The organism is Nocardioides zeae (genome assembly GCF_010686755.1).
Lineage (GTDB): Bacteria > Actinomycetota > Actinomycetes > Propionibacteriales > Nocardioidaceae > Nocardioides > Nocardioides zeae.
Map to the genome: position 1 here is coordinate 169595 of NZ_JAAGXA010000007.1, position 57183 is coordinate 226777.

Annotated in this window: 53 protein-coding genes and 2 riboswitches (2 of these 55 only partly in view); of the genes, 31 read left to right on the forward strand and 22 right to left on the reverse strand. The window is 73.6% G+C overall.

Going from position 1 to position 57183, the window contains the following annotated elements:
- Positions 1-1045, forward strand: the 3' end of a protein-coding gene (locus tag G3T38_RS11835; protein ID WP_163772502.1) for a heavy metal translocating P-type ATPase. Its footprint begins 1178 nt before the window's first position; the window shows 1045 of its 2223 coding nt (coding positions 1179-2223); the start codon falls outside the window, past its left edge; the stop codon is at positions 1043-1045.
- Here G3T38_RS11835 and G3T38_RS11840 read toward each other — a convergent pair.
- Genes G3T38_RS11840 through G3T38_RS11850 form a run of 3 tightly spaced genes read right to left on the reverse strand, consistent with a single transcriptional unit; the run spans position 990 to position 3698 of the window.
- Complete coding sequence (locus G3T38_RS11840; protein WP_163772503.1) at positions 990-2384, reverse strand: class II fumarate hydratase; 1395 nt, start codon at positions 2382-2384, stop codon at positions 990-992. The genes G3T38_RS11835 and G3T38_RS11840 overlap by 56 nt on opposite strands.
- A gap of 46 nt (positions 2385-2430) precedes the next feature.
- The gene (locus G3T38_RS11845) at positions 2431-3102 is read right to left on the reverse strand and encodes a spermine/spermidine synthase domain-containing protein (protein ID WP_163772504.1); all 672 of its coding nucleotides are present in this window, start codon (positions 3100-3102) and stop codon (positions 2431-2433) included.
- 20 nt (positions 3103-3122) lie between these two features.
- The gene (locus G3T38_RS11850; RefSeq protein WP_163772505.1) at positions 3123-3698 is read right to left on the reverse strand and encodes a hypothetical protein; all 576 of its coding nucleotides are present in this window, start codon (positions 3696-3698) and stop codon (positions 3123-3125) included.
- Between the two features lie 144 nt (positions 3699-3842).
- On the opposite strand from G3T38_RS11850, the gene G3T38_RS11855 reads away from it, so the two are divergent.
- The 3 genes from G3T38_RS11855 to G3T38_RS11865 all read left to right on the forward strand — a co-directional run bounded on the left by G3T38_RS11855 (position 3843) and on the right by G3T38_RS11865 (position 7150).
- The gene (locus tag G3T38_RS11855; protein ID WP_163772506.1) at positions 3843-4316 is read left to right on the forward strand and encodes a DoxX family membrane protein; all 474 of its coding nucleotides are present in this window, start codon (positions 3843-3845) and stop codon (positions 4314-4316) included.
- A gap of 158 nt (positions 4317-4474) precedes the next feature.
- Entirely contained in the window at positions 4475-5983 is a 1509-nt protein-coding gene (locus G3T38_RS11860) for an HNH endonuclease signature motif containing protein (RefSeq protein ID WP_163772507.1), read from the forward strand.
- A 324-nt stretch (positions 5984-6307) separates the two neighbouring features.
- A complete protein-coding gene (locus tag G3T38_RS11865) occupies positions 6308-7150 on the forward strand; it encodes a hypothetical protein (RefSeq protein ID WP_163772508.1) in 843 nt (280 codons plus the stop codon).
- Here the strand turns inward: G3T38_RS11865 and G3T38_RS22685 are convergent.
- Positions 7119-7337: a hypothetical protein gene (locus tag G3T38_RS22685; RefSeq protein ID WP_163772509.1), complete on the reverse strand. Its 219-nt coding sequence runs from the start codon at positions 7335-7337 to the stop codon at positions 7119-7121. The genes G3T38_RS11865 and G3T38_RS22685 overlap by 32 nt on opposite strands.
- A gap of 76 nt (positions 7338-7413) precedes the next feature.
- Here G3T38_RS22685 and G3T38_RS21650 point away from each other — a divergent pair, with 76 nt between their 5' ends.
- On the forward strand, positions 7414-7989 hold the full coding sequence (locus G3T38_RS21650; protein ID WP_338037610.1) for a DUF1990 family protein: 576 nt from the start codon (positions 7414-7416) through the stop codon (positions 7987-7989).
- 49 nt (positions 7990-8038) lie between these two features.
- Here G3T38_RS21650 and G3T38_RS11880 read toward each other — a convergent pair whose 3' ends face one another.
- Positions 8039-9748 carry a FumA C-terminus/TtdB family hydratase beta subunit gene (locus G3T38_RS11880; protein ID WP_163772510.1) on the reverse strand — a complete coding sequence of 570 codons (1710 nt, stop codon included), beginning with the start codon at positions 9746-9748 and terminating at the stop codon, positions 8039-8041.
- Between the two features lie 110 nt (positions 9749-9858).
- Positions 9859-9969: riboswitch (TPP riboswitch) on the forward strand.
- Between G3T38_RS11880 and G3T38_RS11885 the strand changes: the two genes are divergently transcribed.
- The 8 genes from G3T38_RS11885 (at position 9967) to G3T38_RS11920 (ending at position 16670) form a co-directional block, all read left to right on the forward strand.
- A complete protein-coding gene (locus tag G3T38_RS11885; protein ID WP_206675857.1) occupies positions 9967-10608 on the forward strand; it encodes a thiamine phosphate synthase in 642 nt (213 codons plus the stop codon). It overlaps the preceding riboswitch by 3 nt.
- Entirely contained in the window at positions 10608-11765 is a 1158-nt protein-coding gene (locus G3T38_RS11890; RefSeq protein WP_174267892.1) for an FAD-dependent oxidoreductase, read from the forward strand. Before G3T38_RS11885 ends, G3T38_RS11890 begins: the two co-directional genes overlap by 1 nt.
- On the forward strand, positions 11740-11940 hold the full coding sequence (thiS, locus tag G3T38_RS11895; protein ID WP_163772512.1) for a sulfur carrier protein ThiS: 201 nt from the start codon (positions 11740-11742) through the stop codon (positions 11938-11940). The genes G3T38_RS11890 and thiS overlap by 26 nt, the downstream gene beginning before the upstream one ends.
- Complete coding sequence (locus G3T38_RS11900) at positions 11937-12719, forward strand: thiazole synthase (RefSeq protein WP_163772513.1); 783 nt, start codon at positions 11937-11939, stop codon at positions 12717-12719. Before thiS ends, G3T38_RS11900 begins: the two co-directional genes overlap by 4 nt.
- On the forward strand, positions 12716-13309 hold the full coding sequence (locus G3T38_RS22690; RefSeq protein WP_163772514.1) for a thiamine phosphate synthase: 594 nt from the start codon (positions 12716-12718) through the stop codon (positions 13307-13309). Before G3T38_RS11900 ends, G3T38_RS22690 begins: the two co-directional genes overlap by 4 nt.
- On the forward strand, positions 13306-14157 hold the full coding sequence (gene thiD, locus G3T38_RS11910; protein WP_241728778.1) for a bifunctional hydroxymethylpyrimidine kinase/phosphomethylpyrimidine kinase: 852 nt from the start codon (positions 13306-13308) through the stop codon (positions 14155-14157). The genes G3T38_RS22690 and thiD overlap by 4 nt, the downstream gene beginning before the upstream one ends.
- A complete protein-coding gene (gene thiC / locus G3T38_RS11915; protein WP_163772515.1) occupies positions 14154-15917 on the forward strand; it encodes a phosphomethylpyrimidine synthase ThiC in 1764 nt (587 codons plus the stop codon). Before thiD ends, thiC begins: the two co-directional genes overlap by 4 nt.
- Before the next feature lie 45 nt (positions 15918-15962).
- Positions 15963-16670 carry a DUF1707 SHOCT-like domain-containing protein gene (locus G3T38_RS11920; RefSeq protein WP_163772516.1) on the forward strand — a complete coding sequence of 236 codons (708 nt, stop codon included), beginning with the start codon at positions 15963-15965 and terminating at the stop codon, positions 16668-16670.
- 311 nt (positions 16671-16981) lie between these two features.
- On the opposite strand, the gene G3T38_RS11925 is transcribed toward G3T38_RS11920, so the two are convergent.
- The 10 genes from G3T38_RS11925 to G3T38_RS11970 all read right to left on the reverse strand — a co-directional run bounded on the left by G3T38_RS11925 (position 16982) and on the right by G3T38_RS11970 (position 26693).
- Entirely contained in the window at positions 16982-18187 is a 1206-nt protein-coding gene (locus G3T38_RS11925; protein ID WP_163772517.1) for a sn-glycerol-3-phosphate ABC transporter ATP-binding protein UgpC, read from the reverse strand.
- A 2-nt stretch (positions 18188-18189) separates the two neighbouring features.
- Positions 18190-19035: a carbohydrate ABC transporter permease gene (locus G3T38_RS11930; RefSeq protein WP_163772518.1), complete on the reverse strand. Its 846-nt coding sequence runs from the start codon at positions 19033-19035 to the stop codon at positions 18190-18192.
- Positions 19036-19038: 3 nt separating this feature from the next.
- The gene (locus tag G3T38_RS11935) at positions 19039-19983 is read right to left on the reverse strand and encodes a carbohydrate ABC transporter permease (RefSeq protein WP_338037611.1); all 945 of its coding nucleotides are present in this window, start codon (positions 19981-19983) and stop codon (positions 19039-19041) included.
- Complete coding sequence (locus G3T38_RS11940; protein WP_163772519.1) at positions 19980-21290, reverse strand: extracellular solute-binding protein; 1311 nt, start codon at positions 21288-21290, stop codon at positions 19980-19982. Before G3T38_RS11940 ends, G3T38_RS11935 begins: the two co-directional genes overlap by 4 nt.
- Positions 21291-21432: 142 nt before the next feature.
- The gene (locus tag G3T38_RS11945) at positions 21433-22464 is read right to left on the reverse strand and encodes an alpha/beta hydrolase (RefSeq protein WP_163772520.1); all 1032 of its coding nucleotides are present in this window, start codon (positions 22462-22464) and stop codon (positions 21433-21435) included.
- 95 nt (positions 22465-22559) lie between these two features.
- Positions 22560-23606, reverse strand: coding sequence for a class II fructose-bisphosphatase (gene glpX / locus G3T38_RS11950; RefSeq protein ID WP_174267893.1), 1047 nt, complete (start codon positions 23604-23606; stop codon positions 22560-22562).
- A 52-nt stretch (positions 23607-23658) separates the two neighbouring features.
- Positions 23659-24648: an ATP-binding cassette domain-containing protein gene (locus G3T38_RS11955; protein ID WP_163772521.1), complete on the reverse strand. Its 990-nt coding sequence runs from the start codon at positions 24646-24648 to the stop codon at positions 23659-23661.
- Positions 24645-25451 carry an ABC transporter permease gene (locus tag G3T38_RS11960; protein WP_163772522.1) on the reverse strand — a complete coding sequence of 269 codons (807 nt, stop codon included), beginning with the start codon at positions 25449-25451 and terminating at the stop codon, positions 24645-24647. The genes G3T38_RS11955 and G3T38_RS11960 overlap by 4 nt, the downstream gene beginning before the upstream one ends.
- A gap of 17 nt (positions 25452-25468) precedes the next feature.
- On the reverse strand, positions 25469-26242 hold the full coding sequence (modA, locus tag G3T38_RS11965) for a molybdate ABC transporter substrate-binding protein (RefSeq protein WP_163772523.1): 774 nt from the start codon (positions 26240-26242) through the stop codon (positions 25469-25471).
- A gap of 61 nt (positions 26243-26303) precedes the next feature.
- Positions 26304-26693 (reverse strand): TOBE domain-containing protein, encoded by a 390-nt coding sequence (locus tag G3T38_RS11970; protein WP_163772524.1) that lies wholly within the window; start codon positions 26691-26693, stop codon positions 26304-26306.
- 152 nt (positions 26694-26845) lie between these two features.
- On the opposite strand from G3T38_RS11970, the gene G3T38_RS11975 reads away from it, so the two are divergent.
- Together G3T38_RS11975 and G3T38_RS11980 are read left to right on the forward strand one after the other, a co-directional pair.
- Positions 26846-27493, forward strand: coding sequence for a DUF4245 family protein (locus G3T38_RS11975; protein ID WP_163772525.1), 648 nt, complete (start codon positions 26846-26848; stop codon positions 27491-27493).
- 87 nt (positions 27494-27580) lie between these two features.
- Positions 27581-28801: a glycerophosphodiester phosphodiesterase gene (locus G3T38_RS11980; protein ID WP_163772526.1), complete on the forward strand. Its 1221-nt coding sequence runs from the start codon at positions 27581-27583 to the stop codon at positions 28799-28801.
- A 3-nt stretch (positions 28802-28804) separates the two neighbouring features.
- Here G3T38_RS11980 and G3T38_RS11985 read toward each other — a convergent pair whose 3' ends face one another.
- Positions 28805-29125, reverse strand: coding sequence for a hypothetical protein (locus tag G3T38_RS11985; protein ID WP_163772527.1), 321 nt, complete (start codon positions 29123-29125; stop codon positions 28805-28807).
- 53 nt (positions 29126-29178) lie between these two features.
- Positions 29179-30567, reverse strand: a complete 1389-nt coding sequence (locus G3T38_RS11990; RefSeq protein WP_163772528.1) for a PspC domain-containing protein — start codon at positions 30565-30567, stop codon at positions 29179-29181.
- A 186-nt stretch (positions 30568-30753) separates the two neighbouring features.
- Between G3T38_RS11990 and G3T38_RS11995 the strand changes: the two genes are divergently transcribed.
- From G3T38_RS11995 to G3T38_RS12010, 4 genes are all read left to right on the forward strand, one after another.
- Positions 30754-32154, forward strand: coding sequence for an ATP-binding protein (locus tag G3T38_RS11995; protein WP_163772529.1), 1401 nt, complete (start codon positions 30754-30756; stop codon positions 32152-32154).
- Positions 32155-32222: 68 nt separating this feature from the next.
- Complete coding sequence (locus G3T38_RS12000; protein ID WP_420846805.1) at positions 32223-32864, forward strand: response regulator; 642 nt, start codon at positions 32223-32225, stop codon at positions 32862-32864.
- Positions 32865-32999: 135 nt separating this feature from the next.
- Complete coding sequence (locus tag G3T38_RS12005) at positions 33000-34463, forward strand: APC family permease (protein ID WP_163772531.1); 1464 nt, start codon at positions 33000-33002, stop codon at positions 34461-34463.
- Complete coding sequence (locus tag G3T38_RS12010; protein WP_206675858.1) at positions 34460-34930, forward strand: universal stress protein; 471 nt, start codon at positions 34460-34462, stop codon at positions 34928-34930. The genes G3T38_RS12005 and G3T38_RS12010 overlap by 4 nt, the downstream gene beginning before the upstream one ends.
- Before the next feature lie 93 nt (positions 34931-35023).
- On the opposite strand, the gene G3T38_RS12015 is transcribed toward G3T38_RS12010, so the two are convergent.
- Positions 35024-36859, reverse strand: a complete 1836-nt coding sequence (locus tag G3T38_RS12015) for an NAD(P)/FAD-dependent oxidoreductase (RefSeq protein ID WP_163772532.1) — start codon at positions 36857-36859, stop codon at positions 35024-35026.
- A gap of 192 nt (positions 36860-37051) precedes the next feature.
- Here G3T38_RS12015 and G3T38_RS12020 point away from each other — a divergent pair, with 192 nt between their 5' ends.
- The 3 genes from G3T38_RS12020 (at position 37052) to pcrA (ending at position 41269) form a co-directional block, all read left to right on the forward strand.
- On the forward strand, positions 37052-38230 hold the full coding sequence (locus tag G3T38_RS12020) for a GAF domain-containing protein (RefSeq protein ID WP_338037612.1): 1179 nt from the start codon (positions 37052-37054) through the stop codon (positions 38228-38230).
- Positions 38231-38279: 49 nt separating this feature from the next.
- Positions 38280-38639, forward strand: a complete 360-nt coding sequence (locus G3T38_RS12025; RefSeq protein WP_163772534.1) for a hypothetical protein — start codon at positions 38280-38282, stop codon at positions 38637-38639.
- 77 nt (positions 38640-38716) lie between these two features.
- Positions 38717-41269: a DNA helicase PcrA gene (pcrA, locus tag G3T38_RS12030; RefSeq protein ID WP_174267894.1), complete on the forward strand. Its 2553-nt coding sequence runs from the start codon at positions 38717-38719 to the stop codon at positions 41267-41269.
- Positions 41270-41375: 106 nt separating this feature from the next.
- On the opposite strand, the gene G3T38_RS21200 is transcribed toward pcrA, so the two are convergent.
- Entirely contained in the window at positions 41376-42596 is a 1221-nt protein-coding gene (locus G3T38_RS21200) for a M23 family metallopeptidase (protein ID WP_206675859.1), read from the reverse strand.
- 330 nt (positions 42597-42926) lie between these two features.
- Between G3T38_RS21200 and sucC the strand changes: the two genes are divergently transcribed.
- Together sucC and sucD are read left to right on the forward strand one after the other, a co-directional pair.
- Complete coding sequence (gene sucC / locus G3T38_RS12040; RefSeq protein ID WP_163772535.1) at positions 42927-44093, forward strand: ADP-forming succinate--CoA ligase subunit beta; 1167 nt, start codon at positions 42927-42929, stop codon at positions 44091-44093.
- A gap of 29 nt (positions 44094-44122) precedes the next feature.
- Positions 44123-45019 (forward strand): succinate--CoA ligase subunit alpha, encoded by an 897-nt coding sequence (gene sucD, locus G3T38_RS12045; protein ID WP_163772536.1) that lies wholly within the window; start codon positions 44123-44125, stop codon positions 45017-45019.
- Positions 45020-45242: 223 nt separating this feature from the next.
- Here sucD and G3T38_RS12050 read toward each other — a convergent pair whose 3' ends face one another.
- The 3 genes from G3T38_RS12050 to G3T38_RS12060 all read right to left on the reverse strand — a co-directional run bounded on the left by G3T38_RS12050 (position 45243) and on the right by G3T38_RS12060 (position 49239).
- Complete coding sequence (locus tag G3T38_RS12050; protein WP_163772537.1) at positions 45243-46781, reverse strand: hypothetical protein; 1539 nt, start codon at positions 46779-46781, stop codon at positions 45243-45245.
- Positions 46774-47283 carry an RNA polymerase sigma factor gene (locus G3T38_RS12055; RefSeq protein WP_163772538.1) on the reverse strand — a complete coding sequence of 170 codons (510 nt, stop codon included), beginning with the start codon at positions 47281-47283 and terminating at the stop codon, positions 46774-46776. Before G3T38_RS12055 ends, G3T38_RS12050 begins: the two co-directional genes overlap by 8 nt.
- Positions 47284-47397: 114 nt before the next feature.
- Positions 47398-49239, reverse strand: a complete 1842-nt coding sequence (locus G3T38_RS12060) for a SigE family RNA polymerase sigma factor (protein ID WP_163772539.1) — start codon at positions 49237-49239, stop codon at positions 47398-47400.
- Between the two features lie 137 nt (positions 49240-49376).
- Between G3T38_RS12060 and G3T38_RS21660 the strand changes: the two genes are divergently transcribed.
- The 7 genes from G3T38_RS21660 to G3T38_RS12095 form a co-directional block, all read left to right on the forward strand.
- Positions 49377-50606, forward strand: a complete 1230-nt coding sequence (locus tag G3T38_RS21660; protein WP_163772540.1) for a cell division protein PerM — start codon at positions 49377-49379, stop codon at positions 50604-50606.
- Positions 50607-50617: 11 nt separating this feature from the next.
- Positions 50618-51292, forward strand: coding sequence for a phosphoribosylglycinamide formyltransferase (gene purN, locus G3T38_RS21665; RefSeq protein WP_163772541.1), 675 nt, complete (start codon positions 50618-50620; stop codon positions 51290-51292).
- Positions 51293-51294: 2 nt separating this feature from the next.
- A riboswitch (ZMP/ZTP riboswitch) is annotated at positions 51295-51370 on the forward strand.
- 33 nt (positions 51371-51403) lie between these two features.
- The gene (gene purH / locus G3T38_RS12075; RefSeq protein WP_163772542.1) at positions 51404-52948 is read left to right on the forward strand and encodes a bifunctional phosphoribosylaminoimidazolecarboxamide formyltransferase/IMP cyclohydrolase; all 1545 of its coding nucleotides are present in this window, start codon (positions 51404-51406) and stop codon (positions 52946-52948) included.
- A gap of 41 nt (positions 52949-52989) precedes the next feature.
- Complete coding sequence (locus G3T38_RS12080) at positions 52990-53838, forward strand: bifunctional methylenetetrahydrofolate dehydrogenase/methenyltetrahydrofolate cyclohydrolase (protein ID WP_163772543.1); 849 nt, start codon at positions 52990-52992, stop codon at positions 53836-53838.
- A gap of 1 nt (position 53839) precedes the next feature.
- Positions 53840-54133, forward strand: a complete 294-nt coding sequence (locus tag G3T38_RS21670; protein WP_163772544.1) for a DUF3017 domain-containing protein — start codon at positions 53840-53842, stop codon at positions 54131-54133.
- Positions 54130-54912, forward strand: a complete 783-nt coding sequence (locus G3T38_RS12090) for a hypothetical protein (RefSeq protein WP_163772545.1) — start codon at positions 54130-54132, stop codon at positions 54910-54912. Before G3T38_RS21670 ends, G3T38_RS12090 begins: the two co-directional genes overlap by 4 nt.
- Positions 54913-55058: 146 nt before the next feature.
- On the forward strand, positions 55059-57183 hold the 5' portion of the coding sequence (locus G3T38_RS12095; protein WP_163772546.1) for an NADP-dependent isocitrate dehydrogenase. It continues 86 nt past the right edge of the window; the window shows 2125 of its 2211 coding nt (coding positions 1-2125); it begins with the start codon at positions 55059-55061; its stop codon lies beyond the right edge, outside the window.

Consider the following 57183-nt stretch of genomic DNA (forward strand, 5'->3'; position numbering starts at 1 on the left):
CGGGATCCTGGTCAAGGGCGGCTCGCACCTCGAGGCGGCCGCCCGGGTCGACGCGGTCGTCTTCGACAAGACGGGCACGCTCACGGTCGGGCGCCCGGTCGTCACCAACGTCGTGTCCTTCGACGACGCGTGGTCGCCGGAGCAGGTGCTGGCCTACGTGGCGAGCTCCGAGATCCACTCCCGCCACCCGCTCGCGCAGGCGGTCGTGCGCTCCACCGAGGAGCGGCACATCGCGATCCCCGAGCACGAGGAGTGCGAGGTGCTGCTCGGCCTCGGCATGCGCACCCGCGCCGACGGCCGCACCCTGCTGCTCGGCAGCGACGCGCTGCTGGCGCGGGAGGGCGTGGCCGTCGGTGAGGACGCCTCGCGCTGGGTCGCCCGCCTCCAGCGGGAGGCCGAGACGCCGTTGCTGCTGGCGGTGGACGGGCGTCTCACCGGCCTCGTCAGCCTGCGGGACACGGTGCGGCCCGAGGCGCGGGCCGTCATCGAGGCGCTGCGCGCCGACGGGGTGGAGCGCATCGTCATGCTGACCGGCGACCACCCGCAGACCGCGGCCGCGGTCGCCGCGGAGCTCGGCATCACCGAGTGGCGCGCCCAGGTCATGCCGGAGGAGAAGCAGGACCTCGTGGGGGCGTTGCGGGCGGAGGGCTACACCGTCGCGATGGTCGGCGACGGCACCAACGACGCCCCCGCGCTGGCGCTCGCGGACGTCGGCATCGCGATGGGGCTCGGCGGCACCGACGTGGCGCTGGAGACGGCCCAGGTGGCGCTGGTCGGCGACGACCTGCACCGGCTCCTCGACCTGCGGGACCTCTCCCGCCGCGCGGTCGACGTGATCCAGCAGAACTACGGCATGTCGATCGCGGTCAACGCCGTTGGGCTCGTGGTCAGCGCGGGAGGCGGGCTGTCGCCCGTCCTCGCCGCGCTGCTCCACAACGCATCGTCGATCGCGGTCGTGGGCAACTCCTCGCGGGTCACCCGCTACCGGATCACGGGTGGGTCATCGACTCCAGGTCGAGAGCCGCGTCCAGCTGCTCCTCGGTGAGCTCGCCGCGCTCGACGTACCCCAGCGCGAGCACCGTCTCGCGGATCGTCGCGCCGTCGGCGAGGGCCTTCTTCGCGACCTTCGCGGCGGCCTCGTAGCCGATGTGCTTGTTGAGCGGGGTGACGACGGAGGGCGAGGACGCGGCGTACCGGAGCATGCGGTCGGCGTCGGCGGTGATGCCGTCGACGCAGCGCTCGGCGAGGAGCACCGACGAGGTCGAGAGCAGGCGGATCGACTCGAGCACGTTGCGCGCCATCACGGGCAGCATCACGTTGAGCTCGAAGTTGCCGGACAGGCCCGCCACCGTCATCGCGGCGTCGTTGCCGATGACCTGCGCGGCGACCATGAGGGTGGCCTCCGGCAGCACCGGGTTCACCTTGCCCGGCATGATCGAGGAGCCGGGCTGCAGGTCGGGCAGGTGGATCTCCGCGAGACCGGTCGTGGGGCCGGAGCTCATCCAGCGCAGGTCGTTGCAGATCTTGGTGTAGCCCACCGCGATCGTGCGGAGCACGCCGGACAGCTCGACGAGGGAGTCGCGCGTGCCCTGGGCCTCGAAGTGGTCGCGCGCCTCCGTGAACGGCTGGCCGGTGGCCTCGGAGAGCGCGGTGATGGCGGCGGCGGCGAAGCCGGGGGGCGTGTTGATGCCGGTGCCGACGGCGGTGCCGCCCAGCGGCAGCTCGCGCACCCGGGGCAGCACCGCGCCGAGGCGCTCGGCTGCGTAGCGGACGGTCGCGGCGTACCCCCCGAACTCCTGCCCGAGCGTCACCGGGGTGGCGTCCATGAGGTGGGTGCGGCCCGACTTCACGAGGCCGGAGAACTCGCTCGCCTTGACCTCGAGCGAGGTGGCGAGCACGTCCAGCGCCGGCACGAGGTCCTCGACGACCGCCAGGGTGGCGGCGACGTGGATGGAGGTGGGGAAGACGTCGTTGCTCGACTGGCTGGCGTTGACGTGGTCGTTGGGGTGCACGTCGACCCCGGCGCGGGAGGCCAGCGAGGCGATGACCTCGTTGGTGTTCATGTTGGAGCTCGTGCCCGAGCCCGTCTGGAACACGTCGAGCGGGAAGTCGGCGTCGACGTCGCCCGACGCGACGACCGCGGCGGCCCCCTGGATCGCCTCGCCCTGCTCGGGGGTGATGACGCCGAGGTCGACGTTGACGGCGGCGGCCGCCGCCTTGACGAGCGCGAGCGCCTGGACGTGGCGGCGCTCGAGCGTCGTGCCCGAGATCGGGAAGTTCTCGATCGCCCGCTGCGTCTGCGCCCGCCAGAGCGCCGCGCGGGGGACCTTCACCTCGCCCATGGAGTCGTGCTCGACGCGGAACTGGTCCTGGTTCTCAGCCATGCCGACGAGGCTACGCCCGCGGCGGTGGGGGTCGGTTGCGCCCGTCTCAGCGTCGGGCGAGGTGCAGCCAGTAGCTGCCGACCCGCCCGTGGGCGGGGACCTCGACCTCCAGCTCCTCGGCCGCGCCGAAGACGTCGGTGAGCGCGGCGCTCAGCGCGGTGGAGCGCGCGGCCGACCACACGACGACGGTGCCGCCGGGGGCGAGCACGCGGGCGACGACGCCGAGCGCCGGGGCGGTGTAGAGCGCCGCGTTCTCGCCGTGCACCAGGTTGTCGGGGCCGTTGTCGACGTCGAGGAGGACGAGGTCGTACGACGCGTCCGGCGCCTCCTCGAGCACGGTGGCCACGTCGGCCTCGACCACGCGGACCCGGGCGTCGGCGAGCAGTGCCGGGCCGTGGGGGACGGTGCCGTCGCGCATCCAGGCTACGACCGCGGGCTCGATCTCCACGACGTCGAGGCGGTCCACCCGGCGGTCGGCGAGCACGGCGTGGGCGGTGAAGCCGAGCCCGAGCCCACCGACGAGCACGTGGTCGGGGCGCTCGACCTGGGCGAGGGCGGCCTCGGCGAGGAGCCGTTCGCTCGTGGTCTCGACGGTGTCCATGACGAAGACGCCGTTGACGCGCAGCTCGTGCGCGCCGTCCTCGCGACGACGGAGCACGACCTCGCCGCGGGGGGAGGTGGCGCGGGCCACGCTGGCAGCGTCTCCGGTGGGGTGCACGGGGCGAGCCTAGGCGGGGCTCAGGAGCCGGTGTCGTGGGCGGGTGGCGGATCGCCGAAGCGCTCGAGGGCGGCGAGGTAGCGGCCGCCGACGCTGACGCGCTCGATCCGGGCCAATTGACGTCGGCCCCACGTGGGCCACCAGCGCCCGTCGCCCTTGACGGCGTGGAACTTGAGGTGCTTCTTGCCCACGGCGAGGATGATTCCGACCTCGACGTGCAGGTAGTCGGGGGCCACGCGCTGGTGCAGCAGCACCAGCCGGCCCCGGTCGGCGAGCGACCGCAGCAGGAGGCCGAGCGTCGCCCCGGGGGCGGCGTCGAGGGTCGCGACGGGCACCCCGAGACCGTCGACCACACGTCGCGTGAAGTCAGGGGCGGGGTCCTTGTCCACGCGTTCGACGTCCTGGAGGCGGACCAGCGTGACCTCGTCGAGGAAGTACCCGTCCGTCAGCACGTGCACGACCACCCAGCTGTCGGTGAGGGCCAGCACGTATCCCCACGTGGGTCGCCGACGCCCGCCCAACCGGAGCCGGACGGCACGGTCCTTCTCGTGTGCCCGCGTCAGGCGGCGGACGACCTTGGCGGCGGGCTGACCCATGGGGCGAACCCTGCCTGACCGACCGGGTGGTGATCCAACCGGTTTTCCCGGCTGCTCTCCCGGGCCGTCACCCGCAGGTCGTCCCGCGTTGGGTCTGGCCGGTAACGTCATCGCTTGAACTGTCAACCTATCTCGGAGGTTCTCGTGTTCAGCACGCTCGTCTCGCCCGCACCCGCCGTCGCCGAGGACGTCGCGCTCCTGCTGGCCCGCCTCGTCACCGGTGTCGTGCTCATCGCCCACGGCTGGCAGAAGGTCTCGACCAACGGCCTCGACGCCACGGGGCAGGGGTTCGACGCCATGCAGGTCCCGCTCCCCGATGCGGCCGCCACCTTCACCGCCGGCGTCGAGCTGGTCGGGGGAGCGCTCCTGCTCCTCGGTCTCCTCACGCCGGTCGCCGGGGTGCTGGTCGCCGCCGTCCTCGCCGGAGCGTTCTGGTTCGCCCACCGCGGTACGACCGTCTTCGTGACCGAGGGCGGCTGGGAGCTCGTCGCGGTCCTCGGCGTGCTGGGCCTCGTGCTGGCCGCCGTCGGCCCGGGCCGGTTGTCCGTCGACGCGGTGCTCGCGGGTACGGCTGCCCGAACCGAGACGCCCGTGCGGGAGGACGCCGGCGTCCGCTGAGCCCCGTCGAGCTGGGACGTTCGGCGGGGTTCGTGGCGTCGAGCCGTACGTAACGCGCACTGCTGTGAGCGTCCGGTCGGGGTGGTTGTCCCCAGGCGGTACGTCGCCTGGTCGGTCCTCGCTCAGGACTGTCGGTGGGTGCGGGTTGAGTGGTGGCCATGACGGGGGTCAGCTCTTCTGGTGACGCCGATGGCTTCGGGCCACCGGTGCCGGAGCCTCCTGCGGATTTCCTGGTCGAGGTGCCGGTGCCGGACTGGTTGGAGCACGCCTTCACCACCGGAGAGTGGCCTGAGGAGGCGACGCGCGGGTGCCGGATCGTGGACCGGGAGGGTTGGTACGACGCGGCTGAGCCCGTCGCGGATCCCGAGCCTGGGTGGGTGGTGCCGGGCGTGGCCTCGGGTGCGGGTGGGGTCGATGTGGGGCATCCGGTGTTGGAGGCGATCCGGGTGGCCACGGCGGTGCTGGACGCCGACGGACGTACGGGTCTGGGGTGGTTGAGCGCCCCGCAGACCGGGGCCGCGCTCATCGACGCCCACCGGCTCGTGGCACGCGCCTCAGCGCTGGTCGCGGTGTTGGTGCAGCACGCCGAGGACGTCGAGCTGCACCGGGAGAACGGTGCCTCGACCGCGGCGGTGTGGCTGGCGAACGCGGGGGCGTTGACACGGCGCGATGCCTACCGGTTCGCTCGCGTCGGGGCCGCCGTCGGCGAGGACACGGGTCGGTATCGGGCGTATCTCGGCCCCGGCTGCCTGACCGGCGTCGTGGACCTCGAGCAGGCCGACGTCATCGTCAAGGCCCTCGACGCGCTACCTGGCGAACTGGATCCCGCCCTGCTGTTGCGGGCGGAGGAGGTGCTGGTCGGGTACGCCGCCGACCACGACGCCCGCGCCCTGCGGGTGCTGGGGAAGAAGATCCTCACCGTCATCGCCCCCGACATCGGCGAAGCGCACGAGGCTGCACTGCTGGAGAAGGAAGAACGCGACGCCCGCGCCGCGTCGCGCCTCTCGATGGTCTCCGACGGGCACGGCAAGGTCCACGGCCGGTTCACCCTCCCCGAGCTCCACGGCGCCATGCTCCGCAAAGCCCTCGACCCCTACGCCGCCCCACGACACCTCAACACCAGCGAGGACCTCGAGCAGCGGTTCGTCGCCGGACGGCCCACACCCGAACGCTACGGACAGGCCTTCCAGCAGCTGCTGGAGATGCTCGACCACAGGGACCTCCCCGCCACCGGCGGCATGGGCGCGACCGTCGTGGTCACGATGACCCTCGAATCACTCCGCGGGGGCCTCGCATCAGCATCCCTCGACACCGGCGGCACCCTCAGCGCATCCGAAGCCCGCCGGCTCGCGTGCGAAGCAGGGATCATCCCCGCCGTCCTCGGCACGAAGAGCGAGGTACTCGACCTCGGCCGCACGACCCGTTTCCACACCCGGGCCATGCGCCTCGCCATGGCCCTCCGCGACGGCGGCTGCGTCGCCGAAGGCTGCACGAGACCGCCCCACCAGACCCACGCCCACCACCTCACCGCATGGGCCAACGGCGGCCACACCAACACCCGCGACGGCTGCCTCCTCTGCGACCAGCACCACCACCAGATCCACGACCCGCTCTACCTCGTCGAGAGGCTCGGCACCGGCAAGCTCCGCTTCACCCGCCGCGAGTGAGGCACCGGCCATCACCAGCACGACGACTCCGTGCGTTGACGACGTGCTGCACGCGGGGCAGGGACGAGCGCACGGTTCAATGCAGGGGTGTTCGCCCTCGTCGCCGCGCAGCAGTCAGACCTCGCAGCAACATTGCGTGCGACCGCTTCGATCGACTGGTTCGAGGTGGGTCCGACGACGGGCGGGTGGACGCCGGCGTGGTGGGCAGAACCCACGGGTCCGCTGGACCCGGACGCAAGGACCACCGTCCTGGGTGATCTCCGCTCCATCCTCCCCGACGCGGTTGACGCGGTTGACGCGGTTGACGCGGTTGACGCGATGGTCGTGGCGGAGACCTGGCACGCGACCGCGGGCGAGCTCCACGGCAACCTGAGCGTGATGGTCCGGGAGGCCGGTGCGTTGGTCGGCATCTCGTGGTGCCCGTGGGCGACACAAGTGGGGGCGCATGCCGCCACTGCGCCAGGAAGCGCTGCGCTGATGGCCACGCTGCTGGCGCTGTTCGGGCCCTCGCCACTCGTGGCTGCTGTCGAGGGCGGTCTGGCGCGTGCGCTGGAGCGGGCCATCGACAGCCACGACGACGTGCCTGCCCTCGTCCAGGCGTTGGCCGTGTGCCTCCGGCTCCCCCCGGTCGTGCCGCCCGCGGTGTCCTCGTCACTCGTGGTGCACCGGCGGGGGACGCACGGCGTCGCCAGGGCTGTCGATGTCGCGGTGCGCACCGGCGGCGGCGCCAGCGCAGCAGACCTCGGGGACGGGTGGATCGCCCACCGACCCGGCGGCGCCGCCGACGCCGGCCTGCTCGCGCACCTCGCGAGCGTGGCTGCGGCGAGAGCCGACGTCGTCCTCCTCGAACGCGGTGCAGGGGTCTCCCGGGTGGAGCTCCACCGGGGCGGCCGACTCGTGGAGACGAGGACGGCCGACGGGTGGTGGCGTTCTGACGAGGTCGGCCCCGCCGGCGGAGCGAACCACCCGGGTGCGGTGCTCGACCTCGCTAGCGCACTCGGCGTGCCCGCGCGAGCACACGGGCTCCTGGCAGCTCCGGCAGCAGAGTTCGACGAGATCCGGGGAGCGACCTCCCCCGCGCGCCTGCTCGGCGCGATCCTCGCGTCCGGACGCTGGCGTCGGCCGCGCCCGCCGTTCAGCCCACGAGCCGGCTCCGCGCGGCGTTGACCTGCGACGGGTCGACGCCCTCGGTCGCGGCCAGCGTGCGACGGAGCGCCTCCAGCAACCCGTGGAGGGCCGTCGGCTCGCCGTCGAGCAGCAGCCCGTCGAGCGCGTCGGAGTCGTTCCACCGGCGCAGGGCCGCCCAGAGCACCAGTGCCTCGTCCTGGCTCAGCGTCACCGTCACGTCGTCCACGCGGGGACCCTACGGTCGAGGCCGCGGCAGCAGCGGCCCGCACCACCCCGCACCACCCCGTGGCACCATCGCAGGCGTGTCTCCCCGCGCCCGCACGCTCCGACCGCTCGACGAGTCCGAGGCCGCCCGGCTGCGTGCGGCCGAGCTGACCTACGTCACCGACAGGCTCGGCACCACGCTCGACGGCGAGGAGGCGCCCCCCGGCTACCAGCGCCTGCGGGCGGCGCGCGTGGTCGGCCACGGTCGCGACCACTTCGAGGCGGCGGTCGCGGCGCTCGACGACTGGCAGGTGCAGCGGCGGTCGGGTGCCGCCGTACGGGCCGACGGCGGGAGCCTCACCGTCGGGACCGTCGCGGTGGTGCGGCTCGCGCTGCCCGTCGTCGGGTTCGTCGGTGTCGACGCGCCAGTCCGGGTCGTCGACGTCGTGGACGAGGACCAGCGACGGGGGTTCGCCTACGGAACCCTGCCGGGGCACCCGGAGGAGGGGGAGGAGGCGTTCGTGCTGTCGATCGCGGACGACGGCGTCGTGCGCTTCACCGTCGACGCGTTCTCCCGTCCGGCGTCCCGGCTCGCGCGCCTCGGCGGCCCGCTCACGTCGACCGTTCAGGCGGTCATGACGCGCCGCTACCTCGTGGCGCTCGAGACGCCCTGACCCTGGCCCGCCCTGGCCCACCCCACGCGAACCAGCGCGCGGGAACGACTCACTTCTCCCGCGAGCGCACCCGGATCCCGCTGAGCGGCACGGTGACCGCACCCGACGGGTCGGTGAAGAAGTCGTTGCCCTTGTCGTCGACCACGATGAAGGCGGGGAAGTCCTCGACCTCGATCTTCCAGACGGCTTCCATGCCGAGCTCGGGGTACTCGATGATCTCCTGGCTCTTGATGCAGTCCAGCGCGAGCCGGGCCGCCGGGCCGCCGATGGAGCCGAGGTAGAACCCGCCGTGCTCGTTGCACGCCTCGGTGACCTGCTTCGAGCGGTTGCCCTTGGCCAGCATGACCATCGAGCCGCCCGCGGCCTGGAACGACTTCACGTAGGAGTCCATGCGTCCCGCCGTCGTCGGGCCGAACGAGCCCGACGCCATGCCCTCGGGCGTCTTGGCGGGGCCGGCGTAGTAGACGGGGTGGTTCTTGAGGTAGTCCGGCATCTCCTCGCCGGCGTCCAGGCGCTCCTGGATCTTCGCGTGCGCGATGTCGCGTGCCACGACGAGCGGGCCGGTCAGCGAGAGCCGCGTCTTGACGGGGTACTGCGACAGCTGGGCGAGGATCTCGCTCATCGGCCGGTTGAGGTCGACGGCGACGACCTCGCCGCCCTCGATGTCCTCGGTGGTGCCGGCGTCCGGCATGTACTGCGCCGGGTCCGTCTCGAGCTGCTCGAGGAAGACGCCGTCGGGCGTGATCTTGCCGAGCGCCTGGCGGTCGGCGGAGCACGACACGGCGATCGCGACGGGGCACGACGCACCGTGGCGGGGGAGCCGGACGACGCGGACGTCGTGGCAGAAGTACTTGCCGCCGAACTGCGCACCGATCCCGAAGCCCTGGGTCAGCTTGAAGACCTCCTCCTCGAGCTCCGTGTCGCGGAAGCCGTGGGCGGCCATCGACCCCTCGGTCGGCAGGTCGTCGAGGTAGTGCGCCGAGGCGTACTTGGCGGTCTTCAGCGCGAACTCCGCGCTCGTGCCGCCGATGACGACGGCGAGGTGGTAGGGCGGGCACGCGGCCGTGCCGAGCGAGCGGATCTTCTCGTCGAGGAACTCGAGCAGCCGCTTCGGGTTGAGGATCGCCTTCGTCTCCTGGAACAGGAACGACTTGTTGGCCGAGCCGCCGCCCTTCGCCATGAAGAGGAACTTGTACTCCGGCTTCCCCGACGTCTGGGGCGTCGAGTAGATCTCGATCTGCGCCGGGAGGTTGGTGCCGGTGTTCTTCTCCTCGTACGTCGTCAGCGGCGCCAGCTGCGAGTACCGCAGGTTGAGCTGGGTGTACGCGTCGTACACGCCCGCGCTGATCGCCTCGCCGTCGTCGATGCCCGTGAGCACCCCCTCGGACTTCTTGCCCATGACGATCGCCGTGCCCGTGTCCTGGCACATCGGCAGCACGCCGCCGGCGGAGATGTTCACGTTCTTGAGCAGGTCGAGCGCCACGAAGCGGTCGTTCCCGCTCGCCTCGGGGTCGTCGATGATCCTGCGCAGCTGGGCCAGGTGGGCCGGGCGCAGGAAGTGCGAGATGTCGTGCATCGCCTCGGCGGTGAGCCGCCGGATGGCCTCCGGGGCGACCTTGAGGAAGGTCTGCCCGTCGACCTCGATCGTGCTCACGCCCTCGGTCGTCACCAGCCGGTACGGCGTGGTGTCCGGCCCGATCGGGAGGAGGTCGGAGTAGCGGAAGTCGTCGCCCGGGGCGGGGAGTCCGGAGGTGCTCACGGACACGCACCGTAGCCCTGCCGCTCCGACCGCCCTTGGTAAGGCTCACCTCACCTCGCGTGTCCGTCCGGCCCTTGACAGCCCGCGGGACGGGCCGCGTACGGTGGCGGGCATTCCACCACGGGAGTCCACGGCAGTGGGCTGAGATGGGGCTGAGGCCGCTCCGACCGTCGAACCTGATCCGGGTCATGCCGGCGCAGGAAGTGAGGAGCGTTCTCGTGTCCGCTGTGCGCAGCGGCGCGGCCACCGGAGTGCCGCGCCTGACGATCATCGTCGCCCCGTCCGATCCCCTCGACCTCGTCGGGAACCTCGCCGCCCTCGGTCCGGCCGGCGCCGTCGGCTTCCAGGTGCGGGCCAAGGAGGTCACCACCGCCGAGCTGCTGTCCCTCACGGCCGCGGTCCTCGCGGCGGCACGTCCCGCGGGTGCTCCGGTGCTCGTGGACGACCGTCTCGACGTGGCCCTGGCGGCCGGTGCCGACGGCGTCCACCTCGGTGCCGACGACCTGCCGGTGGCGCGGGCCCGCGCGATCGCCGACCGCGTCGCCCCGCCCGGCTTCCTCGTCGGAGCCACCTGTCGCGACCGGGACGCCGTGGTCGCGGCCCGGACTGCGGGTGCCGACTACGCCGGGTTCGGCCCCGTGGCCGCGACCACGTCGAAGGTCGGCCTGCCCGACCCGCTCGGCGTGGCCGCCGTGACGCGCGCCGCCGGCGTGCTCCCGCTCGTCGCCATCGGCGGCATCACGCCCGGCCTCGCCCGCGCCACGGTCACCGCCGGTGCGCACGGCGTCGCCGTCATCGGCTCCGTGTGGCGACAACCGGATCCCCTCGACGCCGCGGAGGCCCTGCTCGGAGCCCTCTGATGCCCGCGGAGGGCCGGGAGGGCCGGGAGGGCGTGCGCGTGCTCGTGCGCGGTGCCGGCATCGTGGGGCTCGCGGTCGCCGACGAGCTCGCCCGCCGCGGTCACACGGTGCGCGTCGTCGACCCGTCGCCGGGCTCGGGTGCGTCGTACGCCGCCGCCGGCATGCTGAGCCCGTCCGCCGAGGTGTGGTGGGGCGAGGAGGCCCTGCTCGACCTGGGGGTGCGGAGCGCGGGGGAGTGGCCCGCCTGGGCGGCCCGTCTCGGCGTCGACCTCCGTCCCTGCGGCACCGTGCTCGTCGGCCACGACCACGGCGACCTCCAGCAGGTCGAGCGCCAGGCGTCGCTGCTGGCGGCGCTCGGCCGGGAGGCGGAGCCGTGGACGGCCGCGGAGGTACGTCGCCGCGAGCCCACCCTCGGGCGCGTCGCCGGCGGCCTCCACCTGCCCGACGACCACGCCGTCGACCCGCGGGCCGTCGTCGCCGCCCTGCGGGCGCGCCTGCCCGTGGCGCCCACCGTGCCGGACGGCTTCCGCCCGGACGTCGAGGTCGTCGCCACCGGGGCGGTCCTCCCCGCGCCGTGGACGCCGCTCGTGCGGGGGGTGCGAGGCGAGGTGCTGCGCCTGCGCACCGACGACCCGCCGGAGCGCGTGGTGCGGGGCTGGGTGCGGGGGGAGCCGGTGTACGTCGTGCCGCGCGGTCCCGTTCGACCGCTGCAGTGTGGCGTCGCGCGACCGTCCGTCGAGGTGGTCGTCGGAGCGACCTCCGAGGAGCACGACGCGCCCCCGGTCGTGACCGCGGGCGGCGTGCTGCGCCTGCTCGACGCCGCACGCACCCTGCTGCCCGGGATCGAGCGCGCCGAGCTCGTCGAGGCCACCGCCCGTGACCGGCCCGCCACCCCCGACCACCTCCCGCTCGTGGGCCCGGCGCCCGGCGCGGCCGGGCGCGACGGGGCCCGTGTGCTCCTCGCCGCGGGCCTGTTCCGCCACGGCGTGCTCCTCGCCCCGCTCGTCGCGCGGCTCGTCGCCGACCAGGTCGAGCACGACGCCGCGCCCGAGCCCGCCCTCGACCCCCGCCGCTTCGCCCACCTGCTCGCGGCCGCCGACCAGCCCGCCCCGATCGACGAAGGAGACACCCGTGCCCCTGCTCGCGCTCAACGGTGAACCCACCCCCACCGACGCCACCACCGTCGCCGCCCTCGTCGCGAGCACGGTCGGCGACCCCGCCGGCCACGCGGTCGCCCTCAACGGCGTCGTCGTGCGGCGCGCCGACCACGACCGCACCCCGCTGGCCGACGGCGACGTCGTCGAGATCGTGACGGCGGTGCAGGGCGGATGACCGACCTCGTCGTCGCCGGGACCGTGCTGTCGTCCCGGCTCCTCCTCGGCACGGGCGGCCTGCCGCACCCGGCGCTGCTCGACCCGGTCCTCGACGCCGCGCGGCCCGGCATGGTCACGGTGAGCGTGCGCCGCACGTCGACCCGCGCGGAGGCCGGTCTGCTGGCGGCGATCGTGCGCCGCGGCGTACCGGTCCTGCCCAACACCGCCGGCTGCCGCAGCGCCCGGGAGGCCGTGCTCACCGCCGAGCTGGCGCGCGAGGCGCTGGGCACCGACCTCGTCAAGCTCGAGGTCGTCACCGACGACGCGACGCTCCTCCCGGACGTCGTGGAGCTGGTCGACGCCGCCGAGCAGCTCGTGGCCCGCGGGTTCGCGGTGCTGCCCTACACGACGACCGACGTCGGCGTCGCCCGGCGCCTCGTCGACGTGGGCTGCGCGGCGGTCATGCCCCTGGGCTCCCCCATCGGTTCGGGACTGGGCATCGTCGACCCGACCGCCGTCGAGGCCGTGGTCGCCGCCGTCGCCGGCACCGGTCGCGCCGTGCCCGTCGTCCTCGACGCCGGCATCGGCGCGCCCAGCGACGCCGCCCTGGCCCTGGAGCTGGGGTGCGACGCGGTGCTCGCGGCCTCGGCGGTGACGCGGGCCGCCGACCCCGTGGCCATGGCGGGCGCGCTGCGGCTGGCGGTCGAGGCGGGACGGGCGGCGTACGGCGCGGGGCGGATCCCGCGCCGTACCGTCGCCCGCGCCTCCAGCCCGACGACCGGGCGGGTGAGCGCGTGAGCGGCGACCTCGTGCTCCTCACCGACCGGTCGCAGCTCCGGCTCGGCCGGGGGCTCGTGCGGACCGTCCGCGAGTGCGCGGCGGCGGGCCTGCGCACCGTCGTCGTGCGGGAGCACGACCTGGCCCTCGCCGAGCGGGCCGCGCTCGTGGCACGCCTGCGCGACGTCCCCGGGCTCACGGTGCTCGCCTCCCGCACGCTGGTGCCGGGCGCCCACGGCGTGCACCTGGCGGCCGGTCAGCCCGGCACCGCCGTCGGCCGCTCCTGCCACGACCTCGACGAGGTGGCGGCCGCCGTGGGCGGGGGCGCCTCCTACGTGACGCTCTCCCCGTTCGCGGCGACGCCGAGCAAGCCGGGCTACGGACCTGCCCAGCCACCGGCGACGTACGCCGCGGCCCGTCGCCTCACGGCCGGGTCGGCCACCCGGGTCCTCGCGCTCGGGGGCGTCGACGCCCGCAACGTCGCGGCCGCGATGACCGCCGGTGCCCACGGCGTCGCCGTCATGGGTGCGGTGATGCGCGCGACGGACCCGGCGGCGGAGGTGGCGGCGCTGCTCGCCGAGCTCGCGCATCCCCGGGGGGAGGCGGCATGACCCCGCACCCGACCTCGCCCCTGACCCCTCCGGTCGTGCTCAGCGTGGCCGGCACCGACTCCGGGGGTGCCGCCGGCACCGCCGCGGACCTCACGACGTTCGCGGCGCTCGCCGTGCACGGCGCCTGCGTGGTCACGGCCGTCACCGCCCAGGACACGACGGCGGTGCACGCGGTCCACGCGGTGCCTCCCGCGGTGGTGGCCGCGCAGGTCGACGCCGTCGTGGGCGACCTCCCGCTGGCGGCCGTCAAGACCGGCATGCTCGGCTCGCCCGCCGTGGTCGAGGTCGTCGGGGAGCTGCTGCCCGGCACGCCCACACGTCCGCTGGTGGTCGACCCCGTGCTGGTCGCGACGAGCGGTGCGGTGCTCGGCGACGCGGCGGTGGTCGCGGCGTACGTCGACGCCCTGCTGCCCGTCGCCACGGTCGTCACGCCCAACGTCGACGAGGCCCGGGCGCTCCTGGGGCGCGCGGCCGACGACCCCACCCCCGCGCGCGACCTGGCCGGCGACCTGGCGCTGCTGGGGCCGGCCGTGCTGCTCACCGGCGGACCGGACCCCCGCGACGACGCCCCCGACCCGTGCTGCACGGACTGGCTGGCGCTGCCCGGCGCGGAGCCTCGGCCGCTGCGCCACCCCCGCGTCGCCACGCGCAACGACCACGGTTCCGGCTGCACCTACGCGTCGGCCCTCGCCGCGCACCTCGCCCACGGCGCGAGCCTCGCCACCGCGGCCGACCGCGCCGCGGCGTACACCACCCGCCAGCTCGTGCGCTCCGCACCCTGGCGGCTCGGACGGGGCCGCGGCCCCGTCGCCCACGTCCACCCCCTCCCGACAGGAGCGACCCCATGACCGGTCCGACGACCAGCCAGCCCGTCCACCCCGCCCACTCCCGCGTGCTCGTCGACGGCCCGCCCGGGCCCGACGGGACGCCCGTGCGGGTGCCCGTCACCCGCGTCGCGCTGACGAACGGCGAGACGTTCGACCGGTACACCACCGCCGGCCCGGGTTCCGACCCCGAGGTCGGGCTGCCCCCGCTGCGCGCCGCGTGGATCGCGGCGCGGGGCGACACCGAGGAGTACGCCGGCCGTGCCGCCCGCCTCAGCGACGACGGCCGGGCCGCCGTGCGGCGCGGGGAGGCCAGCGCGGCGTGGCGCGGCGAGCGGCGCACGCCGCGGCGCGCGCTCCCGGGCCGACGCGTCACCCAGCTGCACTACGCGCGGGCGGGCGTCGTGACGCCGGAGATGCGGTACGTCGCGGCGCGTGAGGGCTGCGACGTGGAGCTCGTGCGGAGCGAGGTGGCCGCCGGGCGCGCGATCATCCCGCTCAACGTCAACCACCCCGAGGCCGAGCCGATGATCATCGGGCGGCGCTTCCTCGTGAAGGTCAACGCCAACATCGGCAACTCGGCGGTGACCAGCTCGATCGCGGAGGAGGTCGACAAGCTCACGCACGCCGTCACGTGGGGCGCCGACACCGTCATGGACCTCTCGACGGGCGACGACATCCACACCACCCGCGAGTGGATCCTGCGCAACGCGCCGGTCCCGATCGGCACCGTCCCGATCTACCAGGCGCTGGAGAAGGTCGACGGCGAGGCGGACCGCCTGACGTGGGAGGTCTTCCGCGACACCGTCGTCGAGCAGTGCGAGCAGGGCGTCGACTACATGACGGTCCACGCGGGCGTGCTCCTGCGCCACGTGCCGCTCACCGCGGAGCGCGTCACCGGCATCGTGTCGCGCGGCGGCTCGATCATGGCGGGCTGGTGCCTCGCGCACCACCGCGAGAACTTCCTGTTCGAGCACTACGACGAGCTGTGCGCGATCCTCGCGTCGTACGACGTCAGCATCAGCCTCGGCGACGGCCTGCGACCCGGGTCGGTGGCGGACGCCAACGACGCCGCGCAGCTCGCGGAGCTGCGCACCCTCGCCGACCTGACGACCCGCGCCTGGGAGCACGACGTGCAGGTCATGGTCGAGGGACCGGGCCACGTGCCGCTCGACCTCGTCGAGGAGAACGTGCGGCTGCAGCAGGAGTGGTGCCACGGCGCGCCGTTCTACACGCTGGGCCCGCTGGCGACGGACGTCGCGCCGGGCTACGACCACATCACCTCCGCCATCGGCGCGGCGACGATCGCGATGCACGGCACGGCGATGCTCTGCTACGTGACGCCGAAGGAGCACCTCGGGCTCCCCGACCGCGACGACGTGAAGACGGGCGTCATCACCTACAAGCTGAGCGCGCACGCCGCCGACGTGGCGAAGGGGCACCCCGGTGCGCGGGCCTGGGACGACGCGCTGTCGACGGCACGGTTCGAGTTCCGGTGGCGCGACCAGTTCGCGCTGTCGCTCGACCCCGTCACCGCCGAGGCCTTCCACGACGAGACGCTGCCCGCCGAGGCGGCGAAGACGGCGCACTTCTGCTCGATGTGCGGGCCGAAGTTCTGCTCGATGCGGATCAGCCAGGACGTCCGTGACCGGTTCGGGAGCGGTACCGAGGGTGCGTCGGCGGGGGAGGCCGAGGCGGGGATGCGCGCGAAGGCGGCGGAGTTCCTCGAGCTCGGGGGCACGGTGTACGTCGACGGTGGGGCCAGCTCGGTCGGGAGCCCGTGACAGACGTCAGTACGTCGCGGGTCGTCGGTTGCCTAGGGTGGGGCCATGACGACCGATCCGTCGCAGCTGCGCATCTCCGACGCCGACCGGCACAAGGTCGCCGAGCTGCTCCAGGGCGCCGCCGGCGAGGGACGTCTCGAGACGGACGAGCTCGAGGAGCGGCTCGAGGCGACCTACGCGGCGAAGATCTACGCCGACCTCGTGCCCATCGTGGCCGACATCCCCGGCGAGGCGCCGACCTCGCCGGGGATGCCGGTCGCGCCGTACGGCGTGTCCGGGATGCCGACGCGACCGGCCGGGCCTGCCGGCCCCGCGCCTGTGTCGTTCGAGAAGACCGCGACGGGGGCCTCGGTGCCGGCCGTCCACTACCCCTCGAGCGTCGCCATCATGGGTGGCGTCGAGCGGAAGGGCATCTGGGAGATCGGCGCGACGCACACCGTGTTCACGTTGATGGGCGGCGCGGAGATCGACCTGCGGGAGGCGCGTTTCGCGCAGCGGGAGGTCACGATCCACGCGAACGCGCTCATGGGCGGCGTCGAGATCGCCGTCAACGCCTGGACCCACGTGATCGTCGACGGCGTCGGCATCATGGGCGGCTTCGCGCAGGAGCGCGACAAGGTCGAGGCGCAGCTCGACCAGAACTCGCCGATCGTGCGGGTCAAGGGCGTCGCGCTCATGGGCGGCGTCTCCGTGGTGCGCAAGCCCATGCCCGGCGAGCGCAAGCGGAAGCGGAAGCCGCTCGGCGGCCGCTGAACGTCGCGTCGAGTTGTCACGTACGTCGCGTCGGGTGCGTCGAGCTGGACGAGACGCACGACCTCGGAGCGTCGAGGTGGACAAGCGCACAGGACGACCTCACGCGTACGAATGACGGGCCGGCCGGCCGGTCGCGGCGTAGGTGACAACTCGGCGTACATCCCGTCGCGGAGGCCCCAGCCCGGCGCAGGCGCCGCGGCGTACGTGACAACTCGACGCACCTGCCGCGGCGAACAGCCCGGCTCGGCGCACGACGGAGCGGGCCGCCCCCGACGACGTACGTCGAGGACGGCCCGCTGCGGGGTGGAGCGTCAGGCGGGGACGCCCGAGTCGAGCGCCGGGATGCGGCCCGCGTTGGACAGGTCCACCGTGAGGTTCTCGCCGGTCGCCGGGTCGAACAGGTGCATCTTGGAGGTGTCGACCCAGATCTCCGCCTGGTCGCCCTCCCGGACGCGGCTGGCGCCGTCGAGGCTGATGACGAGCTGCGTGCGGAGCGAGTCGCCGTCGAGGTCCTTCTCCAGCTGCTCGAGCTGCTTGACGACCTCCGGCGGCGCCTCGAACGGCAGGTAGGCGTAGGTCTCGCTGCCCAGCCACTCGACGAACTCGACCTTGCCGGAGAAGGTCGACCCGCCCGCGCGGGCCTCGTCGACGAGCGACGCGTCCTCGAACGCCTCCGGCCGGATGCCGGCGATGAGGAGGCCCCTGCCGGCCGCCTTCTCGGCCTTGTCCGCCGGGATCTCCACTGTGCCGAAGGGCAGCTTGACGCTGGTGCCCTCGACCTCGGCGGGCAGGAAGTTCATCGGCGGGGAGCCGATGAAGCCCGCGACGAACAGGTTGCCCGGGTTCTCGTAGAGCTCCCGCGGCGACGCGAGCTGCTGCAGCACGCCCCGCTTGAGCACCGCGACGCGGTCGCCCAGCGTCATCGCCTCGGTCTGGTCGTGGGTGACGTAGACCGTCGTGATGCCGAGCTTCTTCTGCAGGCGCGCGATCTCGCTGCGCATCTGGCCGCGGAGCTTCGCGTCGAGGTTGGACAGCGGCTCGTCGAAGAGGAACGCGTCGGCGTCGCGCACGATCGCGCGACCCATGGCCACGCGCTGGCGCTGACCACCCGACAGGTTGCCGGGCTTGCGCTGCAGGTGCTCGTCGAGCTCGAGCGTCTTCGACGCCTCCTTCACCTTCGCGTCGACCTCGGAGTCCGAGGCCCCCGCCAGCCGCAGCGGGAACGCGATGTTCTCGTAGACGGTGAGGTGCGGGTAGAGCGCGTAGTTCTGGAACACCATCGCCAGGTTGCGGTCGCGCGGCGCGAGGTCGTTGACGCGCTTGTCGCCGATCATCATGTCGCCGGAGGTGATGTCCTCCAGCCCCACGATCATCCGCAGCAGCGTCGACTTCCCGCAGCCCGACGGGCCGACGAGGATGACGAACTCGCCGTCCGCGATGTCGATGGAGACGTCGTTGACGGCCGGGAAGCCGTCGCCGTACTTCTTGACGATGTTCTTGATCTGGATGCCGGCCACGATTACCCCTTCACTGCGCCGGAGGTGAGCCCGGCGACGATCTTGCGCTGGAAGGCCAGCACGATGACGATGATCGGCAGCGTCGCGATGACGGCACCGGCGGCCAGCAGCGAGGCGGGCCGGTTGAACGGGTCGCTCCCCACGAAGAACGACAGGGACGCCGGGATCGGTCGTGCCGCCTCGGTCGAGGTCAGCGAGATGCCGAACACGAAGTCGTTCCACGCGAAGAAGAACGTCAGGATCGCGGCCGTGAACACGCCCGGGGCGGCCAGCGGCACGATCACCTTGCGGAAGGCCTGCCACGACGTCGCTCCGTCGACCTGGGCCGCCTGCTCCATCTCCCACGGGATCTCCCGGAAGAAGGCAGCCAGCGTCCAGATCGCGAGCGGCAGCGTGAACGACATGTAGGGGATGATCAGGCCGGGCCACGTGTCGTACAGCCCGATCGCCCGCCACATGTCGAACAGCGGACCGACCAGCGACACCACCGGGAACATCGCGATGGCCAGCGCCGTGGAGAGCACCAGCTTCTTGCCCCGGAACTCCAGCCGCGCGATCGCGTACGCCGCGAGCGTCGCCACGATGACGGAGAGCAGCGTCGCGATGAGCGAGATGCCGATCGAGTTGAAGATCGCCCGACGGAACTGCTCGTTGTCCCAGGCCGCGACGTAGTTGTCCCAGCCGGCGAACCCGCCCTCGGAGGGGAAGAAGCCGGGGGAGCCGTTGGTGATGGACTCCTGGGACTTGAAGGACAGCGAGATGATCCAGGCCACCGGCAGCAGGCACCAGATCAGGATCAGTGCGGCACCGAGCGCGATGCCGACCTTGCGGAGCGGAGTGTTACCCATCGCTCATCCCTCCTGCCGGGCCGCAGCCAGGTCGACGCGGAACAGCTTGACGATGCCGAAGGCGATGACGAGCACCGAGAGGAACAGGAGCACCGACAACGCGGACCCCATGCCGATCTGGAACTGCTCGATCACCTGGCGGTAGGTGAGGAACGAGACCGACTCCGTGTTCACCGCACCACCCGTCATCACGAAGATGTTGTCGAAGATGCGGAACGCGTCGAGGGCGCGGAACAGGATCGCGACCATGATCGCCGCCCGCATGTTCGGCAGGATCACCTTCCACATGCGCTGCCACCAGGTGGCGCCGTCGACCTTCGCCGCCTCGATCATGTCCTCGCTGACCTGCGCGAGACCCGCGAGGAGCAGCAGCGACATGAACGGGGTCGTCTTCCAGATCTCGGAGACGCAGATGGCGAACAGGGCCGGGAACTGCTCCCCGAACCAGTTGAAGTTGTCCTCGATGAACGGCACCCAGGCGTTGACGAAGCCGTTGGTCGAGGAGAACGCGAACTGCCAGGCGAAGCCCGACACGACGGTGATCACGCCGTAGGGGATGAGGATCGAGGTGCGGATGATGCCGCGCGCGAAGATCACGCGGTGCATCACCAGGGCGAACACGAACCCGATGACGAGCTCGAAGAACACCGTCACGACCATGATCCCGACGGTCACGAGCATGGTGCGCCAGAACAGCGGGTCGCTCAGCGCGGTCACGTAGTTCTGCGCGCCGACGAAGCTCCGGTCGTCGGGCGCGGTGAGCGCGTAGTTGGACAGGGACAGCCAGAGGGCCTGGAGCATCGGGAACGCGGTGACGAACAGCATCACCACGAGCGCCGGTGCGACCAGCTTCATGCCCAACCGGTTCTCGGCGACCGAGCGGTCGCTGGCGTTCTTCGACTTCGGGGTCTTCGCGACCCCGGCCGGTGCGGTCGTCGTCGCGCTCACAGCAGCGCCTTCCCCTGCAGGACGTCACGGATGAAGTCGGCGGACTCGCGCGGCGTCTTCTCGGGGTCCACCGAGGCCGGCGGGTGCCAGGTGCTCTGGACGGCTCCCGAGATCTGGTTGTAGAACGCGCTCTTCGGACGGGTGCCGCCGGCCTCGATGCTCTCGCGGTAGAGGTCGAGGAGACCCGCGTCGTACGCGTCGACGAGCTCCTGCTCCTCGTAGACCGAGGCCCGGGCGGGCATGAGGCCGTCGTTGACCGCGAGCTGCAGCTGCGCCTCGGGGTCGGTGACGCACTGCGCGGCCTCGATGGCCCAGTCGGGGTGCTCGCTGAACGCGCCCACGCCGATGTCGATGCCGCCGACCGGGGGAGCGGACTCCTCGCCCTCGACGGTGCGCGGGTAGCGCGCCCAGGCGAGGTCGGCGAACTCCTCGTCGGAGACGGTGCCCTCGTAGTTCTTGTAGACGAACGTCCAGTTCGTCATGAACTCGCCGGGCCCGTCGCCGTACATCGCGCCGAGCGAGGTGCCCTCGCGGGACACGGAGAGGTCGGACTGGGCGGCGGGGGAGTCGGCCAGCTGCTGGACGACCGCGGCGGCGGCACGACCGGCGTCGGAGTCGATGTCCACCTGGGCGTCGACCCCGGCCTCGGTGTCGCTGACGATGTCGCCGCCCGCGCCCTGCACGAGCGAGTTGATCCACACCATGTAGGCCTCGTAGCGGTCCGCCTGGACGCCGACGGTGGCGCCGTTCTCGGAGGCCGCGTCGATGACCTGCGACCAGGTCGCGGTGCCGTCCTGCAGCGCGTCGGCGATGCCGGCCTGCTCGGCGAGCGACTGGCGGTACCAGAGCACCTGCGTGTTCGCCCACTGCGGCGCCGCGTAGACCTTGTCGTCCCACTGCACCGTGTCGGCGGGGCCCGAGAGCACGTCGTCGTCGACGACCGCGTCGGCCGCGTCGCCCTCGAACTCCGCCAGCCAGCCCGCGTTGGCGAACTCCGCCACGAAGACCGGGTCGAGGCTCATCAGGTCGGTCGACGAGTCGTTGGCCGCGAGCCGCCGGGCGAGCTGGGTGCGCTGGTCGGTGGCGCCCGTCGGGAGGAGCTGGATCGCGATGTCGTAGTCGTCGGTGCTGCACCGCTCCGCCAGTGACGTGAGCGTGGCCTGACCGTCGGGGTTGATGTACCAGTTCAGCGTCGGTTTCCCGTCGCTGCTGCAGGCGGAGAGCGTTCCTGCGGCGAGCACGAGGGCGGCGCCGATGCCGACCCTCCTCACCGCGGAGCCCGCCCCACGTCCTTGGGGGTCACCCATCTGCCACTCCCTCTCCCTTGAGTTGTGTGCACCACAGGTCTAGACCGTGGTGCCCGCAATTGCAAGGAGATCCAGCGCGTCGCGCCACGTCAGACGGGGTGCGACGGGAATTCGTGAGGTCGCGGCACGGTCGAGTCGGGCGTCACGCCGCGCGGGCGGCCGTGCGGCTGATCACGTCGACGAAGAGCGGCCAGAGCCCGGCGGGAAGGTCGTGGCCCATGCCCTCCACGAGCGTGAGGCGTGCGTCGGGGACGGCGGCCGCGGTGGCGCGACCCCCCGAGACGTGGACCATCCGGTCCTGCTTGCCGTGGACGACGGACACCGGGATCCGCAGCTCGCCCAGCGCCCGCGTGCGGTCCGGCTGGGTCAGGATCGCCAGCATCTGCCGCAGGATGCCGCTCCCGCTGACGCCACGTCCGTGGGTCTCCACCGCGCGGGCCCGGATCCCGTCGGGGGTGTCGGTGTAGGCCGGCGAGCCGATCAGGCGTGCCATGAGGGCCGTGCTCGCGACGTACGACTCCAGGTCGGGACGCCGCGGCGACAGCAGCGAGGGGATCAGCCGCGGGTGCTGCCAGCCCACGCGGCGGTTGCCCGTCGTCGACATGATCGACGTCAGCGACAGCACGCGCTCGGGGTGGTCGACGGCGATGGTCTGCGCGATCATCCCGCCCATCGACACACCCGCCACGTGTGCCCGGTCGATGCCGAGGTGGTCGAGGAGGAGCACGCCGTCCTCGGCGAGGTCCGCCATGGTGTACGGCGCGGCGACCGGCCGCCCGAGGAACGCCTGCACCACGCTGGCCTTGCCCACCCGGGCGCGGACGCGGGTGGAGCGACCGACGTCGCGGTTGTCGTAGCGCACGACGTGGAAGCCCTCGAGCGCGAGCATCCGGCACATCCGGTCCGGCCACCAGGTGAGGTGCCCACCGAGCCCCATGACGAGGAGCACGGCGGGGTCCGCGGGATCGCCGTAGGTCTGGTAGCAGAGCTCGATGTCGGCCCGCACCGGAGCGACGAGCTCGTCGGAGCGCCGCACCGCGGCCAACTCGGGCGGGAGGTCCGGCGGCAGCCCGTCCTCGCCGACGCGCTCCTCCTCCGCCGGTGCCAGGCCGGCGTCGAGGCCCTCCAGCGCCGTCTCCGGGTCCGTCGCGCTGGGACTCTCGCTGCTCACCATGAGTCCCATTATGGGGACGCCCCCGCGGAGCGCCCCGACGTCGCCGCGGAGCGTGCCCCGCGGCGACGTCGCGGCGGGGTGGCGGCGGGGGTGGCTCAGCGCTCGAAGTCGATGGCCGAGTAGGCGCGCAGCTTGCTGAGGCGGTGCTCGGAGGTGACCTGGCGGATGGTGCCGCTGCGGGAGCGCATGACGAGCGAGTCGGTGATGGCGCCGCCGCCCGAGTAGCGGACGCCCTTCATGAGGTCGCCGTCGGTGATGCCCGTGGCCACGAAGAAGCAGTCGTCGCCCTGGACCAGGTCGTCCGTGCCGAGCACGAAGTCGCGGTCGAGGTTGTGGCCGGCGTCGAGGGCGCGCTGGCGCTCGTCGTCGTCGGTGGGCCAGAGGCGACCCTGGATGATGCCGCCGAGGCTCTTCATCGCGCAGGCCGCGATGATGCCCTCCGGCGTGCCGCCGATGCCGAGCAGCAGGTCCACGCCCGAGCCGGCACGGGCGGCGGCGATGGCGCCGGCGACGTCACCGTCGGAGATGAACTTGATGCGCGCGCCGGTCTTGCGGATCTCCTCCGCGAGCTGGGCGTGGCGCGGCCGGTCGAGCAGCACGACGGTGACGTCCTCGGCGGCCGACTTCTTGGACTTGGCGACGCGGGCGATGTTCTCCGCGACAGGGAGGCGGATGTCGACCGAGTCGGCGGCGTCGGGACCGGCGACCAGCTTCTCCATGTAGAAGACCGCGGAGGGGTCGTACATCGAGCCCCGCGGCGCCACCGCGAGCACGGCGATGGCGTTCGACATGCCCTTGGCGGTGAGCGTCGTGCCGTCGATCGGGTCGACGGCCACGTCGCACTCGGGACCGGTGCCGTTGCCGACCTGCTCGCCGTTGAACAGCATGGGGGCGTCGTCCTTCTCGCCCTCGCCGATCACGACGACGCCGTTCATCCCGACGCTGGAGATCATGACGCGCATGGCGTTGACCGCGACGCCGTCGGCGCCGTTCTTGTCGCCCCGACCGACCCAGCGGCCGGCGGCCATGGCCGCGGCCTCCGTCACGCGGACCAGCTCGAGCGCCAGGTTGCGGTCGGGCGCCTCCGGCTCGACGCGCAGTCCGGCGGGAAGGTCGGTCACCACGGAGGGGTCAGTCGCCATGGGCGGATCGTAGCGGGACGCGGCCGCCGCCGGTGGACCAGTCCGGCTCGCCTCACGCGTCGACCGGGTAGCGCACGACCGCGGTCTCCTTGGTGCTGGCCCACACGGGCGTCCCGGGCTGCAGCAGCAGCTCGGCCACGGCCGCAGCGGTGACGTCGGCGATCAGGTCCTGGCCCGTGGAGGTCCGCACCCCGACGCGCACGCCGTCGCCGTACGGCGTCAGCTGGCTCACCTGCCCCGCCCAGCGCAGGCGCGCCGACCCGCTGGGCTCGGTGGGCGACAGCGTGACGGCGCTGGGCCGGAACGCGAGCAGGCCGGCGCCGTCGGCCGCGGCGACGAGGTTGAGGCCGACGAGCCGCGCGACGTGGTCGGTGCGGGGCCGGGCGGCCACCTCGGTGGGTGTGCCCGTCTGCGCCACGCGGCCGTCCTCGAGCACGACCATGCGGGTGCCGAGCGTGAGGGCGTCGACGGCGTCGTGGGTGACGAGCACGACGACGCCGTCGTACGACGCCAGGTGCCGCGCCAGCTCGACGCGGAGCGTGGCGGCGACGCCCACGTCGAGCCCGGTGAAGGGCTCGTCGAGCAGGAGCAGGCGCGGCTCGGTCACGAGCGCCCGCGCGATGGCCACCCGCTGGGCCTGGCCCCCGGAGAGCTGGTGGGGACGGCGGTCGGCCAGGGCGCCCACCCCGAGCCGCTCCAGCTCCGTCGTGGCGCGGGCGCGCGCCGTACGGCGGTCGACGCCCCGGGCCCGCAGGCCGAAGGCGACGTTCTCGCGGGCGCTGAGGTGGGGGAACAGGTCACGGCCCTGCACGACGTGGCCCACGCGGCGGTCGCGCGGCAGCGCGTGCGGGGTGGACCACGACCGACCGTCGACGGTGAGCTCCCCGCTGTCGGGCAGCAGCCCGGCGAGGCAGCGCACGAGCGTCGTCTTGCCGGCGCCGTTGGGCCCGACGACGGCCACGACGTCGCCCGCGTCGGCCGTGACCGTCGCGTGCAGGCGACCCGGCACGTCGAGCCGGGCGTGGAGGAAGGGGGTGCTCACGCGGCGGCTCCCGGGGTCAGCCACCGGTTGCGCAGGAGGAGCAGCACCCCGACCGAGGCGAGGAGCAGGATCATCGCCAGCGTGCGGGCGGCGGCGGGATCGTCGAGGTAGACCGCGTAGATGCGCGACGGCATCGTCTGGGTCGTGCCGGGGTAGTTGCCGGCGAACGTCACGGTGGCCCCGAACTCGCCCAGCGACCGGGCCCAGGCCAGTACGCCGCCGGCGACGACGCCGGGGAGGGCGAGCGGCAGCGTGACGCGGCGGAAGGTGTGCCACCGCGTGGCGCCGAGCACCGCAGCCGCCTCGTCGAAGGCCTCGCCCGCACTGCGCAGCGCCCCCTCGACGCTGATCACGTAGAAGGGGAGGGCGACGAAGGTGTGGGCGAGCACGACCGCCGCGGTCGTGTAGGGGAGCGTGAGGCCGGTCGCGTCCCGCAGGGGCGCCCCGAGGAGGCCGCTGCGGCCGAGTGCCGCGAGGAGCGCGACACCGGCCACGACGGGCGGCAGCACCAGGGGGACGGTGACGAGCGCCCGCACGAGCCCGCGCCCCCGGAACTCCACGCGCGCGAGCACCCACGCGAGCGGCGTGCCGACGAGCGCGCACGCGACGACGGTCGCCAATGACGTCCGGAGGCTCAGCCACAGGGCGGCGCGCACCTCCGGCGTCCGCAGGTCGTCGATGAACGACGCCCACGGTGTGGCGACGACGAGGGCGACGAGCGGCACGACGAGGAACACCACGGCGACGAGCGCCGGCACCCAGAGGAGGGCCGGCGCTCGTCCGAGGGGGGACCGCGCGGTCATGGGGAGAGTCTGCGGGGTCAGGGGGTGCCGAACCCCGCCGCCGCGAACACCTCGGCGCCGGCCGACGACAGCACGAAGTCGATGAAGGCCTGCGCCACGGCCGTGTTCCGGCTCTGGTCCAGCAGGGTGATCGGGTACTCGGTGGTCAGCCGCTCGGGCAGGTCGAACGTCTGCACGTCGTCGCCCGCGGCGAGGGCGTCGGTGCGGTAGACGAGACCGGCGTCGGCCTCGTCCTCGACCACGCGCGACAGCGTCGCCTTCACGTCGGGCTCGAGGCTCGCGGGCTCGCGCTCCACCCCGGCGTCGGCGAGGGCCTCCGCCGACAGGCCGCCGCACGGCGCGGTCTCGACGCAGATCACGTAGGTGACGTCCGGGTCGTCGAGGGAGTCGAGGCCCGTCACGCCGGCCGGGTTGTCGGCCGGCGCGACGAGCACGAGGTCGTTGGTCGCGAAGACGACCGGCTCCTCGGCCTGGGCGTCGGCGGCCCGCTCCATCGAGCGGAGGTCGGCCGTCGCCAGCACGTCGCCCGGTGCGCCCTCGGCGGCCTGGTCGGCCAGCGTGCCGGAGGAGTCGAAGACCAGGTCGACCTCGACGCCGTCGTGCTCGGCCTCGAACTGCTCGGCGAGGTCCTCGAACGTCTCGGTGAGCGACGCGGCGGCCGCGACGGTGATGGAGCCGCTCAGCTCGCCGTCGGTGGTCCCGGCGCCGGTGTCGTCGTCGCCGCAGGCGGCGAGGGGCAGCAGGGCGAGGAGGAGGACGGGGGCGGCGGTGCGCAGGGTCGGGCGGTTCACGGTGCTCCTGGTGGACGAGGCGGTGGGCGAGGCGGTGGGGGAGGCGGTCGGGAGGTGCGGTTCAGGGACGTTCGACGACGACGCTCGTCGACTTCACGGACGCGACGGCGCGGGCGCCCGGCGCGAGGCCGAGCTCGGCGGCGGCCTCGGCGCTCATGAGCGAGACCACGCGGTAGGGCCCGCACTGGATCTCGACCTGGGCCATCACCGTGTCGGCGACGACCCGCGTCACGATGCCGGGCAGCCGGTTCCGGGCGCTGACCGAGCGCGCCCGGGGGTCGGTGGGCGTGTCCGCCTCCGCGGCGAGGTACGCCGCGAGCTCGGGCCCGTCGACGACCGTGCGTCCGCCGTCGCGGCGCGCGGGCAGGCGCCCGGCGTCGATCCAGCGCCGTACGGTGTCGTCGCTGACGCCCAGCAGCTCGGCGGCTTCGCTCACGCGGTAGGTGTCCACGACGCACAGCATGCCGCACGTGCGGTTCTCGTCGGGCGCCAGGGTCGTGTCTGCGGGTCCCGGGCCGTGGTGGACCCGCACGTGCGGGCGGGTCGAGGGCCGTGCGCCACCCGCCCGTCGGGTGGTCGCCGGGGAGTTGAGACACTGGGGCCGTGTCGCAGACGTCCCCGCCCGCCGGTCGGCCCGGCCGCTACAACCGCAGCTTCAGCGGCCTGATCGTCTCGATGGTCGTCCTCATCCTGGCGGTGCTCGGCTTCGTGCTGGTGCGCGACCTCGCGCGGTCCGACCCGGACATGCCGGTCGCCGAGGTCGACTACGTGGAGGCCGTGCGGGCCGGGCAGGACTCGGGCTTCCCGGTCGTCTACCCGCCGACGCTGCCCGACGGCTGGGTCGCCACGTCTGCCCGGTTCCCGCTCGGGCCCAACCCGGAGTGGACCCTCGGGATCCTCGTCGACGGCGACGACTTCGTGGGGGTCAAGGTCGTGCGGGGCGACTCGGGTGCCGTCCTCGACCGGGTCCTGGGCGACCCCTACGAGGTCGACGGCGGCATCGACGTCCCCAACGACGACCCGCTGCTGTCCGGCGACTGGTCGGCGGCGAGCGAGGGCCAGGACGAGGCGCTCTACACCCAGGTCGAGGTCCCGGTGCCCACCGCGGCGGGGGAGGACGGGGAGACCGCCGACCCCGGTGCGGCGCCGCAGACCGACACGGCCGTGGTGGTCGTCTACGGCACGATCGGCGAGGACCGGCTCGTGGACTTCGCCACCACGCTGACCTCCGAGGCCCTGCCCGCGCGCTGATCGGTTCACCCGCCGCTGGGTCGGGCGTCACCCCCGAGCCACGCGGGGGACCGCCCGGCGTCGCCGGCGTCGGTTTCGGTGGCGCGCATGACCTCTCGGACCCCGCTCTTCCCCCGCATCCGCGCGACGGTGCTCGCCACCGCCGTCACGACCTGCCTCGGCGCCGGCCTTCTCGCCCCCGCGACCGCCGCCGCTGCCGCACCCGCCGCCGCCTCCGCCTCCGACAGTGACCGGGGACCCGGTCACGGCGCGGGGCACGGGACGGGTCACGGGCGGCACGCCCAGCCGGAGGTGATCGCCCACCGCGGCGCGTCGGGATACCGCCCGGAGCACACGCTCGCGGCGTACGAGCTCGCGGTCGCGCAGGGCGCCGACATGATCGAGCCCGACGTCGTGGCGACGAAGGACGGCGTGCTGGTCGCCCGCCACGAGAACGAGATCTCCGGCACCACCGACGTCGCCGACCACCCCGAGCTCGCCGACCGCCGCACCACGAAGGTCATCGACGGACGTGCGGTGACCGGGTGGTTCACCGAGGACCTCACGCTCGCCGAGCTGCGGACCCTCCGGGCCGTCGAGCGGCTCCCGGAGGTGCGGCCGGGCAACACCGCGTACGACGGGCGCTACCCGGTGCCGACCCTCGAGGAGGTCGTGGAGCTGGCCGCCGAGCTGTCGGAGGAGACGGGCCGGGAGATCGGCGTCGCGCCGGAGACGAAGCACCCGACCTACTTCGACTCCATCGGCCTCAGCCTGGAGGAGCCGCTCGTGGAGCTCCTCGACGCGCACGGTCTCGACGACGAGCGGGACCCCGTCGTGGTGCAGTCCTTCGAGGTCGGCAACCTCCAGGAGCTCGACGAGCTCACCGACGTGCGCCTGGTGCAGCTCGTGGACGCCGCGGGCGCGCCGTACGACCTCGTGGCCGCCGGCAGCGACGTGACCTACGACGACCTGCTGACGCGCGGCGGGCTGCGGTGGGTCGCGCGGTACGCCGACCAGCTCGCCCCGCACAAGGACCGGGTGCTGCCGCGCGACGCGGCCGGTGCCACGGGCCGCCCCAGCAGCGTGGTGCGCGACGCCCACCGCGCCGGCCTCGAGGTGGTCGTGTGGACCCTGCGGGCGGAGAAGCAGTTCATGGCGACGAACTTCCGGGTCGGGACCGACCCCGACGCGCACGGCGACCTGGCCGCGGAGGCGACGGCGTTCCTCGACGCCGGCGTGGACGTGCTCTTCGCCGACCACCCGGACGTCGTCGTCGCGGCCCGCGACGCGTGGGTCGAGCGTCGTCCCGGCCACGGCCACGGCCGCTGAAGGTCAGCGGCCGCGGGCGGCGCCCGGGCGTCGCCACACCGTGGCGGCGAGCCCGGCGGCACCCGCCGCGAGCCACGGGATCGGCAGCAGCCAGCGGGTGTCGCTCGCGTCCGCGGCGCCCGACGCGAGCAGCGCCCAGACCCCGGCGAGCCCGAGGAACGCGATGCCCATCACGAGGTGGCCCACGTTGACCGGGTGGCGCCCGGCGGCCCACCCCGATCGCGCTGCTGGTCCGGGGTGGGACGCCGCGTCGGGCGCGGGCGGCTCGTCGAGCAGGTCCGTCAGGGGTGACGTGTCGCGGTGGTCGCGGTGGTCGTCTCGCATGGTGTCCTCCTCGGGGGTGCGGCGCGTGATCGGTGCGGTCGGCTCGTGCGCGCTCATCGGGTCACCACCACGACCTCGCCGAGGCCGAGGCGCACGTCGAGCGTCAGCGCCGTCGCCTCGTCCACGCCGGCGGTGGTGCCGGGGGCGTCGTACGCCTGGTTGAGCGACAGCCCCGGGCCGTCGCTGGTGCGGTCGAGCACCCGCACGGAGCCCAGGCCGACGTCGGTGCGGACGATGGCGTCCAGGCCGTCGGGGAGCGTGATCTCGACCCGGCCGGCGCCGCTCTCCACCGTGAGCTGCCGACCCTCCAGGGCGGGGACGTCCGTCACGCCCGTCAGGTCGATCGTGGTCTCGCCGGCACCGAGCGTGTAGCGGTCTCCCAGCGCCGCGGCCTGCGTCGGCCGGACCTCGAGGCGGGCACCGGCCACGTTCTCGACGACGAGGGCCAGGGCCGTGACGGGGACGAGCACCAGCCCGAGCAGGACCAGGCCGCCCGGGCGGCCGAAGAACGAGCCCACGACGAGGACGGCGCCGACGACGGCGAGGGCGAGGGCGGGGTACGCCGACGCGGTGACGTCCGCGCCCGCCAGGTCGACGACCGCCAGCACGCCGACACCGAGCGACGCGAGCGCCAGGGTGAACCAGAAGAGGAGGGGACCCGGCTTGCGGGGGCGGCGCACGGGCGGGACCGGCGGGACGGTGTACGCCGGCGGCACCGAGGAGCCGGGCGGCACCGACGACGCCGCGGACGGCGTCGCGGGAGCCGCGGCGTCGTGGTCCTTCGTGAGCGGCACGGCCGGCGGCGCGGCGTACGGCGAGGTGGGCCCGTACGTCGTGGCGTACGGCGAGCCCGGGGCGTACGGCGAGCCGGGGGCATACGGCGAGCCTGTGGCGTACGGCGAGGCAGGGGCCGCCGGTGCGTCGCCCGGTGCGGTGGTCGGCACGTGGGGCATCGCGTAGGACGCCCAGTTCCGCGCGCGCTCCTCGGACCGGCGCTGGTGCTGGCCGACGAGGAGCGCCACGACGAGGCCGATGAACAGCAGGGGCCAGGGCACCCAGCCGCTGACGAGGTCGCCGAGGAGGGCGAGGCCCGCGAGCGCGGTCGCGATGAGGAGCGCCACGTTGCGGCTGCGGTCGTCGAGCGCGACGACGGCCTCGTCGGTGTCGTCCGCGGGGACCAGGAGCCAGAGCGCGCCGTAGAGCAGCAGCCCGCTGCCCCCGAAGAGCACCAGCACGGCGAGCGCGACCCGGGGCACGACGGGGTCGACGTCGAAGTGCCGGGCGAGGCCGCCGGCCACGCCGGCGAGGTAGCGGTCGCCCCGCGTGCGGCGCAGCCGCTTCAGGTCGCGCATGTCGCGGCCGTCCACGCGGGGACCGCCGGACGCGCCGGGGGACTGGCTGTCGTGGGGCCCGGCGTCGGGCCCGTCCTGTGTCGTCATCATGGATCCAGCGTCGTCGGCGGGGCGGCTCCCCACCATCGGGGACGCCCCTGATCCTGCCCCGGTCCCGACGGGTCCGGGGCGAGGGGTGCGGTCGGGGCGCGTCGGGGAAGGGGGCCCCGGCTCGGGGGCGGCTCGGGGTTCGTCCCGATGTGCCGGCGCCGACGGGCGTGTGACGATGGCGGCACCATGACCACCCGTGCCCCGCTCCCCGCGCCGCTCCCCGTGCCGCGCCGTGCGGGCCGCGACCTCGAGCGCGGTCTCGTCGGCGGCGTGGCGGCCGGCCTCGCCGACCACCTCGGGCTCCCCGTCCTGCCGTTGCGGATCGGCTTCGTCGTCGCCACGGTGCTCGGGGGCCTGGGCGCGGTGCTGTACGGCGCGTACTGGCTCTTCCTGCCCGCCGCCCCCGTCGGCGGCGACCCCGCTGCTGCCCCCGGTCTGGCCGGCGCAGTCCGGGACGGGCGACGCCCCCGTGGCCTGCTCGGCCGTCCCGCCGGACGCACCGGCGACGCGATCGTCGTCGGAGTGCTCTCGGTCGGCCTCGTCCTGGCCGTCGAGGCTGTGGTGGGGCGGGGCGCCCTCGTCTGGGCGGTCGCGCTCGTCGCCGGCGGCGTGGCCCTGCTGTGGCGCCAGGCCGACGAGGTGCAGCGCGAGCGGTGGGTCGAGCGCACCGAGCGGATGGACCCCGTCGGGATGGTGCTCGGGTCGGGCGGCTGGGCGGCCTGGACGCGGATCGCGCTCGGCGTCCTCCTGCTCGGCGCGGGACTGCTCCTGCTGGGCTTCCGCGACGGCGGGATCGGGGCGGCGCGCGAGGTGGTGCTGGCGGTGCTCCTCGGCATCGGCGGGCTCGCCGTGGTGGTCGGACCCTGGGTCGCGCGTCTGGTGCGCGACCTGGGCGACGAGCGCACGGAGCGGATCCGCAGCCAGGAGCGCGCCGACGTCGCCGCGCACCTCCACGACTCGGTGCTGCAGACCCTGGCGCTCATCCAGAAGAACGCCGGTGACGGCGCGACCGTGGCCCGGCTCGCCCGAGCCCAGGAGCGCGACCTGCGGGCCTGGTTGTTCGCGGAGGAGCGTCCCGGGGCCCCCGGAGCGGGCACGGGGGCGGCTCCCGAGACGTTGGCGGCCGCCGTGCGTGCGGTCGCCGCGTCCGTCGAGGACGACCACGGCATCGAGGTCGAGGTCGTCGCGGTCGGCGACGCGCCCTGGTCGGAGCGGGTGCAGCCGGTCGTGGCGGCGGTCCGGGAGGCGCTCGTCAACGCGGCGAAGCACGCGGGCACGGGTCGCGTCGACGTCTACGTCGAGGTGCTCGGAGGCGCGGTGGACGTGTTCGTCCGGGACCGCGGTGCCGGTTTCGACCCCGACGACCTGCCCGCCGACCGGCACGGGGTGCGCGGCAGCATCGTGGACCGCATGGTCCGCCACGGCGGTACGGCGCGGATCAGGTCCGCGCCGGGTGAGGGCACCGAGGTGCGGGTGCACCTGCCCGCGCCGGACGATCACGCGGGACAGCCGGGGCAGCCGGGACAGCCGGGACAGCCGGAGCAGGGCGTCGGGAGCATCGACGCCGCAGGGAGGGGAGCACAGTGAGCGGCGCAGGACGCGACGTACCGGGCCGGGCGGAGCAGGCGGGCGAGCCGGGAGGGGCGCCACGGCCGGTGCGGGTCGTGGTGGTCGACGACCACCACATGTTCCGCACCGGGGTGCGGAGCGAGCTGGCGGCGGCCCCGGCGGCGGTGGCCGTCGTCGCCGAGGCGGCCGACGTGGACAGCGCGGTCGCCGCGGTGGAGCGCGAGCGCCCCGCGGTGGTGCTGCTCGACGTGCACCTGCCCGGGGGCGGCGGGGTCGAGGTCATCCGCCGCACGCAGACGACCGCGCCGAGGACCCGGTTCCTGGCGCTCAGCGTGAGCGACGCCGCCGAGGACGTCATCGGCACCATCCGCGGGGGAGCGCGGGGCTACGTCACGAAGACGATCAGTGGTGCCGAGCTGGTCGACGCCATCGGTCGCGTCGCCGACGGCGACGCGGTGTTCTCGCCGCGGCTCGCCGGGTTCGTGCTCGACGCGTTCGCCGGTGCGATCCAGGTCGCGGAGGTCGACAGCGACCTCGACCGGCTCTCCGAGCGCGAGCGGGAGGTCATGCGCCTCATCGCCCGGGGATACGCCTACAAGGAGGTCGCGAAGGAGCTCTTCATCTCGGTGAAGACCGTCGAGACCCACATGTCGAGCGTGCTCCGCAAGCTGCAGCTCTCCTCGCGCCACGAGCTGACCCGCTGGGCCTCGGACCGCCGCCTGCTCTGAGGCGAGGGGGAGCGGACTGGTCGACCGGGACGGTTGACAAGGGTCGTGTCGCTGGGTTCAGTGGCCCGTCTGCACCACGGGTGCCTGCCTCCGCGGTGGGTACCTCCCCGTCAGCAGACTCTCGGAAGGCACGACATGGCCGACCCCGCGCACGTGCACGACCTCGCGTCCGAGCTCGACGACGACAACCTCCAGCGGTCGATCTCCGGCTGGCTGCTCTTCTTCTACGTGCTGGGCGACGTGCTCGGCTCCGGCATCTACGTGCTCATCGGCGCCGTCGCGGCCGCGGTCGGCGGAGCGTTCTGGCTCGCCTTCCTCGCGGGTGTCACGGTCGCGACGCTGACCGGTCTGGCGTACGCGGAGCTGGTCACGAAGCACCCCCAGGCGGCCGGCGCGGCGCTCTACGTCAGCAAGGCCTTCCGCAGGCCGTTCCTCACCTTCATCATCACGATCTGCATGCTGTCGGCGACCTTCGCGGCCGCGGGGTCGCTGGCGACCGGCTTCTCGTCGTACTTCGCGCAGGTCTGGGAGCTGCCGCCGCCGCTGCTCATCGCCGTCATCTTCGTGGCGTCGCTGGCGGTCGTGAACTTCATCGGCATCACCGAGTCGGTGGTCGCCAACATGGTGATGACGTTCGTCGAGGTCGCGGGCCTCGCGGTCGTGGTGCTCATCGGCGTCGTGTACGTGAGCCGCGGCGAGGCCGACTTCTCGGTGCTCGTGCAGTTCGACACCGACGGCAGTCCGGTCTTCGCCGTGGTCGCCGGCGCCGCGCTGGCGTTCTTCGCCATGACGGGCTTCGAGAACGCCGCCAACGTCGCGGAGGAGACCGTCGACCCGTCGCGGAACTTCCCCCGCGCCCTCATCGGCGGCATGGTCGGCGCCGGCATCATCTACGTGATCGTCGCCATGACCGCGGCCCTGACGGTGCCGATCGACACCCTGGCCGAGTCCGACGCCGCGCTGCTCGAGGTGATCAAGGCCGACATCATCCCGGTGCCGGTCGGGGTGATGACCACGATCTTCGCCATCGTCGCCATGGTCGCGATCACCAACACGACCCTGGTGGCGCTGGTGACCCAGTCGCGCATCCTCTACGGCATGGCCCGGGAGGACGTCGTGCCCGGCGTCTTCGCCAAGGTCCACGCCGCGCGCCGCAGCCCGTGGGTGGCGCTCGTCTTCTCGGCGCTCGTCGTCACGACGCTCCTCGCGGTCGGCCACACCCTCGACGCGGCCGGCATCGGCGGCTCCAGCGGGGTGGTCGAGCGCCTCGCCACCGTCACGGTGGTCTTCACCCTCGTCATCTACGCCCTCGTGATCGTCGCCGCGTTCGTGCTGCGGCGCGACGAGCGCCCGGCCGACACCTTCCGCGCGCCGACCGCCCTGCTCGGGATCGGGATCGTCGGCAACGCGGGCCTGCTGGTCTACGTCGTCGTCGACGACCCCACCTCCCTGCTCTGGTGCGCGGGCCTCCTCGCCCTCGGGCTGCTGCTGTACGTCGTGGAGCGCTTCTTCGGTCGACGGGGCGAGACCCGGCCGCCGCCGGGCACGGCCCGGACCACGAGCACGAGCACGACGAGCACGGGGGAGGAGCACCGATGAGCATGCACGTCGTCGTCGCCACCGACGGCTCGAAGCAGTCCCTCGCCGCCGCCCGGCACCTGCGGGCCCTCGCCGCGCCGGAGGCCCTGAGCGCCGTCACGGTGCTCGCGGTCGTGCGCCCGCTAGCGGCCGTCTCGTTCGTCGACGAGCTGTCGGGGACGGGCCGCGAGGACGCGGCGTCGTCGGTCGCGAGCTTCCGCGACGCCGCCAAGGCGTCGATCGACGTCATCGCGGCCGTCTTCGACGGCTGGGGCCCGAAGGTGCACCGCAAGGTGCGCTCCGGGTCGCCGGCCAACGAGATCATCAAGGTCGCCGAGCAGGTCGACGCGGGCCTCGTCGTCGTGGCCAGCGGCGGCCGCGGGCTCAGCGACCGCGTGCTGCTGGGCAGCACCGCGCAGCGGGTGCAGCAGTACGCTCCGTGCCCGGTGCTCGTCGTGCGCCCGGCCCCCAAGCGTCGCCGCGCCTGATCCGGCCCGCCGCACCGGCGGACCCGTCCCGACGCCGACCGGGGGTACGCCGCGGGCGGCTCCGCGTCGTACCCCCGGCCGGGCGGTGCGGGCTCAGGACCGGTGGTGCACGTCCGCCTGGGCGAACACCGGCGTCGCGATGCCCTCGAACCGCGCCTTGAGCTGGAGCGCGAGGTAGAGCGAGTAGTGCCGCGACTGGTGCAGGTTGCCGCCGTGGAACCAGAGGCCGGGCTGCTGGGTGGGCTTCCACATGTTGCGCTGCTCGCCCTCCCACGGGCCGGGGTCCTTGGGGGTGTCGGACCCGAGGCCCCACACCTTGCCGACGCGGTCGGCGACCTCGGGGCTGATGAGGTCGGCGGCCCAGCCGTTCATCGAGCCGTAGCCCGTCGCGTAGACGACGAGGTCGGCCGGCAGCGTCGTGCCGTCCTCGAGCACGACGGCGTCCTCGGTCAGGTGGGAGACCTCGCCCTTCGCGAGCTTCACCTCGCCGTCGGCGACGAGCTCGGCGGCGCCCACGTCGATGTAGTAGCCGGAGCCGCGGCGCAGGTACTTCATGAACAGTCCCGAGTCGTCGGCCCCGAAGTCGAGGTCGAAGCCGGCGGCCTCCATGCGGGCGTAGAAGTCGGCGTCCTGCTCCCGGATCCGGTCGTAGAGCGGGATCTGGAACTCGTGCATGATCCGGTAGGGGAGCGAGGCGAAGACGAGGTCGGCCTTCTCCGTGGTGACGCCCGCGGCGAGCGCACGCTCCGAGTAGAGGTCACCCAGGCCGATCTCCATGAGCGAGGCGCTCTTGACGAGGTGGGTGGAGGACCGCTGCACCATCGTCACGTCGGCGTCGTTCTCCCACAGCGCGCCGCAGATGTCGAAGGCCGAGTTGTTGGAGCCGATGACGACGACCTTCTTGCCGCGGTAGGCGTCGGGGCCGGGGTGCTGCGAGGAGTGCTGCTGCTCGCCGCGGAAGACGTCCTGGCCCTCGAAGGTGGGCCAGTTGGGCTTGCCCGACATGCCGGTGGCGAGCACGAGCTGGGTCGGCTGCAGCGTGAGCGGCTGGCCCTCCCGCTCCACCTCGACGGTCCAGGTGCCCGTCTCCTCGGAGTAGGAGGCGGCGGTGGCGGTCGTGGAGGACCAGTACGGCACCTCCATCACCTTCGTGTAGAACTCCAGCCAGTCCCCGACCTTGTCCTTCGGCGCGAAGACCGGCCAGTTGTCGGGGAACTTCAGGTAGGGCAGGTGGTCGTACCAGACCGGGTCGTGGAGGCACAGCGACTTGTAGCGGCTGCGCCACTGGTCGCCGGGCCGCGGGTGCTTGTCGATGACGAGGCTCGGCACGCCGAGCTGACGCAGCCGCGCGCCGAGCGCGATGCCGCCCTGCCCGCCACCGATCACGAGCACGTACGGCTGCGTCGTCGAGCCGAGCGACGCCGCCTCCTCCTGGCGCTTCTCGCTCCACGTGCGGCGGTCGCGCTGCGCCCCGTGCTCCGCTCCCATCGGGCGGCGGGTGCCGCGCGGCTCCTCGTGGCCGGTGAGCTCGAAGAGCGTCGTCAGGAAGGTCCAGGCGACGAGACGGCCGTCCTCGTCGCGCAGGCGGGCGAGACCGCGGCCGCGGCCCGTCGCGGTGGCGAACTCGAACCACGCCGTGACGACGCCGTCCTCCTCGGTGGCGTCCTCGCCGAGGCGGAAGTCGTGGGGGTCGGTGCCCTCGAGCGTCGCGGTGAGCAGGTCCGCGACGCCGGCCCGGTCCTCGACGGTCGTCAGGTTCCAGCTGAACGCGACGAGGTCGCGCCAGAAGCTCGTGGTCGCGAACTGCTCGGCGGCGCCGGCGACGTCGCGGGCACGGAGCGCGGCCTCGAACCGGTCGAACCAGGCGGTCGCGCGGGCCGTGGGGTCGGACGGGCCCGTGTCGGTGGGCCGTTCGGCGATCTGGGTCATGGTTGTTCCTTCCGATCAGGTGTGACCCAGGACACGCCTCCCCGGTTCGACCGCGGAAGCGTTGCGGGGCGTTGCGGGGCGTTGCGCCACGTTGCACCGTGACCCCGGTCACGACACCCGCCTATGCTGCCGGGGTCCGTACGACGCGGTGCGGGCCACGCGGCAGCGGGAGGCGGCATGGGGTTCAGCGCGGTGGCACCCGGGACCGACCTGTCGGTCCACGCCCGCGAGCTGCGGCGGGTGCACGACGCCGTCCTCGGCGGCACGCGCCTCGCGCCCGGGGCCCGGCCCCGCGCGGTGGTGGCCCGGTCGTGGCGGCGGATGCTCGAGCTCGGCCTCGACCCGGACGGGGCGGGCGCCCGCGACCCGCTGCCCCTCGCGGAGGTCGAGGCGCGGCGCCGGCGATCCCCGCTGTCCGACGTCATCGACGACCTGCGCCGCGCGCTCGCGAGCGTCGCCGACGCCTCCCGCTTCCTCCTCGTCGTGACCGACGCGGACGGGATCATCCTGTGGCGCGAGGGGGCGAGCGCCGTGCGCCGCCGGGCCGACACGCTCGGCTTCGGCGAGGGGGCGCTCTGGTCGGAGTCGCAGGTGGGCACCAACGCGATCGGCACCGCACTGGCCGAGCAGGCGCCCGTGCAGCTCTTCTCCGCCGAGCACTTCGAGGCGCAGCAGCACCCCTGGTACTGCACCGCCATGCCGCTCCACGACCCGCGCACCGGGGACCTGCTCGGTGTCGTCGACGTGAGCGGCCCGGCGCTGACGATGCACCCCGCGATCACCGCCCTGGTCGAGACGGCGGTCCGGCTCGCCGAGGCCCGCCTGGCGCAGCTGCACGCCGAGCGCCTCGATCGGCTGCGCCGCTCCTGCGACCACGTCATCGGTACGTCGACGGGCCCGCTCCTCGTCGTCGACGACGACGGCTGGGTGGCGCACCGCTCGGGCATCGCCGTGCGCGACCGCATCGCCGCCCCGCGGGCCGAGACCACGGTCGCCGTGCCGGGCCTGGGCGTCTGCCTGCCGGAGCGCCTCGACGGCGGGTGGCTGGTGCGCCCGGCTGCGGCGGAGCGGCGGCTGCGCATGCGGCTCGACCTGCGGGGGGAGCCGCTGCTGGAGGCGACCTCGGGCGGCGAGCAGTGGCGTCGGGCGCTGAGCCGCCGGCACGCCGACATCCTGGTGCGCGTCGCCGCCGCCGGCCCGGCCGGCCTCACGCCCGCGGCGTTGAGCCGCGACCTGTTCGGCGACGACACCCACGAGGTGACCGTCCGCGCCGAGGTCTCGCGCATGCGGCGCGTGCTCGGCGCGGTGCTCGGCACTGCGCCCTACCGCCTCGCGCCCGAGATCGAGCTCGAGGTGCTGCCCGGCTCCTGAGCCGACGTGCGTGGCCGGGCCCGCGGCGCACGCCGTAGGGTCCCGTCCCGTGGAGATCCTGCGGCTCGTCCTCCTGCTCCTGCACGTGCTCGGCTTCGCCGCGCTCATCGGCGGCCTCCTCGCGCAGGTGCGCGACGAGGAGAAGCGGATCACGCCCCCCGTGCGCGACGGCATCGGCACGGCCTTCGTGGCCGGGCTGCTGCTCGTCGGCGTCCTGGAGGCCGGCGACGCGGACGTCGACCACGTGAAGATCGCGGTGAAGTTCGCGATCGGGCTCGTGCTGCTCGTGCTCGTCATGGCCAACGTGCGCAAGCCGCGGATCCCCGACGGCCTGTTCTTCGGCCTGCTGACGCTGAGCATCGTCGAGGTCGTCGTCGCGATCTTCGTCTCGCCCGTCCACACCTTCTGAGCAGGTCCCCGGCGCCCCCGTCCGTCGGGGTCGCCGGGGCCAGGAACGTCGGCGCCCGGACGTAGGCTGGTCCGACGATGAGCAGCTCCTCCATGATCCCCGGCCTCGAGCACCTCCTGCCCCCCACGCCGTCCCCCTCGACCGCGTCGACGCCGTCGGCCGCGGGCCGTGGCGCGACGGACGCGTCGGGTGGTGCGGACGCGTCGGACCAGCCGAGCGGCACGGGCGCCGAGGCGCTCCTCGAGGGGCTCAACGACCCGCAGCGCGAGGCGGTCGTGCACGCAGGCGCCCCGCTGCTGGTGGTCGCCGGCGCGGGGTCGGGGAAGACCCGCGTGCTGACGCGCCGCATCGCGTGGCTCGTGAGCCAGCGCAAGGCCCACCCGGGGTCGATCCTGGCCATCACGTTCACCAACAAGGCCGCCGCCGAGATGAAGGAGCGCGTCGAGGCGCTCGTCGGGCGGCGCGCCCGCGTCATGTGGGTCTCGACCTTCCACTCGGCCTGCGTGCGCATCCTCCGCAAGGAGATCGACCGGCTGGGGTTCTCCTCGAGCTTCTCGATCTACGACGCGGCCGACTCCCAGCGCCTGATGACCCTGGTGCTCAACGACCTGGACCTCGACCCGAAGCGCTACCAGCCGCGCGCCGTGCTGACGTGGGTGTCCAACGCGAAGAACGAGCTGAAGGACGCCGAGCAGGCGACCGCCGAGGCCGACAACGGCGTCGAGCAGGCCTACGCGTCGGCCTACGCGGAGTACCAGAAGCGCCTGCAGGCGGCGAACGCGCTGGACTTCGACGACCTGATCATGCTCACGGTGCACCTCTTCGCGGCGTACCCGGAGGTCCGTGAGGTCTACCGGCGACGGTTCCGGCACGTGCTCGTGGACGAGTACCAGGACACCAACCACGCGCAGTACGCGTTGATCCACCAGCTGTGCGCCGACGACCCCGAGGCCGCCCGCGACTCGGTGCTGGCGGGCGCCGCGGCGCCGGGTGACGCCGGCGGGTCCGGCGGGGAGCGCGTGCCGCCGAGCGAGCTCATGGTGGTGGGCGACGCCGACCAGTCGATCTACGCGTTCCGTGGCGCCAACATCCGCAACATCCTCGACTTCGAGCAGGACTTCCCGAACGCCTCGACCGTGCTGCTCGAACAGAACTACCGCTCCACCCAGACGATCCTCACCGCCGCGAACGCGGTGATCGGCAACAACGAGGGCCGCAAGCCGAAGCGGCTGTGGTCCGACGCGGGTGACGGTGAGCCGATCGTCGGCTACGTGGCGGACGACGAGCACGACGAGGCCCGGTTCGTCGCCGACGAGATCGACAAGCTCACCGACGAGCACGGCGTGCGGGCCTGCGACGTCGCGGTGTTCTACCGCACCAACGCGCAGTCGCGCGTCTTCGAGGAGATCTTCGTGCGCGTCGGGCTGCCCTACAAGGTGGTCGGGGGCGTGCGGTTCTACGAGCGCAAGGAGGTCCGCGACGCGCTGGCCTACCTGCGGCTGCTCGCCAACCCGGCCGACGAGATCTCGCTGCGCCGGGTGGTCAACACCCCGAAGCGGGGGATCGGCGACCGGGCGCAGGCGTGCGTGGCAGCGCTGGCGGCGCGCGAGGGCACGACGTACTGGGAGGCCCTGCGGGTCGCCCACCGGGCCGACGGCATCGCGTCGCGCTCGGTCAAGGCCATCCGCGGCTTCGTCGACGTGGTCGAGGAGCTCCAGGAGATGGTGGCGGCCGACGAGCGCCCCGACGTGATCCTCGAGGCGGCGCTCGACCGGTCGGGCTACCTGGCCGAGCTGGAGGAGTCCGACGACCCGCAGGACCACACGCGCGTGGAGAACCTCGCCGAGCTGGTGGCCGTGGCCCGGGAGTTCGCGGACGACCCCCAGGCGGGTCCGTCGGCCGACCCCGACGACGTCGAGGCGGGCGCGGTGCAGCCGGGCCTCCGCGACTTCCTCGAACGGGTCGCGCTCGTGGCCGACGCCGACCAGATCCCCGACGACGACGGCGGTGACGGCGTCGTCACGCTGATGACGCTCCACACCGCCAAGGGCCTGGAGTTCCCCGTGGTCTTCCTCAGCGGCATGGAGGACGGGGTCTTCCCCCACATGCGCGCCCTCGGGGACCGCAAGGAGCTGGAGGAGGAGCGTCGCCTGGCCTACGTCGGGCTGACCCGGGCGCGCGAGCGGTTGTACCTGTCGCGGGCCGTCGTGCGGTCCGCCTGGGGCGCACCGTCCCACAACCCGGCGTCGCGGTTCCTCGACGAGCTGCCGGCGACGCTCGTCGACTGGCGACGCACCGCCGCCGCGATGACGACGTGGAACCGCCCCGACCTCGGCTCCTCGTGGTCCGGCGCGTCGCGCTCGGGCTCCACGCCGCTCGGCGCGCCCACCCCGGCGGGCCGACGCAACTTCTCGGCGGCCGCCGCCCGTGCCGACGCGGCCGCCAAGGCCAAGAAGAACCGCGAGGTGCCGAACCTGGCGCCCGGGGACCGCGTCGTCCACGACACGTTCGGCATGGGCACGGTCGTCACCGTCGAGGGCGCCGCGGACAAGGCCGTCGCGTCGATCGACTTCGGCAGCAGCGGCGTCAAGCGCCTGCTGCTGCGCTACGCGCCGGTCGAGAAGCTCTGACCGCGGGCGGTGTCGCCCCGTCAACGCGACAGTCCCTGACGTTTCCGACCACCTGGATCGATCCAGGTGATCGGAAACGTCAGGGGCTGTCCCGTCGAGCGAAGGATCAGGGGGTGACGCCGTTCTGCTGGAGCGCGGCGTACGGGTCGACGGGGTCACCGGCGCCGGGGCGGACCTCGAGGTGCAGGTGCGGGCCCGTGCTGTTGCCGGTCGAGCCGACGTAGCCGATCACGTCGCCGGCCGCGACCGTGTCGCCGACGGAGACGGCGATGGAGGACTGGTGGGCGTACCACATCTCCGTGCCGTCATCGAGCGTGATGACGGTCTTGTTGCCGTAGCTGCCGTTGTAGCCCGCCTGGGTCACGCGGCCACCGGCGACGGCCTTGATGGTCGTGCCCGACGGGGCCGCGAAGTCGAGGCCCGTGTGGTAGCCCGACGCGTAGTAGGACTCCGCCTGGCCGAAGCGGTTGGTGAGCCGGTAGCTCGCCACGGGCAGCACCCAGGCGTTCGCGGCGACGCGCTGGGCCTCGGCCTGGGCGGCCTGACCGAGCGCGCTCATCGCGGTGGCCCGCCGCTCCGCCATCGCCTCGGTCTGCTGGAGCTGGGCCTCGTCGACCGTCGCGTCCTCGAGCGCGTCGCGCTGCGAGTCGCGGCTCACGGCCCGGTTGCGCTCCGTGAGGAGGTCACCGCTCGAGGCCACCGTCGTGCCGGACATCGCGCCGCTGGCGCTGACCTGCGTCGTGGCCTGGTCGACGTCCGTCGAGGTGCCCGCGCCGCCGGCGGTGAGCGCACCGCCGGTCGAGATGGCGAGCACCGCCACGCCCGCGAGCACGGGACCGGAGGGACGGACGGGGAGGCGGAAGCCGGTGCCGGTGGCGGCGGGCTTCGGCTCCTTGACGGCGCGGCGGCGGCCCGGCTCGGTCGCGCGGGCGGCGGCGGTCTGGGCGCGCGCCTCGGCCTTCGCCTCGGCGCGGGCCTGCGCCGCGTAGCCACGCACGTCGTACGTCGTGGGGGTCGGGATGCTCGCCGTGACGGCCGGGAGCGTCAGCGTCGTGTCCTCGAACCGCGTGCCGTCGTGCCTCGGGAGCACGGTGGCGGGGGTCGCGACGGCGGGGGTCGCGACGGCGGGGACCGCCGCGGACGGGGTCGCGGGGGTGGTGGTCGCGGGGGTGGTGGTCTCGGGGGTGATGCTCCGCTCGACCGTCGTGGCGCGGCGACGCGGCTCGGGGCGGGCCGCGCGCTTTCCTCCGACGGGGCGGGCTGCGTCACCAGAGGTCGATCCACCGAGGCGGCGGGAGCCGCGGTGATCTGCTCGGTGGTTGCCCATGTACCTCTTGTTCCTCGTTCTTCTGCGGGGCGCGGGGGCACCCTGCATTCGGTCCTCGGGAAGTCAGCGCCCGACTGTAACGGACACCGGACCCGCCGGGAAATCGCGACACCGCGGTTTCTGTGGAAAGTCCTCCCCGGTCGGACAGGTGGGGGACCTGGCCGATCTCCGTCCCCGACGACGCTGCCGTGGAGCGGTCACGGTGCTTGTGACTGCCGTCACAAGCATACTGCGAGGTAGCGGACCCGTGTGCTGGAACGGGGAGCACGGGTCTATCGTGCGCCGAGGAATCCGGACTCTCACCCTCACTATCAAAGGAATGGTCGGATCGTGGACCTGATGGAGTACCAGGCGAAGCAGCTCTTCGCCAAGCACGGCGTGGCGACCACGCTCGGCACCGTCGTCGAGACGGCCGAGGCGGCGAAGGCGGCAGCCGAGGAGATCGGTGGCGTCACCGTCATCAAGGCGCAGGTCAAGGCCGGCGGTCGCGGCAAGGCCGGCGGCGTCAAGATCGCCAAGACCGCGGACGACGCGTTCGAGCACGCCTCGAACATCCTCGGCATGGAGATCAAGGGCCTCACGGTCAACCGCGTGCTGGTGACGCCGGCGACCCCGCCGGAGGAGGAGTACTACTTCTCCTTCCTGCTGGACCGCTCGAACCGTCAGTACCTCTGCATCGCGTCCGTCGAGGGTGGTGTCGAGATCGAGGAGGTCGCGAAGACCAACCCCGAGGCCGTCCGCCAGATCCCCGTCGACCCGGGCACCGGCGTCGACGAGGCCAAGGCCCGCGAGATCGCGACCGACGCCAAGTTCCCCGAGGCCGTGTTCGAGCAGGCCGTGGAGATGATCCAGGCGCTCTACAAGGTCTTCGTCGAGGAGGACGCGACGCTCGTCGAGGTCAACCCCCTCGCGCGCCTCGCCGGCGACAAGCTGGAGGCGCTCGACGGCAAGGTCTCGCTCGACGAGAACGCGTCGGAGTTCCGGCACCCCGAGCACGCGGACTTCGAGATCCGCGAGGAGGCCGACCCGCTCGAGGCGAAGGCCAAGGACCTCGGTCTCAACTACGTGAAGCTCGACGGCCAGGTCGGCATCATCGGCAACGGCGCGGGCCTCGTGATGAGCACGCTCGACGTCGTCGCCTACGCCGGTGAGGCGCACGGTGGCGTCAAGCCCGCCAACTTCCTCGACATCGGCGGCGGCGCCAACGCCCAGGTCATGGCCAACGGCCTCGACGTCATCCTCAACGACCCGCAGGTCAAGAGCGTGTTCGTCAACGTCTTCGGTGGCATCACCGCGTGCGACGAGGTCGCCAACGGCATCAAGGGCGCGCTCGAGCTCCTCGGGGACGCCGCGACGAAGCCGCTGGTCGTTCGCCTCGACGGCAACAACGTCGAGCAGGGCCGGGCGATCTTGGACGAGCTGGCCCACCCGCTCGTGACGCAGGTCGACACCATGGACGGTGCGGCCGACAAGGCCGCCGAGCTCGCCAACGCCTGAGCCGGGGAAAGAAAGAGACGAGAGAAGCAATGTCGATCTACCTGAACTCCGACTCCAAGATCATCGTCCAGGGCATCACGGGTGGCATGGGTGCGAAGCACACGGCCCTCATGCTCGACTCGGGCGCCTCGATCGTGGGCGGCGTGAACGCGCGCAAGGCCGGCACGACGGTCACCCACAAGGACGCTGACGGCAACGACGTGGAGCTGCCGGTCTTCGGCAGCGTCGCGGAGGCGATCAAGGAGACGGGCGCCAACGTGTCCGTCCTCTTCGTGCCGCCGGCGTTCACCAAGGACGCGGCCATCGAGGCCATCGACGCCGAGATGCCGCTGATCGTGGTCATCACCGAGGGCGTCCCGGTGCAGGACACGGCCGAGGTCTGGTCCTACCTGCAGGGCAAGTCCACCCGGATGATCGGCCCGAACTGCCCCGGCATCATCACGCCGGGCGAGTCCCTGGCCGGCATCACGCCCCACACCATCACGGGCAAGGGCCCGGTCGGTCTCGTGTCGAAGTCCGGCACGCTGACCTACCAGATGATGTTCGAGCTGAAGGACTTCGGCTTCTCCACCGCCATCGGCATCGGCGGCGACCCGATCGTCGGCACGACGCACATCGACGCGCTCCAGGCCTTCGAGGAGGACCCGGAGACCAAGGTGATCGTCATGATCGGCGAGATCGGCGGCGACGCCGAGGAGCGGGCCGCGGCGTACATCAAGGAGAACATCACGAAGCCGGTCGTCGGCTACGTGGCGGGCTTCACCGCGCCGGAGGGCAAGACCATGGGTCACGCCGGCGCGATCGTGTCCGGCTCGGCCGGCACGGCGCAGGCGAAGAAGGACGCCCTCGAGGCCGTCGGCGTCAAGGTCGGCAAGACGCCGTCCGAGACGGCGGCGCTCGCACGGGAGATCCTGCAGAGCCTCTGAGCCTCGGCTCACGCACGAACGACGACGGCGCCGGTCCCGCTCAGCGGGGCCGGCGCCGTCGTCGTACCAGGGCGGCCGCCGGGCCGCCGTCAGCAGCACCGCTGGCCGCCTTCGCCGCCCCACCATCGACGTGTAACGCGGTGTCCGGGTTACTGGAGCAGTGGTCGACCACCGCACCAGTAGCACGAACACCGCGTTACACGAGGGGGTGGGGGGAGGGCGCTCAGCCCTCCAACCCGTACGCCGCCTTCGCGACCGCCGCGGTGAAGACGGCGTTCATATGGTCGTCCGTCCCCTCGAGCTCGACGGGGCCGGCCAGGTCGCGGTAGGAGACGAGCACGACGTAGGTGCCCACCAGCGCCGCGCCCTGGTGGTTGAACCACGCGGCGTCGCAGTCGTCCTCGGGGCAGGCCTCGGGGGCCAGGTACGACGTGGCCCACCAGTACCCCTCGGCCCCGTCGGGCACGACGACCGTCGGCTCGCGGTCCTCGACCGTGATGTCCTGGCCGCCGACGGGCGCGTCGCACGCGGAGATCCACGACGTGACGGTGTCGTAGGCGGCGTCGGCCTCCTCCCGCGAGTCGAAGGCGAGCACGGCGGAGTTGATCGCCGAGTCACGCAGCTCGGGGACGTCCGGGTCCGGCGTCGTTCCCGGCTGCTCCGTGATCGGCGCGGTGAACTCCGCGTATCCCTCGTCAGCCGCACCCAGGTTCCTGAGGCTCTCCGGCTGGCAGGCCAGGGTCGGCTCGTCCGTCGGGCCGATCGCCTCCCACTCCTCGCTGCGCTCCGGCGGGTCCGGCAGGTCGAAGACCGTCAGCAGCTGGTCGGGGACCACCGAGGCGGCCGGCGTCGACGGCTCGCCCTGGTCGGGGTCGACCGGGTCAGCGCCGGAGTACGACGGCAGGTCCTCCCCGGCGTAGTAGCGCATGGCGAGCACGGTCGGGACGTCGAGCTCGAACCCGTCCAGCGTGAGCCCGTCGAGGTCCGACGCGCCGGCCGAGCTGTCCCAGTTGCTGCTGACGAGCACCGCGTTGGCGACCCGGTAGAAGCGGACGCTCCCGGCGCCCCAACCCGCCGGATCGCTGTCCTCCGGGCCCTCGGTCGCGTAGGACTGCACCTGCAGGGTCTCGTCGAGCGGAGCAGCCGCCTCCGGCTCGCCCGCGACGATGTCGTCCATCGAGGAGACCGCGTGGACCTCACCGGCACTCGAGGGGCACTCCGCGACGGTGGTGCGGACGTCGTCGACGAAGGCGGCGGCGGCGTCGGCGTCGGCGAACGTTGCGACGGAGCGCGCGTAGGCCAAGGGCTCGCCGTCGGTCATGGCGATGGTGGAGGCCGACTCCACCACGCCGTCGGCGGCGACGAGCCCCACCTGCTCGTCACAGGAGTAGAAGGCGGTCGCGTCGAGCTCGTCCTCCCTCGCTCCGCCCGGCACGACCTCGAGGCCCGCCTCGAGCGGGAAGTCGTCGGGGACGTCGGTGCGCACGGCCGTCGCGACCGACGGGGCCGGCGGGGGGGTGTCGGCCGGTCCGGGGCCGCCGCGGTCGGCGAGCATGCCGCCGAGCGCCACGCCGCCGGTGCCGATGACACCGACGACCACCAGGGTGGCCGCGGCCGCCATCGCCTGCGTGCGGCGGCGGCGACGGTCGCCGCGACGGCGGACCTCCTCGGCGGGCAGTGCGGGCATCGGCGGTCCTGTGCGGGAGAGCGAGCGGAGCCGGTCGAACGGGTCGCCCGCGGGGTCGGGGATCTGGTCAGGCATGGGTGGGTCCCTCCCGGAGGTCGGGGGTCTCGTCGGAGAGGAGGGTCGCGAGGGCGGAGCGCCCCCGGGACAGGCGGGCCTTGACGGTGCCCTCGGGTGCCCCGGTCTCGCGGGCGACCTGGGCGACGGGGAGGTCGCAGACGTGGTGGAGCACGAGCGCCTCGCGCTGGGCCGCGGGCAGCCGCCGGAGGGCGGCGACGACCGCGACGTGGTCCTCCGAGGGACCGCCCGTGGTCGTCGAGGCGCCCAGCGCCCGGTCCGGGTCGCGGCGGGACCGCGACGTACGCCGCCAGCGGCTCACCGCGAACCGGTGGGCCACCGTGCGCACCCAGGCCTCCGGGTGCTCGACCTTCGCGAGCTTCCGCCGGTGGGCCCAGGCCCGCACGAAGGCCTCCTGCACGCACTCGTGCGCCTCGTCCCTGTCGCCGATCATGGCCGACAGCTGGTTGACGACGCGTTGGAACGACGCCTGGTAGAACGCGTCGAAGTCGGCCTCGTCCATCTCACCTCCCCGAGATCGTCCGGCCGGGATGTCCCCGGCCGATCCGTCGGGGAGATGACGCCCGGGGTGCTCGTCCGGTTGCACCGGCGGCGGACATTCTCGCCGCCGGCGTCGTCAGCCCGCCGGGTCGGCGATGAGGAGGCGCTCGCGGGCGCGCTGCACGAGGGCGACGAAGGTGTCGTCGTCGAGGTCGGCGTCACCGGCCGGCACGAAGCCGACCTGGGTCACGAGGTTGCCGGCGCGGGCCACGCCCATGAGCACGCGGACGGTGTCGTCCTCGTCGACCCGCACCTCGAGGTCCCAGACGATCATCCGGCCGGACTCGTACTCGCCGCTGCCGATGACGTCCGCCGACGTGACGAGGTCCTGCTCGACGCAGGTGGCCAGGCGGTCCGCGATGGTCCCGACGAAGCCGTCGGCGACCTGCTGGTCGCTGAGGCGGCCACTGGTCTGGGCCAGGCCGAAGGTGGCGGGGAGGCCGGCGTCGGGGATGACGAAGGTGCGCGTCGTCGGGTCGGTGAAGCCGTCGGTGAAGCCGGCGCGGTCGCACACGGTCGCGGCCGGGTTCTGCTCGGGCGTCGCGGCCCGGGTGCCCGACCACGGCAGGTCGATGCCGGGGACCGGCGGGAGGTCGACGGGCTCGAGCAGGGTCGGCGCGTCACCGGTCGGCACGGGGAGGCGCGGCTCGAGGGCGGGCGAGCCCGAGCAGGCGCCGCCGGCCTCGGTCTCGCACACGCGGTCGACCGCGCTCGCGAGCAGGTCGACGATCGGCTCCCGGGCGTCCGACTCCGTCGACGCGGCGTCGGAGACGACGACGGTCGTGATGTCGCCGGTGCGCGCGATCGCGGCGGTGACCACCGACTGCGGGGGGCCGCCGACCCGCACGGTGAACGCCAGGGCGGCGTCACCCACACCGGTCACGTCGTAGGTGCCCAGCAGCTGGGCGCGGGTCTCGTCGCACCCGCCGAACCACGACGCCCACGTCTGCAGGGTGGCGGTGGCGGCCTCCGGGTCCCGGGAGAGCTCGCTGGCCTGGAACGCGCGCAAGGAGGTGCCCGCGGGGGTGGTCGCGCGGTGGGCGCTCACGAACCCGGCGAGGCCCTCGGCGTCGGCGTACCGGGCCTGCTGGCAGGGGAGCACGAGGCCGTCGCCGCCCGTGTTGTCGCTCGTCGTGCTGGTCCAGGCGCTGTCGGGGGAGAGGAGCTCGACCTCGCTGCTGGGGAGCAGCTGGGCCGTGGTGAAGCTCTCGGCGAGCTCGGGCACGGGTCCGAGGGCGGGTTCCTCCGCCGGGGCGTCGCGGTCGACCGAGCGGGCGAGCGAGGTCGCCGTGCCGTCGGCGTCGTGCACGACCGCCCCCGAGACCACGAGGGCGACGCACGCCAGGGCGACGCCACCGACGGTGTGGACGCGGCGACGTCGCCGCCCGGCGCGGCGCAGGATCGAGGGTCGCGGCCAGCGGACGTCGACGAGCGGTGCCGTGACGGCCGACAGCGCGGCCTCCACCTCCTCGGGCGTGGTGAGCCCGAGGTGCGCGGCGAGCTCGGCGCGGCCGACGGCGAGGTGCTGGGCACCGTCCTCGACGGTGACGCCGACCTCGCGGGAGGCCTCGGCCAACGGGAGCCGGGCGACCTCGCAGGCCACCAGCATGCGGCGCGGCGCCCAGTCGAGGTCGGCGAGGACCTCGAGCGTGCGGGCGACCTCGGGGTCGAGGTCCTTCTCGCGGTGCCACGGGCGGGTCGTGGCCCTGCGGGAGGCGTTCGCCCAGGCCCGCGGACGCACCTCGGTCTCGGGCTCGCCCCGCGCGTTGACCTTCGCCCAGTGGTGCCAGCCGACGACGAACGCCTCGCGGACGGCGCTGCGGGCGGCCGGCAGGTCGCCCGTCAGCAGGTAGGTCTGCGCGAGCAGGCGGTCGCGCGCGTCCTTGTAGAACGCGTCGAACTCATCGGGGTCGGCCATGGCGGCGACCACGGTAGCGGACCTCCGCGGAGCCGGTCGCCTCGCCGACGGAGGCGCAGGTCACGCCCGGCCGGGGCTCGGCGTGTCGGCGGGAGGCTGCGGCGAACGGCCCTGCGCCGCGGCGAGGATGGGCGGCGATGACCTCCGTGCTGCCCTCGTTCCGCCCCACCGCGCCCCCTCCGGGAGGCCAGCGGGGTCTCGTGCTGCTCGCGTCCGCCGGAGGGGCCGTCGCGGCCCTCGCGACGCTCGTCGTGTGTCTCGGTGTCGCCGTCGTCGGCTGGTTCGCCACCGACGCCGGCGCCCACGGCCGTCCCGTCGGAGCGATGCGGATCGGTGCCCTCGGCTGGCTCGTCGGCCACGGCTCCGGCTTCCGGGTGGAGGGCACGCCCGTGAGCCTCGTGCCGCTCGGGATCACCCTCGTCTGCGCCGCCGTCTGCTGGCGCTGGGGCCAACGGGTGGGGGAGCGGATCGCGAGCCACGGTCCCGACGCCGCCGGCCTCGGCCGCGGCGAGCGCGACCTCGTGGTGCCCACCGCGGTGGCGCTCTTCACGGCCGGGTACGTCGTCGTGGCCGTGCTCACCGCCGTGCTGGTGCCCGGGCCGGACGAGGGCGTCTCGCTCGTCCGCGTGCTCCTGGCCTGCCTGCTCCTCGCCGGCGGGGTGGGCGGCACCGGGATCGCGGTGGGGTCCGGGCGGGCGGCCGTCTGGACGCCGCAGGTGCCGCAGGAGGTGCGGGACGGGCTCGTCGCCGCCGTCGGCATCGTCCTGGCCTGGACCGCCGTGTCCGGCGTGCTGCTGGCCGTCGGTCTGGGCCTCCGCTTCTCCGAGGCGGCCTCGGTGCTCTCCCGGTTCCAGACCACCCCCGGAGCGACGGTCCTGGTCGCGGGCGTCGCCCTCCTCCTGGTGCCCAACGCGCTGGTGCTCGCCTCGTCCTACGGCCTGGGCGGCGGCTTCGCGCTCGGCACCGGCACGGTCGTCGCGCCGGGTGCGGTGCTCCTCGGTCAGGTGCCCCTCTTCCCGCTCGTCGCCGCGGTGCCGGACGCCGCGCTGCCCTCGTGGGCGGCCTCGGCCCTCGCCGTCGTGCCGTTCGTCGTGGCCGCGGTGGTCGTGGCGCTGGTCCAACGTCGCCGTCCCGCGCCGGCGTGGGGGACCGCGGCCGCACGGGGCGCCGGAGCCGGCGCAGGTGCCGCCCTCGCGGTGACGGTCGTGACGGCCCTGGCCGGCGGTGCCGTCGGTCCGGGGCTGATGGCGGACGTCGGGCCGTTCGTCGGGGACGTCGCGATGCGCGCCCTCCTGGCCTTCACCACCGGTGGTGTCGTCGGTGCGCTGTTGACGACCTGGCACCAGCGGCGCACCCTCGCCGCCTAGACTCCCGGCCCGTGCCCGACTCCCCACCCGCCGCTCCTGCCGCCAGCCCCTCGCCGGGCACCGCGCCCGCCCGGCTCGTGGTGCTCGTGTCCGGCTCCGGCACCAACCTGCAGGCGCTGCTCGACGCCCACGAGGACCCGGCGTACGGCGCGCGCGTGGTCGCGGTGGGCGCCGACCGTGACGGCATCGAGGGCCTGGAGCGGGCCGAGCGCGCCGGCGTACCGACCTTCGTGGAGAGGCTCGGCGACGCGCCCGACCGTGCCGCTTGGGACGCGTCCCTCACGGCCGCCGTCGCGGCCCACCGACCCGACTGGGTGGTGCTCGCCGGCTTCATGAAGCTCGTGGGACCGGCCTTCCTGACGGCCTTCGACCAGCGCGTCGTCAACACGCACCCCGCGCTGAGCCCGGCGTTCCCCGGCATGCACGGGCCCGCCGATGCGCTCGCGCACGGCGTCAAGGTCAGCGGCGCGACGCTCTTCGTGGTCGACGCCGGCGTCGACACCGGCGTCATCGTCGCGCAGGTGCCGGTGCCGGTGCTCGAGGACGACGACGTCGCCGCGCTCCACGAGCGGATCAAGGTGGCCGAGCGCCGCATGCTCGTCGACGCCGTCGGTCGGCTCGCGCGCGACGGCCTGGTCGTCGAGGGGCGCACGGCGCGGTTCGGCCGCACCGCGCACGTGCACTAGCCTCAGCGGCACACGACTGGCGCAGGTGGGAAACCACCAGGGAGTGAAACGAGCGCATCGACCGCCTGGGTGCCTCGAGTCCGCCGCACCACCCCCCGCGAGGAGTCACCCGTGAGCACCGACCAGATCCCCGTCCGTCGCGCCCTCGTCTCGGTCTACGACAAGACCGGGCTCGAGGACCTCGTCCGCGGCCTCGCCGCCGCCGGCGTCGAGCTCGTCTCGACCGGCGGTTCGGCCGCCCTCATCGCCGGTCTCGGCCTGCCCGTCACCAAGGTCGAGGACCTCACCGGGTTCCCCGAGTGCCTCGACGGCCGCGTGAAGACGCTGCACCCCCGCGTGCACGCCGGCATCCTCGCCGACCGCCGCCTCGAGTCCCACGTGGCGCAGCTCGCCGACCTCGGGGTCGAGCCCTTCGACCTGGTGGTCGTCAACCTCTACCCGTTCACCGCGACGGTCGCCTCGGGCGCCACCCCCGACGAGTGCGTCGAGCAGATCGACATCGGCGGGCCGTCGATGGTGCGCGCCGCCGCCAAGAACCACCCCTCGGTCGCGGTGCTCACGTCTCCCGCGGCGTACGACGCGGCGCTGGCCGCCGTCGCCGCGGGCGGCTTCACGCTCGAGGCCCGTCGCGCCCTGGCCGCCGAGGCGTTCGCGCACACCGCGGCGTACGACGTCGCGGTCGCCGAGTGGTTCGCGCAGCAGGTCGCCCCGCAGGAGTGGCCGGCGTTCGTCGGCGGGACGCTCCGGCTCAAGACCCCGCTCCGCTACGGCGAGAACCCCCACCAGCACGCGGCGCTGTACGTCGACGGCACGGGTGGTCTCGCCGACGCCGAGCAGCTGCACGGCAAGGAGATGTCCTACAACAACTACGTGGACACCGATGCCGCGCGCCGCGCCGCCCACGACTTCGACGTGCCGGCCGTCGCCATCATCAAGCACGCCAACCCGTGCGGCATCGCCGTCGGCGCGGACGTCGCCGAGGCCCACCGCCGCGCCCACGAGTGCGACCCCGTCTCCGCCTTCGGCGGCGTCATCGCGACCAACCGCCCGGTCTCGGTGGCGATGGCCGAGCAGGTCGCCGAGGTCTTCACCGAGGTCATCGTCGCGCCCGACTACGAGGACGGCGCCGTCGAGGTGCTGGCCCGCAAGAAGAACATCCGCATCCTGCGCTGCGCGGACGCGCCCGCCCAGGAGTGGGAGTACCGGCCCGTCTCGGGTGGCGAGCTCGTGCAGCAGCGCGACGCGATCGACGCCGAGGGCGACGACCCGTCGGGCTGGACGCTGGCCACCGGCGAGGCCGCCTCCGCCGAGGTGCTCGCCGACCTCGCGTTCGCCTGGCGGGCCGTGCGCGGCGTGAAGTCCAACGCGATCCTGCTGGCGAAGGACGGCGCCTCGGTCGGCGTCGGCATGGGCCAGGTCAACCGCGTCGACTCCTGCAAGCTCGCCGTCGAGCGGGCCGGCGAGCGGGCGCGCGGCTCCGTGGCCGCCTCCGACGCGTTCTTCCCGTTCGAGGACGGGCCCCAGATCCTCATGGACGCGGGTGTGACGGCGATCGTGCAGCCGGGTGGCTCCGTGCGCGACGAGCTCACCATCGAGGCCGCGAGGGCCGCCGGCGTGACGATGTACTTCACCGGCACCCGCCACTTCGCGCACTGACCGCGCTTCCGACCCACCGACCTGGTCACGAGAGGACGAACATGACCGCGCAGAAGCTCGACGGCTCCGCCACCGCGAAGGCCATCAAGGGCGAGGTGGCGGCCCGCGTGGCCGCGCTGGCCGCCCAGGGCGTCGTGCCCGGGCTCGGCACCGTGCTCGTGGGCGACGACCCGGGCAGCCGGTGGTACGTCAACGGCAAGCACAAGGACTGCGCCGAGGTCGGGATCGCCTCGCTGCGCGTGGAGCTGCCGGCGACCGCCACGCAGGAGGAGATCGAGGCCGCCGTGCGCGACCTCAACGCCGATCCGGCGTGCACGGGCTACATCGTGCAGCTCCCGCTGCCGAAGGGCATCGACGAGAACCGCGTGCTCGGCCTCATCGACCCGGTCAAGGACGCCGACGGGCTCCACCCGACCAACCTGGGGTGGCTCGTGCTGGGCAAGGAGGCGCCGCTGCCGTGCACGCCCTTCGGCATCGTCGAGCTGCTGCGCCGCCACGACGTCCCGATCGCCGGCGCGGAGGTCGTCGTCGTGGGCCGCGGCGTCACCGTCGGGCGTCCGATGGGGCTGCTGCTGACCCGACGCAGCGAGAACGCGACCGTCACGCTCTGCCACACCGGCACGCGCGACCTCGCGGCCCACGTGCGCAACGCGGACGTCGTGGTCGCGGCGGCGGGCGTGCCCGGCATCATCTCGGCCGACATGGTCAAGCCGGGGGCGGCCGTGCTCGACGTCGGCGTCTCGCGCGTCGACGGCAAGATCGCGGGCGACGTGGCCGACGACGTCTGGGAGGTCGCGGGCTGGGTCTCGCCCAACCCGGGCGGCGTGGGCCCGATGACGCGGGCCATGCTCCTCGCCAACGTCGTCACGCTCGCCGAGTCGCGGGCCTGACGTGAGCGGGCGGCGGCGCCTCCTCCCGGCCCACGTGGGCGGCTACGTCTACCTCGCGGTGGCCGCGGTCTGCGCCGTCGCTCTCTGGGTGGCGGTGCAGGACGACTGGCGCTCCGGCATCCGGTGGTTCTCCGTCGCGCTCGTCGCCGGCGGGGCCGCGCGCCTCGTGCTGCCGGAGAGCCAGGCCGGGATGCTCGCCGTCCGCAACCGCTTCCTCGACGCGGGCGTGCTCGTCGCCCTCGGCGTGACGCTGTTCGCGCTCGCCACCGACATCCCCGAGCAGCCGGGCGCATGACGCACCGGCGCGGGCCGCACCGACACGGGGCGCGGGCCGCCTCCGCCGTGGGGGCGGGCGTCCTCGCGGTCGCCCTCCTCGCCGGCTGCGGCACGGGCCCGGAGACCATCGGGCCGACGGGCGTCGACGAGCTCGTCGTCCCCTCGCCCAGCCCCGACCCGGCGGACTTCGTCGCCGACGTCGACAACGCGTGGTGGCCGCTCGTCGGCGGCTCCACCGCGACGTACGACGACGGGACCGGTCGCCTCCTGCGCCGTACCGTCGCGACGGCGCCGGAGCGGGTCGGCGGGGTGCAGGCGGTCGCCGTGCGCACCGAGGCGGTCGCCGCGACCTGGGGCGAGGACGCGCTGCCGCCGCCCCGCACCGAGTGGTTCGCCCAGGACCGGCGGCGCAACGTCTGGCTCGTCGGGGGCACCCTCGCCGACGGCTCCCGCTGGGAGGCGGGTGTCGACGGCGCCGCGGCGGGCCTGGTGGTGACGGGGACGCCGCGGACCGGCGACGGCTACGTCCGGCGCGCGGCGCCCGGGCCGGCGGACGTGCGCGTGCGCGTGCTCGCCGTGGGGGAGACGACCACCGTCGGCGGCGAGGAGGTCGAGGTGGCGCGGCTCGAGGTCACGACCGCGGGCGCGACCGTGAGCGAGGCCGAGGCGGCCGAGGGCGGCCGACCGACCGCGGGACGCACGCGCGCGCCGCAGGTCGGCGAGGAGGTGCTGGCGCGGGGCGTCGGCCCCGTGCGCCTCACCGGACCGTTCGGCGACTGGGTGCTGGTCGCGCCCTGACCCCCCCGCCGACCCCCGCCGACCCCCGTGACACCCGGGGGTCGACCTGCCAGGCTGTCCCAGGCGTCAACGGCCACCGCGGATCAGGTATCTTGACGTCGAGATTTCCGCCCGAACGCCTCGAAGCCCAGGAGTCGACCTCACCCATGGCCAAGATCATCTACACCCACACCGACGAGGCGCCGCTGCTCGCGACGTACTCCTTCCTCCCGATCATCGAGGCCTACGCCTCCACGGCGGGCGTGGACGTGGAGACCCGGGACATCTCCCTCGCGGGACGCATCATCGCGCTCTTCCCCGACCGCCTCACCGAGGAGCAGCGCATCGACGACGCGCTCGCCGAGCTCGGCGAGCTGGCGAAGCAGCCCGAGGCGAACATCATCAAGCTCCCCAACATCTCCGCCTCCATCCCGCAGCTGAAGGCCGCGATCAAGGAGCTGCAGAGCCAGGGCTACGCGATCCCGGACTACCCGGAGAACCGGCAGACCGACGAGGAGAAGGCGACCCGCGCGGCCTACGACAAGGTCAAGGGCTCGGCGGTCAACCCGGTCCTGCGCGAGGGAAACTCCGACCGGCGTGCGCCCGCGTCGGTGAAGAACTACGCGAAGGTCCACCCGCACCGCAACAAGGCGTGGTCCGCCGACTCGAAGACGTCGGTCGCGACCCTCGGCCACGACGACTTCAAGACCAACGAGAAGTCCGTCGTCCTCGGCGACGCCGACACGCTCACGATCGTGCACACCGCCGCCGACGGCACCGAGACGGTCCTCAAGGACGGCCTCGCCGTGCAGGCCGGCGAGGTCATCGACAGCACCTTCCTGTCGGTGTCCGACCTCCACGCGTTCCTCGCGGACGCGCTGGCCACGGCCAAGGCCGACGACGTGCTGTTCTCCGTGCACCTCAAGGCCACGATGATGAAGGTCTCCGACCCGATCATCTTCGGCCACGTGGTGAAGGCGTACTTCGCGGACGTCTTCGCGCAGTACGGCGACGACCTCGCCGCCGCGGGCCTCAACCCCAACGACGGTCTCGGCTCCATCCTCGCGGGCCTCTCCGCGCTGCCCAACGGTGACGAGATCCAGGCGGCGTTCGAGGCCGCGCTCGCGGAGGGCCCGCGCCTGTCCTACGTGAACTCGGACAAGGGCATCACCAACCTGCACGTCCCCTCGGACGTCATCATCGACGCCTCCGTGCCCGCCCTCATCCGCAACGGCGGCAAGCTGTGGGGCGCCGACGGCGGGGAGGACGACACGCTGGTCGTCATCCCCGACTCGTCCTACGCGGGCGTCTACTCGACGGTGATCGAGGAGAACAAGAAGAACGGCGCGCTCGACCCCGCCACGATCGGCAGCGTGCCCAATGTCGGCCTGATGGCGCAGGCGGCCGAGGAGTACGGCTCGCACGACAAGACGTTCGAGGCCCCCGCCGACGGCACCATCGAGGTGCGGGACTCGTCCGGCGCCGTCCTTCTCGAGCACGCGGTGCGCGAGGGTGACATCTGGCGCGCGACGCAGACCAAGGACGTCCCGATCCGCGACTGGGTGAAGCTGGCCGTCACCCGCGCCCGCGCGACCGGTGCGCCGGCCGTGTTCTGGCTCGACGAGGACCGGGCCCACGACGCCAACCTCATCGCGAAGGTGAAGGAGTACCTGCCTGAGCACGACACCGACGGCCTCACCATCGAGATCATGGCGCCGGCCGAGGCGACGGCGTACTCGCTGGAGCGGATGCGTCGCGGCGAGGACACCATCTCGGTGACGGGCAACGTGCTGCGCGACTACAACACCGACCTGTTCCCGATCCTCGAGCTCGGCACGAGCGCCAAGATGCTCTCGGTCGTCCCGCTCATCAACGGCGGCGGTCTCTTCGAGACGGGTGCGGGCGGCTCCGCGCCGAAGCACGTGCAGCAGCTCGTCGAGGAGAACTACCTGCGCTGGGACAGCCTCGGCGAGTTCTTCGCGCTCGCGGCGTCGTTCGAGCACCTCGCGACCACGACGGGCAACGCGCGGGCGCAGATCCTCGCCGACACCCTCGACCGGGCCACGGGCACCTTCCTCAACGAGGACAAGTCCCCGACCCGTCGCGTGGGCGGCATCGACAACCGCGGCTCGCACTTCTACCTCGCGCTCTACTGGGCCGAGGAGCTCGCGCAGCAGACCGAGGACGCCGACCTGGCGGCCGCGTTCGCCGCGCTGGCGGGCACGCTCCGCGAGAACGAGCAGAAGATCGTGGACGAGCTCGTCGCCGTGCAGGGCAAGCCGGTCGACATCG

Coding starts and splice junctions, on each gene's coding strand:
- G3T38_RS11840 (WP_163772503.1), bottom strand. CDS start 2,384: ATGGCTGAGAACCAGGACCAGTTCCGCGTCGAGCACGACTCCATGGGC.
- G3T38_RS11850 (WP_163772505.1), bottom strand. CDS start 3,698: ATGGGTCAGCCCGCCGCCAAGGTCGTCCGCCGCCTGACGCGGGCACAC.
- G3T38_RS11860 (WP_163772507.1), top strand. CDS start 4,475: ATGACGGGGGTCAGCTCTTCTGGTGACGCCGATGGCTTCGGGCCACCG.
- G3T38_RS11890 (WP_174267892.1), top strand. CDS start 10,608: ATGCCCGCGGAGGGCCGGGAGGGCCGGGAGGGCGTGCGCGTGCTCGTG.
- G3T38_RS11900 (WP_163772513.1), top strand. CDS start 11,937: ATGACCGACCTCGTCGTCGCCGGGACCGTGCTGTCGTCCCGGCTCCTC.
- thiD (WP_241728778.1), top strand. CDS start 13,306: ATGACCCCGCACCCGACCTCGCCCCTGACCCCTCCGGTCGTGCTCAGC.
- thiC (WP_163772515.1), top strand. CDS start 14,154: ATGACCGGTCCGACGACCAGCCAGCCCGTCCACCCCGCCCACTCCCGC.
- G3T38_RS11920 (WP_163772516.1), top strand. CDS start 15,963: ATGACGACCGATCCGTCGCAGCTGCGCATCTCCGACGCCGACCGGCAC.
- G3T38_RS11930 (WP_163772518.1), bottom strand. CDS start 19,035: ATGGGTAACACTCCGCTCCGCAAGGTCGGCATCGCGCTCGGTGCCGCA.
- G3T38_RS11940 (WP_163772519.1), bottom strand. CDS start 21,290: ATGGGTGACCCCCAAGGACGTGGGGCGGGCTCCGCGGTGAGGAGGGTC.
- G3T38_RS11945 (WP_163772520.1), bottom strand. CDS start 22,464: ATGGTGAGCAGCGAGAGTCCCAGCGCGACGGACCCGGAGACGGCGCTG.
- glpX (WP_174267893.1), bottom strand. CDS start 23,606: ATGGCGACTGACCCCTCCGTGGTGACCGACCTTCCCGCCGGACTGCGC.
- G3T38_RS11960 (WP_163772522.1), bottom strand. CDS start 25,451: ATGACCGCGCGGTCCCCCCTCGGACGAGCGCCGGCCCTCCTCTGGGTG.
- G3T38_RS11980 (WP_163772526.1), top strand. CDS start 27,581: ATGACCTCTCGGACCCCGCTCTTCCCCCGCATCCGCGCGACGGTGCTC.
- G3T38_RS11985 (WP_163772527.1), bottom strand. CDS start 29,125: ATGCGAGACGACCACCGCGACCACCGCGACACGTCACCCCTGACGGAC.
- G3T38_RS11990 (WP_163772528.1), bottom strand. CDS start 30,567: ATGATGACGACACAGGACGGGCCCGACGCCGGGCCCCACGACAGCCAG.
- G3T38_RS11995 (WP_163772529.1), top strand. CDS start 30,754: ATGACCACCCGTGCCCCGCTCCCCGCGCCGCTCCCCGTGCCGCGCCGT.
- G3T38_RS12005 (WP_163772531.1), top strand. CDS start 33,000: ATGGCCGACCCCGCGCACGTGCACGACCTCGCGTCCGAGCTCGACGAC.
- G3T38_RS12010 (WP_206675858.1), top strand. CDS start 34,460: ATGAGCATGCACGTCGTCGTCGCCACCGACGGCTCGAAGCAGTCCCTC.
- G3T38_RS12015 (WP_163772532.1), bottom strand. CDS start 36,859: ATGACCCAGATCGCCGAACGGCCCACCGACACGGGCCCGTCCGACCCC.
- pcrA (WP_174267894.1), top strand. CDS start 38,717: ATGAGCAGCTCCTCCATGATCCCCGGCCTCGAGCACCTCCTGCCCCCC.
- G3T38_RS21200 (WP_206675859.1), bottom strand. CDS start 42,596: ATGGGCAACCACCGAGCAGATCACCGCGGCTCCCGCCGCCTCGGTGGA.
- sucD (WP_163772536.1), top strand. CDS start 44,123: ATGTCGATCTACCTGAACTCCGACTCCAAGATCATCGTCCAGGGCATC.
- G3T38_RS12050 (WP_163772537.1), bottom strand. CDS start 46,781: ATGCCTGACCAGATCCCCGACCCCGCGGGCGACCCGTTCGACCGGCTC.
- G3T38_RS12055 (WP_163772538.1), bottom strand. CDS start 47,283: ATGGACGAGGCCGACTTCGACGCGTTCTACCAGGCGTCGTTCCAACGC.
- G3T38_RS12060 (WP_163772539.1), bottom strand. CDS start 49,239: ATGGCCGACCCCGATGAGTTCGACGCGTTCTACAAGGACGCGCGCGAC.
- G3T38_RS21660 (WP_163772540.1), top strand. CDS start 49,377: ATGACCTCCGTGCTGCCCTCGTTCCGCCCCACCGCGCCCCCTCCGGGA.
- G3T38_RS12080 (WP_163772543.1), top strand. CDS start 52,990: ATGACCGCGCAGAAGCTCGACGGCTCCGCCACCGCGAAGGCCATCAAG.
- G3T38_RS12090 (WP_163772545.1), top strand. CDS start 54,130: ATGACGCACCGGCGCGGGCCGCACCGACACGGGGCGCGGGCCGCCTCC.